Annotated in this window: 50 protein-coding genes and 1 other RNA gene (1 of these 51 running past the window's edge); 17 read left to right on the forward strand and 34 right to left on the reverse strand. The window is 62.0% G+C overall.

All coding sequences use genetic code 11. From position 1 onward, the window contains the following. The first annotated feature begins 138 nt into the window (after positions 1-138). Positions 139-795 carry a Crp/Fnr family transcriptional regulator gene (locus KEC16_RS00005; protein WP_211545611.1) on the forward strand — a complete coding sequence of 219 codons (657 nt, stop codon included), beginning with the start codon at positions 139-141 and terminating at the stop codon, positions 793-795. Positions 796-799: 4 nt separating this feature from the next. Here the strand turns inward: KEC16_RS00005 and KEC16_RS00010 are convergent, their stop codons facing one another. From KEC16_RS00010 to miaA, 22 genes are all read right to left on the reverse strand, one after another. Continuing rightward, positions 800-1,336, reverse strand: coding sequence for a VOC family protein (locus KEC16_RS00010; protein ID WP_249208596.1), 537 nt, complete (start codon positions 1,334-1,336; stop codon positions 800-802). Between the two features lie 109 nt (positions 1,337-1,445). Continuing rightward, positions 1,446-1,874, reverse strand: a complete 429-nt coding sequence (locus KEC16_RS00015) for a MarR family winged helix-turn-helix transcriptional regulator (RefSeq protein ID WP_211545613.1) — start codon at positions 1,872-1,874, stop codon at positions 1,446-1,448. Between the two features lie 54 nt (positions 1,875-1,928). Beyond that, positions 1,929-2,351 carry a TonB system transport protein ExbD gene (exbD, locus tag KEC16_RS00020; RefSeq protein WP_211545614.1) on the reverse strand — a complete coding sequence of 141 codons (423 nt, stop codon included), beginning with the start codon at positions 2,349-2,351 and terminating at the stop codon, positions 1,929-1,931. Further along, the gene (gene exbB / locus KEC16_RS00025; RefSeq protein ID WP_211545615.1) at positions 2,348-3,034 is read right to left on the reverse strand and encodes a tonB-system energizer ExbB; all 687 of its coding nucleotides are present in this window, start codon (positions 3,032-3,034) and stop codon (positions 2,348-2,350) included. Before exbB ends, exbD begins: the two co-directional genes overlap by 4 nt. 29 nt (positions 3,035-3,063) lie before the next feature. Next, a complete protein-coding gene (locus KEC16_RS00030) occupies positions 3,064-4,179 on the reverse strand; it encodes a DUF1513 domain-containing protein (RefSeq protein WP_211545616.1) in 1,116 nt (371 codons plus the stop codon). Then, the gene (locus KEC16_RS00035; RefSeq protein ID WP_211545617.1) at positions 4,160-5,236 is read right to left on the reverse strand and encodes an imelysin family protein; all 1,077 of its coding nucleotides are present in this window, start codon (positions 5,234-5,236) and stop codon (positions 4,160-4,162) included. The genes KEC16_RS00030 and KEC16_RS00035 overlap by 20 nt, the downstream gene beginning before the upstream one ends. A gap of 11 nt (positions 5,237-5,247) precedes the next feature. Further along, positions 5,248-6,681: a di-heme oxidoreductase family protein gene (locus KEC16_RS00040; RefSeq protein ID WP_211545618.1), complete on the reverse strand. Its 1,434-nt coding sequence runs from the start codon at positions 6,679-6,681 to the stop codon at positions 5,248-5,250. Positions 6,682-6,747: 66 nt separating this feature from the next. Beyond that, the gene (locus KEC16_RS00045) at positions 6,748-8,019 is read right to left on the reverse strand and encodes an imelysin family protein (protein ID WP_211545619.1); all 1,272 of its coding nucleotides are present in this window, start codon (positions 8,017-8,019) and stop codon (positions 6,748-6,750) included. A gap of 221 nt (positions 8,020-8,240) precedes the next feature. Beyond that, complete coding sequence (rodA, locus tag KEC16_RS00050; protein ID WP_211545620.1) at positions 8,241-9,404, reverse strand: rod shape-determining protein RodA; 1,164 nt, start codon at positions 9,402-9,404, stop codon at positions 8,241-8,243. Beyond that, entirely contained in the window at positions 9,404-11,269 is a 1,866-nt protein-coding gene (mrdA, locus tag KEC16_RS00055; RefSeq protein WP_211545621.1) for a penicillin-binding protein 2, read from the reverse strand. The genes rodA and mrdA overlap by 1 nt, the downstream gene beginning before the upstream one ends. A 6-nt stretch (positions 11,270-11,275) precedes the next feature. Then, a complete protein-coding gene (gene mreD / locus KEC16_RS00060; protein WP_211545622.1) occupies positions 11,276-11,791 on the reverse strand; it encodes a rod shape-determining protein MreD in 516 nt (171 codons plus the stop codon). After that, a complete protein-coding gene (gene mreC / locus KEC16_RS00065; RefSeq protein WP_211545623.1) occupies positions 11,788-12,675 on the reverse strand; it encodes a rod shape-determining protein MreC in 888 nt (295 codons plus the stop codon). The genes mreD and mreC overlap by 4 nt, the downstream gene beginning before the upstream one ends. 88 nt (positions 12,676-12,763) lie before the next feature. Then, on the reverse strand, positions 12,764-13,804 hold the full coding sequence (locus KEC16_RS00070) for a rod shape-determining protein (RefSeq protein WP_024078694.1): 1,041 nt from the start codon (positions 13,802-13,804) through the stop codon (positions 12,764-12,766). Positions 13,805-13,854: 50 nt separating this feature from the next. After that, positions 13,855-15,399 carry a 2-isopropylmalate synthase gene (locus KEC16_RS00075; RefSeq protein ID WP_211545624.1) on the reverse strand — a complete coding sequence of 515 codons (1,545 nt, stop codon included), beginning with the start codon at positions 15,397-15,399 and terminating at the stop codon, positions 13,855-13,857. Positions 15,400-15,564: 165 nt separating this feature from the next. Further along, positions 15,565-17,547 carry an ATP-binding protein gene (locus tag KEC16_RS00080; protein ID WP_211545625.1) on the reverse strand — a complete coding sequence of 661 codons (1,983 nt, stop codon included), beginning with the start codon at positions 17,545-17,547 and terminating at the stop codon, positions 15,565-15,567. 80 nt (positions 17,548-17,627) lie between these two features. Continuing rightward, a complete protein-coding gene (locus tag KEC16_RS00085) occupies positions 17,628-19,664 on the reverse strand; it encodes an ATP-binding protein (RefSeq protein ID WP_211545626.1) in 2,037 nt (678 codons plus the stop codon). A 95-nt stretch (positions 19,665-19,759) separates the two neighbouring features. After that, complete coding sequence (locus KEC16_RS00090; protein WP_211545627.1) at positions 19,760-21,490, reverse strand: tetratricopeptide repeat protein; 1,731 nt, start codon at positions 21,488-21,490, stop codon at positions 19,760-19,762. Positions 21,491-21,816: 326 nt separating this feature from the next. Next, the gene (gene ilvC, locus KEC16_RS00095; protein WP_024078698.1) at positions 21,817-22,836 is read right to left on the reverse strand and encodes a ketol-acid reductoisomerase; all 1,020 of its coding nucleotides are present in this window, start codon (positions 22,834-22,836) and stop codon (positions 21,817-21,819) included. A gap of 129 nt (positions 22,837-22,965) precedes the next feature. After that, positions 22,966-23,748: a hypothetical protein gene (locus KEC16_RS00100; RefSeq protein ID WP_211545628.1), complete on the reverse strand. Its 783-nt coding sequence runs from the start codon at positions 23,746-23,748 to the stop codon at positions 22,966-22,968. A gap of 66 nt (positions 23,749-23,814) precedes the next feature. Beyond that, positions 23,815-24,327: an acetolactate synthase small subunit gene (gene ilvN / locus KEC16_RS00105; protein WP_211545629.1), complete on the reverse strand. Its 513-nt coding sequence runs from the start codon at positions 24,325-24,327 to the stop codon at positions 23,815-23,817. Positions 24,328-24,346: 19 nt separating this feature from the next. Then, positions 24,347-26,116, reverse strand: a complete 1,770-nt coding sequence (locus KEC16_RS00110) for an acetolactate synthase 3 large subunit (RefSeq protein ID WP_211545630.1) — start codon at positions 26,114-26,116, stop codon at positions 24,347-24,349. Positions 26,117-26,214: 98 nt separating this feature from the next. After that, positions 26,215-27,156 (reverse strand): tRNA (adenosine(37)-N6)-dimethylallyltransferase MiaA, encoded by a 942-nt coding sequence (gene miaA, locus KEC16_RS00115; RefSeq protein ID WP_211545631.1) that lies wholly within the window; start codon positions 27,154-27,156, stop codon positions 26,215-26,217. A 109-nt stretch (positions 27,157-27,265) separates the two neighbouring features. Here miaA and serB point away from each other — a divergent pair, with 109 nt between their 5' ends. The 4 genes from serB to KEC16_RS00135 all read left to right on the forward strand — a co-directional run bounded on the left by serB (position 27,266) and on the right by KEC16_RS00135 (position 30,215). Then, positions 27,266-28,159 carry a phosphoserine phosphatase SerB gene (serB, locus tag KEC16_RS00120; RefSeq protein WP_211545632.1) on the forward strand — a complete coding sequence of 298 codons (894 nt, stop codon included), beginning with the start codon at positions 27,266-27,268 and terminating at the stop codon, positions 28,157-28,159. A gap of 2 nt (positions 28,160-28,161) precedes the next feature. After that, the gene (locus KEC16_RS00125; RefSeq protein WP_211545633.1) at positions 28,162-28,449 is read left to right on the forward strand and encodes a DUF6156 family protein; all 288 of its coding nucleotides are present in this window, start codon (positions 28,162-28,164) and stop codon (positions 28,447-28,449) included. 198 nt (positions 28,450-28,647) lie between these two features. After that, positions 28,648-29,562 (forward strand): DUF2167 domain-containing protein, encoded by a 915-nt coding sequence (locus KEC16_RS00130; RefSeq protein WP_211545634.1) that lies wholly within the window; start codon positions 28,648-28,650, stop codon positions 29,560-29,562. Then, entirely contained in the window at positions 29,559-30,215 is a 657-nt protein-coding gene (locus KEC16_RS00135) for a PrsW family glutamic-type intramembrane protease (RefSeq protein ID WP_211545635.1), read from the forward strand. The genes KEC16_RS00130 and KEC16_RS00135 overlap by 4 nt, the downstream gene beginning before the upstream one ends. Positions 30,216-30,357: 142 nt before the next feature. On the opposite strand, the gene KEC16_RS00140 is transcribed toward KEC16_RS00135, so the two are convergent. From KEC16_RS00140 to hflK, 4 genes are all read right to left on the reverse strand, one after another. Continuing rightward, positions 30,358-31,821, reverse strand: a complete 1,464-nt coding sequence (locus KEC16_RS00140) for a DegQ family serine endoprotease (RefSeq protein ID WP_211545636.1) — start codon at positions 31,819-31,821, stop codon at positions 30,358-30,360. Between the two features lie 68 nt (positions 31,822-31,889). After that, positions 31,890-32,090, reverse strand: a complete 201-nt coding sequence (locus KEC16_RS00145; RefSeq protein WP_211545637.1) for a DUF2065 domain-containing protein — start codon at positions 32,088-32,090, stop codon at positions 31,890-31,892. Continuing rightward, entirely contained in the window at positions 32,087-32,953 is an 867-nt protein-coding gene (gene hflC / locus KEC16_RS00150) for a protease modulator HflC (protein WP_211545638.1), read from the reverse strand. The genes KEC16_RS00145 and hflC overlap by 4 nt, the downstream gene beginning before the upstream one ends. Beyond that, positions 32,950-34,095 carry an FtsH protease activity modulator HflK gene (gene hflK, locus KEC16_RS00155; protein ID WP_211545639.1) on the reverse strand — a complete coding sequence of 382 codons (1,146 nt, stop codon included), beginning with the start codon at positions 34,093-34,095 and terminating at the stop codon, positions 32,950-32,952. The genes hflC and hflK overlap by 4 nt, the downstream gene beginning before the upstream one ends. Positions 34,096-34,352: 257 nt before the next feature. Here hflK and apbC point away from each other — a divergent pair, with 257 nt between their 5' ends. From apbC to KEC16_RS00190, 7 genes are all read left to right on the forward strand, one after another. Further along, on the forward strand, positions 34,353-35,465 hold the full coding sequence (gene apbC / locus KEC16_RS00160) for an iron-sulfur cluster carrier protein ApbC (protein WP_211545640.1): 1,113 nt from the start codon (positions 34,353-34,355) through the stop codon (positions 35,463-35,465). Between the two features lie 134 nt (positions 35,466-35,599). Further along, positions 35,600-37,162 (forward strand): hypothetical protein, encoded by a 1,563-nt coding sequence (locus KEC16_RS00165; RefSeq protein ID WP_211545641.1) that lies wholly within the window; start codon positions 35,600-35,602, stop codon positions 37,160-37,162. 65 nt (positions 37,163-37,227) lie between these two features. Next, positions 37,228-37,544, forward strand: a transfer-messenger RNA (tmRNA) gene (ssrA, locus tag KEC16_RS00170). Between the two features lie 30 nt (positions 37,545-37,574). After that, positions 37,575-38,060: an SspB family protein gene (locus KEC16_RS00175; protein ID WP_211545642.1), complete on the forward strand. Its 486-nt coding sequence runs from the start codon at positions 37,575-37,577 to the stop codon at positions 38,058-38,060. Positions 38,061-38,185: 125 nt separating this feature from the next. Continuing rightward, the gene (locus tag KEC16_RS00180; protein WP_211545643.1) at positions 38,186-39,802 is read left to right on the forward strand and encodes a fumarate hydratase; all 1,617 of its coding nucleotides are present in this window, start codon (positions 38,186-38,188) and stop codon (positions 39,800-39,802) included. A 70-nt stretch (positions 39,803-39,872) separates the two neighbouring features. Beyond that, positions 39,873-40,262 carry a DUF983 domain-containing protein gene (locus KEC16_RS00185; RefSeq protein WP_211545644.1) on the forward strand — a complete coding sequence of 130 codons (390 nt, stop codon included), beginning with the start codon at positions 39,873-39,875 and terminating at the stop codon, positions 40,260-40,262. A 31-nt stretch (positions 40,263-40,293) separates the two neighbouring features. Continuing rightward, on the forward strand, positions 40,294-40,716 hold the full coding sequence (locus KEC16_RS00190; protein ID WP_211545645.1) for a YbaN family protein: 423 nt from the start codon (positions 40,294-40,296) through the stop codon (positions 40,714-40,716). On the opposite strand, the gene KEC16_RS00195 is transcribed toward KEC16_RS00190, so the two are convergent. From KEC16_RS00195 to KEC16_RS00205, 3 genes are read right to left on the reverse strand one after another with little or no spacing between them, the layout of a single operon-like run. Further along, on the reverse strand, positions 40,673-42,040 hold the full coding sequence (locus KEC16_RS00195) for a cryptochrome/photolyase family protein (RefSeq protein WP_211545646.1): 1,368 nt from the start codon (positions 42,038-42,040) through the stop codon (positions 40,673-40,675). The two genes, KEC16_RS00190 and KEC16_RS00195, sit on opposite strands and share 44 nt — an antisense overlap. Further along, positions 42,037-42,624, reverse strand: coding sequence for a hypothetical protein (locus KEC16_RS00200; protein WP_211545647.1), 588 nt, complete (start codon positions 42,622-42,624; stop codon positions 42,037-42,039). The genes KEC16_RS00195 and KEC16_RS00200 overlap by 4 nt, the downstream gene beginning before the upstream one ends. Position 42,625: 1 nt before the next feature. Further along, positions 42,626-43,039, reverse strand: a complete 414-nt coding sequence (locus KEC16_RS00205; protein WP_211545648.1) for an HIT domain-containing protein — start codon at positions 43,037-43,039, stop codon at positions 42,626-42,628. A 75-nt stretch (positions 43,040-43,114) separates the two neighbouring features. Between KEC16_RS00205 and KEC16_RS00210 the strand changes: the two genes are divergently transcribed. The 3 genes from KEC16_RS00210 (at position 43,115) to KEC16_RS00220 (ending at position 47,069) form a co-directional block, all read left to right on the forward strand. Next, positions 43,115-44,302 (forward strand): SGNH/GDSL hydrolase family protein, encoded by a 1,188-nt coding sequence (locus KEC16_RS00210; protein WP_211545649.1) that lies wholly within the window; start codon positions 43,115-43,117, stop codon positions 44,300-44,302. Further along, entirely contained in the window at positions 44,299-45,180 is an 882-nt protein-coding gene (locus KEC16_RS00215) for a DMT family transporter (protein WP_211545650.1), read from the forward strand. Before KEC16_RS00210 ends, KEC16_RS00215 begins: the two co-directional genes overlap by 4 nt. Positions 45,181-45,308: 128 nt before the next feature. Next, positions 45,309-47,069, forward strand: a complete 1,761-nt coding sequence (locus KEC16_RS00220; protein ID WP_249208598.1) for an AMP-binding protein — start codon at positions 45,309-45,311, stop codon at positions 47,067-47,069. Between the two features lie 373 nt (positions 47,070-47,442). On the opposite strand, the gene KEC16_RS00225 is transcribed toward KEC16_RS00220, so the two are convergent. The 5 genes from KEC16_RS00225 to KEC16_RS00245 form a co-directional block, all read right to left on the reverse strand. Continuing rightward, positions 47,443-48,657, reverse strand: a complete 1,215-nt coding sequence (locus KEC16_RS00225) for a ribosomal eL19 family protein (RefSeq protein ID WP_211545651.1) — start codon at positions 48,655-48,657, stop codon at positions 47,443-47,445. A 21-nt stretch (positions 48,658-48,678) separates the two neighbouring features. Then, complete coding sequence (locus KEC16_RS00230; RefSeq protein WP_211545652.1) at positions 48,679-50,751, reverse strand: putative bifunctional diguanylate cyclase/phosphodiesterase; 2,073 nt, start codon at positions 50,749-50,751, stop codon at positions 48,679-48,681. Between the two features lie 165 nt (positions 50,752-50,916). Further along, positions 50,917-51,933 (reverse strand): Fe(3+) ABC transporter substrate-binding protein, encoded by a 1,017-nt coding sequence (locus tag KEC16_RS00235; protein WP_211545653.1) that lies wholly within the window; start codon positions 51,931-51,933, stop codon positions 50,917-50,919. Positions 51,934-52,006: 73 nt separating this feature from the next. Beyond that, on the reverse strand, positions 52,007-53,056 hold the full coding sequence (locus tag KEC16_RS00240) for an ABC transporter ATP-binding protein (RefSeq protein WP_211545654.1): 1,050 nt from the start codon (positions 53,054-53,056) through the stop codon (positions 52,007-52,009). After that, positions 53,053-54,726: an ABC transporter permease gene (locus KEC16_RS00245; protein WP_346343979.1), complete on the reverse strand. Its 1,674-nt coding sequence runs from the start codon at positions 54,724-54,726 to the stop codon at positions 53,053-53,055. Before KEC16_RS00245 ends, KEC16_RS00240 begins: the two co-directional genes overlap by 4 nt. Positions 54,727-54,885: 159 nt before the next feature. Between KEC16_RS00245 and purQ the strand changes: the two genes are divergently transcribed. Then, complete coding sequence (gene purQ, locus KEC16_RS00250; protein WP_211545655.1) at positions 54,886-55,575, forward strand: phosphoribosylformylglycinamidine synthase subunit PurQ; 690 nt, start codon at positions 54,886-54,888, stop codon at positions 55,573-55,575. Continuing rightward, positions 55,572-57,671, forward strand: partial view of a phosphoribosylformylglycinamidine synthase subunit PurL gene (purL, locus tag KEC16_RS00255; protein ID WP_211545656.1) — the 5' portion only. Its footprint extends 99 nt past the window's final position; the window shows 2,100 of its 2,199 coding nt (coding positions 1-2,100); its start codon is at positions 55,572-55,574; its stop codon lies beyond the right edge, outside the window. Before purQ ends, purL begins: the two co-directional genes overlap by 4 nt.

A 57,671-nucleotide genomic window follows, 5' to 3' on the forward strand; every position in this document is an offset into this window, starting at 1 on the left:
TTGGTCCGAGCGTCTGGACGCGGCCACCATCAAGATGCTGGCGGTCTACGTCCACTCGTTGGGCGGCGGTCAGTAAGTAAAATCGTGTCCCCCGGCGCCGGCCTGCCGGTTCCGGGGGCGCTTTACCCAAGGTGCGCCATGCTTGCTTTGTCGGATACCTGCCGCGCGGCGATAATGGGGCATGGCGGATTGTGCGCCTGCCTGTCGCCATCGGCCTTGGGTCATTTGCGGGCCATTGCCGGTGATGTTCGGATTGAGGCGGGGCAAACCTTGTTTCAGACCGGACACGCGGCCGATGCCCTGTTCGGCGTTCGCCACGGTGCGGTGATGTTGAGCCGCAGCCTTGATGGCCATCGCCGCCAGATCCTGTCCTTTCATTTTTCCGGCGACATGCTGGGCTTTGCCGCCGAGGGGCGGCACCATTGTACCGCTACGGCGCTGGGCCGGGCCAGTCTGTGCCGGATTCCGCTGGCTGAGCTGGACCAGGATCTCGCCTTGCAGCGCCATGTGCACGGCATCTTGGCCCGCAATGTGGGGCAAGCCCTGGACATGCAGGTTCGCCTGGGCCGGATGAACGCAGCCGAGCGGGTGCGGTCGCTGCTGAATGAATTGTGTTCCCGCCTGGGCGGTGGACGCGAATTGCATCTGCCCATGCGCATCGCCGAAATGGCCGATTATCTGGGCCTGCGTCCGGAAACCGTCAGCCGCGAAATGTCCGCCCTGCGGCAGGCCGGATTGGTGGGATCGTTCTCGCCCGACGGTGTCTTGGCGATCACCGATCCCACCGGGCTTTAGCCGCTTACTGCGAAAATTCGTTTTCGTGCAGCCACGAGGCGTGGGTGACCACCTTCTTGTCCTTGGACCATTCTTCCAGCATCACCGGGGCCAGTTGCTTAAGCTCCGCCATCTGTGTCGGGGTGCCGATGACGCAGGTCAGTTCCAGCCGGTGGCCGTTGGGGTCGAAGAAATAGATCGACTTGATGATGCCATGATCGGTGGGGCCGATGACTTCCAGGCCGTGCGCCTCGATCTCGGCCTTGGCTTGGATCAACGCATCGACGCTTTCCAACTGGAAAGCGATGTGCTGGACCCAGCGCGGCGTGTTGGGATCAAAGCCCATGGGCGGCGAGTTGGGGATTTCGAAAAAGGCCAAGATGTTGCCGTTCCCGGCATCAAGGAACAGATGCATGTACGGATCGGGTTCCTTGGTCGATGGCACCTTGTCCTCGGAAATCGCCACCAGGAAATCCATCTTGAGGACGCGTTGGTAAAATTCCACCGTTTCCTTGGCATCGTTGCAGCGATAGGCGACGTGGTGAATCTGCTGAAGCTTCATGGACGAAACACTCCCTGCGGCCATTAAGGCCTGCGTTGACTGCCGCCAGATTAGTTTCATTTGTAACTAGCGTCAAGAAAAGACGCATGCGGCTGCCGAATTGATCGCTTCAGCGGCAGGTCAGCTTGCGCAAAATAACGTCAAGGGCGTGCATCTCATCGGGGCTGAGCGTGGCCAGAATTTCGGCCTCGCGCGCCTGTACCAGCGGCAAGATCCGATCGTAGACGGCCATGCCCTTGTCCGTCAGGGTCAAGCTGACGAAGCGGCGGTCCTGGGCATCTTCCTGACGCGATACCAGTCCGGCTTCGATCATGCGGGCGATGGCGCGGGTGACCCGGACTTTGTCCATGGTGGTGCGTTGACAGATGGCGTTGGCCGAGAGCGGCTGAAAGCCGGCCAACACCGCCATGGCGCGCCATTCCGGCGGCGTCAGGCCGAAACGGTCGGAATAAAGCGTGGCCAGCGACCGGCTGACCTGTTCGTTCAGGACCGACAGGCGATAGGGGAAGAATTTCTCCAGGTTGAAAATGGTGCGCACTCCGGCTGTTTGCCCAATCATAGCCGGGCACGGGCGATCCGGTGAGACGGAATATTATCCCGGTGCCGCTTCCAGCCCGACCAGCCCGACTTTCAGATAACCGGCATTGCGCAACAGATCCATCACCGCCATCAACCGACCATAGGCGACGGTCTTGTCCGCGCGAAGGAAGATGCGGGTTTCCTTATCGCCGTTGGCGATGCTGTCGATGGCGTCGCCCAGTCCATCCTCGGCGGTCGGGCTTTCGCCCACCGCCAAGCTTTGATCGGCGCGGATGGTGACAAAGACCGGCTTGTCCGGCTTGGTCAGCGGCTGTGCGGTCGAATCGGGCAGATCGACGGGGACATCCACCGTGGCCAGCGGCGCCGCCACCATGAAGATGATCAACAGCACCAAGATGACGTCGATGAACGGGGTGACGTTGATCTCGTGGTGTTCGCTCAGGTCATCGCCCCATTGGGACAGCCGGGCGCTCATTCGGCGGCTCGGCGCATGGGCTTGGCCAAGCGATCAAGGTCGCGGCCGACCAGGCGGTTGATTTCCGCCGCCGCCAACCCGGCTTGGGCGCGCAAGCCGGTGATGGCGCGGGCGAAGGCGTTATAGATCACCACCGCCGGAATGGCGGCGATCAGCCCCATGCCGGTGGCCAGCAAGGCTTCGGCGATACCGGGGGCGACCACCGCCAGATTGGTGGTCTGGCTGTGGGCGATGCCGATGAAGCTGTTCATGATGCCCCAGACGGTGCCGAACAGGCCGATGAACGGGGCGGTGGCGCCGATGGTGGCTAAAATGCCGGTGCCGATGGTAAGAGAGCGCGCCAGTCGCGCCAATTCGTCGTCAAGACGCGAGGCGGTGCGTTCCTTGATGCCCGCGGCCGGCATGTCCGCCGACAAACGCAATTCGGCCGCCGCCGCTTCGCTGAGGTCGGTCACCGGCCCGTGGTCTGGGGTCAGGGCGCGCTTGGCGTCGTACAGGCTGGTGGCGCCGGCCAGAATGGCTTGACCGGCGCCAATGCGGCGGCGAACGGCGCGCAATTCCCACGATTTGGCCACCAATACCGTCCAGGTGGCGACCGAGGCCAGGGCAAGGCCGACCATCACCAATTGCACCACCAGATCGGCGTGCAGGAACATGATCCAGGGGGAAAGTTGATGTGTCATGATTCGGTCTCCCCAAAGCGGGCCGGGGCTTAGGCCAGCCGGATGGCGTGGTTGTCCCAATTGCGTTCATTGACATAGGCGCCGGGCAAAGCTTGGGCGCCGCCGGCCGCCGACCAGTCCCAGACGCCCCGCCGACCGCTGGTCATGATCAGGTCGTCGCCGCCAAGACCGGCGGCGACGCCACAACCATCGGCCACCGACACCGCTTTCAGGAAGCGGCCGGAAGCGGTTTCCCATACCGTCACCAGCGAACCTTGCGGACACGATGCGGCAAAGGTGCGGCCATCGGCGGCCATGGCGACGCTGCCGCAATAATTGCGCACCGTCTTGGTCATCGGGGCGGGCAGTTCCAGCAGACGGATTTCTTGGCCGAAACGGTGCAAGGCGACGATGGGCGGCGTCTGGTCATCGCTTTGATGCTGCATGCCGATGGCGACGTCACCATTGGCGTTGACGGCGAAATGGCGCATGGATAACAGCCGTAATTCGGCCGGCAAGCGCCATTGCCCCAACAGGCTGCCATCGCGGCTATCCATATAGACCAGCGACGAATCCATGCGCTCCAGGTTCAGCCGAGCCCGACCGCTTTCGGGGTGGGTGATGATGCCGCCATTGGCCACCACCAAGGTGTGACCATCGGCCAGCAGGCGGATATCGTGGGGTTCGATGCCATAGGACGACATTTCGCCCACGCGGCGCCAATTGTCTTCGACCGCCCAGATACCGATGATGCCGACGGCTTCGGCGTAATCGTTTTCGGCGGAAAAGAAACGCTGGCCATCGGCGGAAAACACCCCGTGACCGTGGAAATGGCGGCCTTCGGGGGCCTCGAGCCAGTGCGTGGCTTCCCCCTGGGCCAAGTCGATGATCGCGGCGAAAGTGCCGGGGCGGCGGGCCACGGCGACGCAGGTTTGCCCATCGGGGGCGATGGCGATGCCGTGGCCGCGTCCGGGCAGCGGCAGCTCGAACACCTGATCGCCGTTGCGGTCGAAGGCGCCAAGGCCGTATTGGCGGCCGGCGGCGGCATTGGCGGCCAGCCATAGCGGCTCCTTGCCGGGGTGCGCCCGGACCGCCTTTCCGGCCACCAGGCTGAAGGCGGCGGTGGCGGCCAGGAACGAGCGGCGGTTAATCTCCATCAAGCGCATTGAAGCCCACCTGTAGATCGAGAGCGTTGGCGATATCGGTTTCCAAAATCAGGGCGGCGGCCTTGATCTTGGCCTTGACGCCGGCAAGCTGTTTCCACCCTTCGGGATCGGTCATCGCCACCTCCATCGGTGCGGGCAGCTTGCGCAGGGTGGCTTGCGCCTCGGTCAGCGCCGCCAGGAAACGGTCGGCGGCGGCACTTTTGCCATTGGCCGCCAGGATCGGGGCGAAGCTGGCGGCGAAGACGGCGCGCATGGATTCCAAGTTGATGTCGATGTTGCGGGCCGAGCGTTTGGAACGCCAGTTTTCGGAACGGCCGGGCCGGGCTTCGGCGGCGGCGGCGCCCAAAGGATGCGCCAACTTGACCTCTGTGATGGCCGAAAGCTGGCCGTGCAAGGCGTTGAACATCTGCGAGGCTGCCTGCCGATGGTCGGCATAGGGATTGGCCCCGGTGCCGGCATTTTTCAGCAATGCGGTGAAACCGTCGGGCTTGGCCCATTCATGCACCAATTCGCCGCCGATACGGTTCAGGTTATGGGCGATGCCCGAGATCAGCCGGCAACGCAAGGCGGTTTCGTCACCGCCGGCCAGAACCTTGTCGGCTTGACCGTCACCGAACAACAGCATTTCCAGCGCCGGCAGGCCTTGGATGGCGACGCTGGCGAAGACGACGCGGTTGGGGTCCACCGCGTCGGCCTTGCGGTCCTTGAGCAGCGCCAGCATCTGCCGATCACCGGCATTTTTCTTGTCCGGCCAAAATTGCACCCGCTGGCCGCGATGAAAGGCTTCGACCGGGCCATAGCCGATCCACTGCACCTGTTGCCAACTGTCGGTGGTCGCGTGAAAGGCGGTGCGCGCCGCTTCCAGCCCGCCAGCATCAGGGGCGGCGCAGAAGCTTTCGACGCTTTGTTTCAATGCATCGGTTTGGCTTTGGAAGTCCTGATACGAAGCGATGATCGGGCCATCGGCGGCCAAAGTCAGTAAACCGGCATAATCCAGTGCCGCTTGGGCGGGGGATGCCGCCAGCAAGCCAAGGCCAAGAAGAGACCAAAAGCGCATGGGGATCATCCTTACAGCGAGTTGACGAAGCGGAGCAGGGCGGCGCGGTCGGCCTTGGGCAGGGCGACGACCTTGTCGCGGGCCGTCTGGGCCTCGCCGCCATGCCACAAAATGGCCTCCAACACGCTGCGGGCGCGGCCGTCATGCAGCAATTGGGTATGGCCGTTGACCACATGGGTCAGACCGATGCCCCACAGCGGCGGCGTTTTCCATTCCGATCCACTGGCCATGCCCTCGGGGCGGCCATCGGCGAGACCGTCGCCCATGTCGTGCAGCAACAAATCAGTGTAGGGCCAGATCACCTGCTCGGATTGTTCGGGCAGATCGGCGCGCTGGGCGGTTTTATAGGTCGGGGTATGACAACTGGCGCAGCCACTTTCATGGAACACCTGTTTCCCGTGCAGCACTTCGGCATTGCCGGCGTCGCGGCGCTTGGGCACCGCCAGATTGCGCGAATAGAAACTGACCAGGTCCAGCACATTGGCGGGCACTTCAAAGCCGCCATATTGCGCATCGCCGCCATGAGGGGCATCCAGGCAGGCCTGTTGCGCCGAGGTGCAATCACCTGAATTGGCCGGGAACAGCGGGTTGGACAACCCGATATCGCCATTGAAGGCGTCGGCGCTTTGCTGTTTGACGGTGGGGTTGCCCCCCTTCCAGCCAAAGCGGCCCAGCATCAGTTTGCCGTCTTCTTGGCTCCAGATCATCTTGGCGCGGCCGGAAATCCCGTCACCGTCCTTGTCGTCGGGATCGGCTTGAGCCAGCAAGGTTTCCTCGGCGATGGCTTCCAGCAGCCCCAGACCGATCATCGGCGGAGCGACACGCGGCGACAGCAAGGCGTCGGGGTGCAAGGGGCCATAGCCCAGATCGCTGATGCTGTAGGTGGGTTTGCGCAACGACACCTTTTCCCCGCCGCCCAGGGTCATCGGCACTTGGTCATAGCGGATATTCATGCGGCCTTCGGCGGCGTGGCCGGCAATGGCGAAATTCTGCAATTGGCCGCCATAGGTGGGCTCGGGGACGATATTGGCGCGGCCTTGGGCGATGGCGGCCTTTTGCTCATCGGTCTGCGCTGGGATGGACAGGCGCAGGAACATGGAGACGCCTTCCTCGCCGCTTTCCGGCGGGTGGCCGCGTCCATCCTTGATGTGGCAGTTCTGGCAGGCGCGGGCGTTGAACAGCGGCCCCAAGCCGTCGGCGGCCTTGGTCGAGGATGGCGCCGTCACCCACAGGCGGCGGAAAAAGCCGTTCCCGACCTTGAAATCCATTTCCTTGGCGAAACTCATATTGGCGGAGAAATGGGAAAATGCGTCGCGGTTGAACGCCTTGGTGTGAGTGGCGGCCCCGCCGGGCATTTCTTCGCCGGGTTCCAATGTTTCACCGGCGGCCATGGCGGTTCCGGCCATGGATAGGCCGGCCAGCAGCGAAACGATCATCACCCGCATTTCTTCACCCCTTGCTAAAATAAGAAGAACGGGGCCGCCCAGGCGACCCCGTTTAATGGTGTGTGCTTACTTGCCGATGCTGGACGGGTTGTCCAAGCTGGCCGAACCTTCAAACTTGACCTCGCCCAGGGCCAGCACCGCCACTGCCTTTTCCAGCGAACGGGTTTGCGCCACCAAGGAATCGATGGCGGTCTGCACCTTGGTGTTGCCGGCGGCATTTTCAGCGCCGATCATCTGGTCGTAGGCCTCGCCGCCTTCCGCCGTTTGCACCAAAACGCCCATGGCGGCCATGGTGGCATCCAGCTTGGTCTTCATTTCGGCATCCAGGCCGACATCCTTGGCGGCAATCAGATCGGAAAGGCTGGGACCTTTGACGTCACTGCCGTCGATGCGGGTATAGCGGCCAAGATAGACGTTCTGAATGCCCTTGGCATCGTAGAAATGTGAATTGTGAGTGTTGTCCGAGAAGCAATCGTGCTCTTCCTCGGGGTCGTGCAGCATCAGGCCCAGCTTCATGCGCTCGCCCGCCAGTTCGCCATAGGACAGGCTGCCCAGACCGGTGACGATGGTGGCGATGCCGGCATCAGGCTTGCCCTTAAGCAGCTTGGCGCGGATCTTGCCTTTGGCTCCCCAGCCATCGACCATGGTCTTGAGGTCGTCGATCAGCAGGTCGGTGGCGGTGACCAGATAGGCTGCGCGACGATCGCAATTGCCGCCGGTGCAATTCTTGGTGTCGAAATCGCTGGCCGGACGGTTGCCGGCGCCCGGACCGGTGCCGTTGACATCTTGGCCCCACAGCATGAATTCGATGGCGTGATAGCCGGTGGTGACATTGGCTTCGACGCCCCCGGCCTCGTGCAGGCCGGCCAGCAGCTTCTTGCTGATCTTGCTGGCATTGACCGGCTTGCCGCCGATCTTGATCTTGCTGTGGGCAATGATATTGGCGGTATAAAGCGGGTTTTCGCCCGATTCGGTGCCATAGGTGTCGGCATTGACGTAATCGATCAGGCCTTCATCCAGAGGCCAGGCATTGACCTTGCCTTCCCATTCATCGACGGCGGCATTTCCGAAGCGGAACGCCTCGCTTTGCTGATAGGGGATTCGAGCGGCAACCCAGGCGGTCTTGGCGGCCTTCAGGGTTTCAGTGCCGGGAGCTGCGACCAAGGCGTCAACCGCCACCTTGAGATTCTTCGCCGCGATCAGCGAATCTTCGTAATTGGCATGGGCAATATCGGCATAGGTGGCCAGCACCGCCTTTTTGTCGATGCCGGCGGCGGCGGCTTGCCCGGCGCCCAGCATCAACGCCGCCGAGGCAGCAACCAGAATATAACGCTTCATGTGAGAGACCCCGCTTTCCACAAGAAAAGGAGGGGCATGATTGCGCAAGTGCGAATTGATTTCAATGCTGTTGATAATCAGTATCAAAAATATCCCGCATTTGCGTCTTTATGGTTTCATATTAACCGCAGGGATGAGTATCTTCGGGCGAAAGTGCCAGCGCCGCACGGCCCCTTGGGCCTGGCCAAATCCCCCCGAGTTCCGATCGCCGGGACGCGCGATCAGTCGTCAAGACCGCCGCGCCGGCCGATGGGCAGGTCGCGATGGATATAGGCGCTCATCACCAATCCCCAGCCGAACAGCAACGACAGCATGGCGGTGCCGCCATAGGAAATCAGCGGCAGCGGCACGCCGACCACCGGCACCAGCCCCATGACCATGGCGGTGTTGATGAAGAAGTAGAGGAAGAAGGTGGTGGTGATGCCCAGGGCGACCAAGCGGCCGAATTGCGAACGGCAGCGCAGCGCGATGGCGTAGCCGAAGGCGGTCAGCAGCACGTAAAGGCCCAACAGGAACAAGCCGCCGAACAATCCCCATTCCTCGCCATACATGGTGAAGATGAAGTCGGTTTGCTTTTCCGGTAAGAAATTAAGACCCGACTGGGTGCCGTTCATGAAGCCCTTGCCGAACAAGCCGCCCGAGCCCAGGGCGATTTTGGACTGCGTGATGTGATAGCCGGCCCCCAGCGGATCCTGGTCGGGATTCATGAAAATGATGACGCGCTTTTTCTGGTAATCGTGCAGGAATTGCCATGCCACCGGGATGGCCCCCAAGCCGGCCGCCAGCAGCAATCCGAATTTCCACAGCCGCACCCCGGCCATGAAAAAGATCGCCCCCGAACTCATCAGCACCATCATGGCGGTGCCCAGATCAGGTTGTTTCATCACCAGGGCCACCGGCAGCAAGACCAGCAGCAGCGGCGGAATAAGGAAGGTGGGGCGGCCGACATCTTGCACCGAGGCGCCATGAAAATAGCGCGACAAGGTCAATATCATGGCGATCTTCATGATTTCAGACGGTTGGATCTGAATGAAGCCAAGGTCGATCCAGCGTTGCGCCCCCATGCCGATGGTGCCCTTCAGCTCGACGGCCACCAGCAAGATGATGGAAATGGCGTAAAGCCCATAGGCATGACGCATCCAAAAGCGCAGATCGACGATGGCGACGGCGATCATGATGCCGATGCCCATGGCGAAACGGATCATCTGCTTGACCGCCCACGGCTCAAGCGAGCCCTTGGCGGCGGAATACAGCGTCAGGAAACCGACAGAAGATATGGCGGTCAGGATGGCGATCAGCGACCAGTTGATCTGCCAGATCTTTTCCCGCCAGCCCATTTCGGTGCGATTTAACCGGCTGGACAGCCGGGGGGTGGGGCGCAGCATCACCCTTGTCCTTTCCGGTCCATCTCGGCGACACGGGCGCGTTCGCGCTTTTGCACTTCTAGCATGATATCGCGGGCGATGGGGGCGGCGACGGCAGAGCCGCCGCCGCCATGTTCGACCACCACGGCGATGGAAAAACGCGGCGCGTCTTCGGGGGCATAGGCGACGAAGAGCGCGTGGTCGCGTTCCTTCCACGGCAATTCGTCGTTCTTTTTCACCCCGGTTTCGCGTTCGCGCATGGTGATGCGGCGAACCTGGGCGGTGCCGGTTTTCCCCGACAGCCACATGCCTTCTTGATCGATGCGAGCCCGATAAGCGGTGCCGCCGGGTTCGTTCGATACCGCGTTCATGCCCTTGCGCACCAAGGTCAAGCTGCGTTGGGACACGCCGCAAGACGGCCAATTGGGGGCGGGACGGGGAACCGCATCTTTGTCGGTGATCAGATCACGGGCCACATGTGGCACCACTTGGCGGCCGCCATTGGCGATGCGTGCCGTCATCACCGCCAATTGCAGCGGCGTCGCCAGACAATAGCCTTGGCCGATGCCGTTGATCAGGGTTTCGCCGGGATGCCAAGGTTGCCCCAACGCTTTTCTTTTCCAGGCGCGATTGGGCATCAGGCCCGACCGTTCATTGGGCAGGTCGATCCCGGTCGGGACGCCCAGCCCCATGCGGTTGGCGACTTCCGCCACCTTGTCGAAGCCGACGCGGCGGGCGACTTCATAGAAATAGACGTCGCACGAGCCTTTCATCGCGTTGATGAGATCAACCGAACCGTGGCCGCCTTTTTTCCAGCAGTGGAATTTGATATTGCCCAATTCGGTATGGCCTCGGCACAGCACCGTCTGTTCCGGGCTGATGGCGCCGGCTTCAAGGGCGGCGATGGCCACCACCATTTTGAACGTCGAACCTGGGGCGAAGGTGCCGGAAATGGCTTTGTTTTGCAGCGGCGCCCGTGGATTGGTGGATAATTCCTTCCATTCCTCGTGGGTCAGCCCGCGATTGAAGGCGTTAGGGTCAAAGGACGGGGTCGAGGCCATGACGATGACTTCGCCGGTATGGATGTCCATGACCACCACCGCCGCCGATTCGTCGCCCAGGCGTTGCGCCGCGTATTCCTGCAAACGCAGATCCAGGGTCAGGGCCAGATCGACGCCGGGTTCGCCTTCGCGTCGTTCCAACTCGCGCATGACGCGGCCGACGGCGTTGACTTCTTCTTGGCTGGTGCCGCCCCGACCGCGCAGCGCCATATCGTAAATCTTTTCCACCCCGGCCTTGCCGATGCGGAAACCGGGCAATTCTTCAAGCGGGTCATTGTTGGTCTGGTCGTTTTCCGAGACGGCGGAAACGTAGCCCAAGATATGCGCGCCCAGGCTTTCCAGTGGGTAAAAGCGGCTTTGGCCGACATCGATCAGCACGCCGGGCAAATCGGGGGCATTGACCTCGATACGGGCGACTTCTTCCCAAGACAGGTTTTCGCGCACAGTGATCGGCACGAAGGAACGCCGCCGCCGCGCTTCCTTGGTGATGCGGGCGCGGTCATGTTCGCCCAGGCTGATGATCTGCGACAACGCGTCCAAGGTGTAGTCCAAGGACGGCGCTTGTTCCGACACCACCAATACCCGGTAATTATGCTGGTTGACGGCCATGGCGATACCGCCCCGATCCAAGATCAGACCACGCGGCGGCGCCAGCAGACGCATGGAGACGCGGTTTTCCTCGGACAGCATGGCATAGCGATCGGCTTCGACCACTTGCAGATAATACATGCGGGCGATCAGGGCGCTGATCAAGGTGCCCTTGCCGCCAGCCAGCAGCAAGGCCCGGCGGCTGAACAATTTACTGCGGTCGTTGTCGTGGTACATCTACCGCTAGACCTCTTTCAAAAAGGCCATCTGGGTGCGCGCCAGAATCCAGGTCAGCAACGGGAACAACCCCATGGTCAGCAAGTATTCGAAAATCACCGGGCTGGCATCAAGGGCGCGCCCATACAACATGACCACCAACAGCCAGGTCGCGCCGGCGGCGCCAGCGGCCAACAGGCCAAAGGCCCACCAAGCCACCAGGAACGATTTGCCGAGGAAAAAACGGCGCTGGCCGGCGGCGACGCCTTGAACCACCAACAGCACCAGGGCGTTTACCCCCAAGGGGGTGCCGCCGATGATATCGTAAAGCAGCCCGATGGCGAAGGCGACCCAGGCGGGCAGCAAATCGGGCCGATAGATCGACCAGTAATAAACCCCCATCAGCGGCAACATGGGGACGATACCGGAAAGGGCGGGCAGGTGGGTGGGGATGGCGGTCAACAGCAACAACGCGAAGGTGACGCCGACCGGAACCATATGGCGCACCCAGGTGTCCATGCGCACCCAGAGCGAGGCTCTCAATTGTCGGCTCCGCGACGCCGGCGTTCCGGCATGGCCGGCTTTTCAAAAGGCAGGATGCCGCCCAGGCCGAAATCGACGATGGCGACGAATTCCAGTTCGTGGCGGTGAATGAAGGGCTCGACCCGGATGACGCCGTCAGACACCGAGGCAACGACGCCAATGGGCAGGCCAGGGGGAAAGGCGGCGCCGGACGCGGCGGTGACGACGCGGTCGCCGACGGAAATGGATGGGCTGCCGGCGACATAATTCAGCTTGGGCCGTGACTTGTTGTCGCCGCTGAGAATGGCCCGTGTGCGTGAGCTTTCCACCACCACCGGGATTTTTGCGCTGATGTCGGTCAGCAACAGCAACCGCGACGACCGATCCCCCACTTCGGCGATATAGCCGATCAGGGCTTCGCCCGACAGCACCGCTTGGCCCTTGCGCACGCCGTCGCGGCTGCCGGAATTCAACAGCATGGAATGGCCAAAGGCAGAGCCCAGGTCACCGATGACGCGGGCGGTGATGAAAGCCGAATCAGGGTCTCCGACCACGTTCAGCTGTTCGTGCAGTACGGAATTTTCGGTATCCAGCCGCCGGGCCACGGTCTGCCAATGTTGCAGGCGCAGGTTTTCTTGTTTCAGCCGGGCATTTTCAGCTCGCAACGAGGCCAGCTCGCGGATGCTTTCGGAAAATTCGGCGATGGTGGTCGCCGGGCGGGACAGGGCGTCAAGGATGGGGGCGACGGCGTCGGCGACGGCGGTGCGGGTCCGCTCGATCAAAATGATATCCGCCTTGCCCAGGATCATCAGGGCGACGGCGGCGACGACCAAAGAGACGAAAGCAAAACGCTGGGCCATCAGCCGCAACGTTGCCAGGCGCCCGACCGCACCGGACTGCTTCACGAGATACCCCTCCGTCGCCTGAAACCGGGCCGCCGGATGAGCCGGCGGCCAGATTCAGATCAGACTACTACATGTTGATGACCAAAAACTAGTACATGCTTGACAGCACGTTTTTCAGTTTGGGCATTTCTTCAAGGGCGCGGCCGGTTCCAAGCGCGACGCAGGACAGCGGGTCGTCGGCGATGGACACCGGCAGGCCGGTGGCGTGACGCAACACGTAGTCGAGGTTGGACAGCAAGGCGCCACCGCCGGTCAGCACGATACCCTTATCGACGATATCGGCGGCCAGTTCGGGGGCGGTGTGTTCCAGCGCGACCTTGACGGCCTCGATGATGGCGCCAACCGGTTCGGCCAGGGATTCGGCGATTTGACGTTCGGAAACGATCAGTTCCTTGGGCACGCCGTTCATCAGGTCGCGGCCCTTGATCTCCATGGTCCGGCCTTCGCCGTCCTCGGGCGGGCAGGCCGAGCCGATTTCCTTCTTGATGCGCTCGGACGACCCTTCGCCGATCAGCAGATTATGATTGCGGCGGATATAGGCGATGATGGCTTCGTCCATCTTGTCGCCGCCGACGCGGACCGAGCGGGAATAGACGATGCCGCCCAGGGACAACACCGCCACTTCGGTGGTGCCGCCGCCGATATCGACGACCATGGAACCGGTCGGTTCGGTCACCGGCAGGCCGGCGCCGATGGCGGCGGCCATGGGTTCCTCGATCAGGAACACCTTGCGGGCGCCGGCTGATTCGGCCGATTCCTGAATGGCGCGGCGCTCCACCGCGGTGGAGCCCGACGGCACGCAGACGATGACCAGCGGGCTGGCGAAGGAGCGGCGGTTGTGCACCTTGCGGATGAAATGCTTGATCATTTCCTCGGCCACTTCGAAATCGGCGATGACGCCGTCGCGAAGCGGGCGGATGGCTTGGATGTAGCCGGGGGTGCGGCCCAGCATCATCTTGGCTTCGTCACCGACGGCCAAAACTTTCTTTTTGCCTTTTTCCTCGGCAATGGCCACCACGGACGGCTCATTGAGAACAATACCGCGGCCTTTGACATAGACCAAGGTGTTGGCGGTACCAAGGTCGATAGCCATGTCGGCGGAAAACCAGCCCGTCAGGTTCGGAAACATAATCCCTCGCTTCACTGATCACACAATGCCGTTGGACGCCCGGATTTATATCAGGGCGTGACGGCGTCGGGAGCGCTTTTTTGACGTTTGGTCAAAAGTTTGTTCAATGCCTTCACATAAGCCCGAGCAGAAGCCACCATGGTATCGGTGTCGGCGCCCTGACCGTTGACGGTTTTTCCGTCCTCTTCCAGCCGCACGGTGACCTCAGCTTGGGCATCGGTTCCCTGCGTCACCGCATGGACCTGATACAGCTGCAATCGGGCCTCGTGCGGGCACAATGCCTTGATGGCGTTGAAGATCGCATCGACGGGGCCATCGCCCACGGACTTGACGCTTTTCAGTTCACCATCGATTTCCAGTTCCAGTTCCGCTTTCGGCGGGTTGTGGCGAGTGCCACACAGAACTTCGAGGCCGCGGAAGCGGATACGCTCATTATCGCGGAATACCGCTTCATCCACCAGCGCGATGATGTCTTCGTCGAAAACTTCTTTCTTGCGGTCGGCCACGTCCTTGAAACGGGCAAAGGCGTCTTCGATGGCGTTGTCGCCCAGGTCATAGCCCATCTGCTTGAGCTTGTCCTTGAAGGCGGCGCGGCCGGAATGCTTGCCCATGACCAGACTGGAACGGTTCAGACCCACCGATTCGGGGGTCATGATCTCGTAGGTCTGGGCGCATTTCAGCATACCGTCCTGATGGATGCCGGATTCGTGGGCGAAGGCATTCTTGCCGACGATCGCCTTGTTGGGCTGGACGACGAAGCCGGTAATGGCCGACACCAGCCGCGAAGCGCGGGTGATGTTTTCGGTCTTGATGCCGGTGGTGAAGGGCATCAGGTCATGGCGGGTGCGCAGCGCCATGACGATTTCTTCCATGGCGGCGTTGCCGGCGCGTTCGCCCAGGCCGTTGATGGTGCATTCGATCTGGCGGGCGCCGGTGGCGATCGCGGCCAGGGAATTGGCCACCGCCAGTCCCAGATCGTTATGGCAATGCACCGACAAGATCGCCTTGTCCATATTGGGGACGCGGTTGACCAACATGGCGATCAACGCGGCGTATTCATCCGGCACGGCATAGCCGACGGTATCGGGAATGTTAATGGTGCGGGCGCCGGCGTCAATGGCGGCCTCGACGCAGCGGCACAGGAAATCATGCTCGGTGCGCGAGCCGTCCTCGGCCGACCATTCGACGTCTTCGACCAGATTGCGGGCAAAGGCCACCGATTCGCGCACTTTTTCCAGCACGCGTTCGGGTTCCATTTGCAGCTTGTGCTTCATGTGCAGCGGGCTGGTGGAAATAAAGGTGTGGATGCGATGGCGGGGGGCCAGCTTGACCGCCTCGGCGCAGCGTTCGATATCGCCCTTGGTGGCGCGGGCCAAGCCGGCGATGGTGGAATTCTTCACCACCTTGGCCACCGCCTGCACCGCTTCGAAATCGCCGGTGCTGGCGATGGGGAAGCCGGCTTCGATCACATCGACGCCCATTTCTTCCAGCAACAGGGCGATCTTGACCTTTTCCTCGAGATTCATCGAGGCGCCGGGAGATTGTTCGCCGTCGCGCAAAGTGGTGTCGAAAATGATGACGCGGTTGTTGTCCATGGACCTGCCCAAATTAAGAGTCCCGCCCCGCTGGCGCAGACCCGGGAAGGGCATTCGGTCACGGGAAGGTGTGTTTGGAACGCGAAAATGGCCAAATTGTGGCGTGGTTATCGCATCGCGGCTATAGGAAGTCCAAGTTAGCCGCCCTTGTCAACACACTATCTGTCACGCAGGCAGGGTAAAACAGAAGACCGAGCCTTGATTGGGGCCGGGGGAATCAACCCAGATGTGGCCGCCATGACTTTCGACGATTTTCTTGCAGATGGACAAGCCGATGCCCGAACCGCCGCCATGTTCGTCGCGTCCGTGCAGCCGTTGGAAGATGCGGAAGATACGGTCAAAGAAATCGCGACTGATGCCGATGCCGTTGTCCGACACCGAAATGCACCAGGCGCCGGTCTGGCGGCGGGCGTCGATCACCACCCGAGGGGGGAGGCCGGGTTGATGGTATTTGATGGCGTTGGCGATGAGGTTTTGGAACAAACGCACCATATCGTCGGAACTGGCGAACAGGGTCGGCAGTTCGCAGGCGGAAACGGTGGCGCTTTGCTCCGTCATGGCCAGCCCCAACATGTTCTGCGCCTTGGCCAGACATACGTTCAGATCGATCATCGCCTTGGGCGCCGACAGGCGGCCGATGCGGGAATATTGCAACAGGTCTTGGATCAGCCGGTCCATGCGCTCGGCGCCATCGCGGGCAAAGGCGATGAATTCCTTGATTTCCGTACTTAAATCAGTGCCCATGCGCCGTTCGATCAAGCCCATATAGCTGTTGATCATACGCAACGGCTCGCGCATGTCGTGGCTGGCCACATAGGCGAATTGTTCCAGCTCGGCGTTGGATTGTTGCAGTTTCTCTTGAAAATGGCGTGCTTCGGTGATGTCGATCCCCGAGGCCAGCAACCCCATCAGGGTTCCGTCGGGATCGCGCAAGGGGCGGGCGACTTCGTGAATCCAGGCATCGCCGCCGTCAATGCAGACCAGACGATAATCATGTTCGCCGACATTGCCCAAATTGGCGCGGTCCTCGGGATGGATGACGCTCAGCCAGCCTTGTCCCTGAGCCTCGGCGAGGGATTGGCCGGTCATGGTGCTCCAGGTGGCGTTGACGTATTGGCATTGGCCGGCATCGTCCATGCGCCGCACCAGCGTGGGCATCTCGTCAAGCACTTGCATGTAATAATCACGTGCCTTGGCGACTTGCTCCTGGGCGATTTCGCGGCCGCGCTTGCGGTTGTCCCGCATGCGCACCAGGGCGATGGCAAAGGCGGAAATCAGGATGACGATGAATGTGTCACCGATCAGCCGCGGCAAGATCGGCCGCAAGATGTCATCGCGGGTGGCGCTGACGCCGATGATCAGTCCCCAGGGCGCGACGGTGCGCAGGGCGATGATCCGTGTCATTCCATCAATGGCGCCAGGGCCTTCTTGAATGCTGGCGGCTTTCCCGGTGGCAAGGTGTGCCAGTCGCAGCGGCACCTTGGCCAGGGAACGGCCGATGGGGCTGTTATCGGTGCTGGGGGCGCGCGCCAAAATGGTGTGATCGCTGTTGGTGACGGAAATCGCCCCACTGGGTTCCGAAGGCAAGGCGGCTTCGACAATGTCGGAAAACAGCGAAGGCGCCAGCGCAGTGACCATGATCGCGCGTAATTTGCCGCTGTCGTCGCGAGACGGCAGAGCGGCAAATATGACCGTGCGTTGCAGCAGGCTGATGACCGGCTCGGCGACAAACAAATCGTTGGCTTGGGGATGGGTTTGGAAATAACGAAGATAGGAACGCTCACCCACATTTTGCCCCACCAGGACCGGGTTGGTGGAATGGACGATGTTACCGTCAAGGGTGACCACGGTAATGGTCAGGGCGTGCGGTTCAAAGCGGGCGCGGGTGGTCAGATAGCGATGGTAGGTCTGGTCACCGGGGGGGAGGGACATGTCCAATTCGGCGTCGGCGTCGCGCAGCAGGGCATTGATGGATTGCAGCGTATGGTTGGTTCGGGCCTCGACCACGCGGGCCAGGGCGTCAAGGCGTTCTTCGGCCTCGGCTCGGCGGTTGCCCGCCATCGACACGATATCCCACGTCGCCATCAGCACGGCCAAGGCCATCAGGATGAGCGCCCAGATCCAATCCGTTCCTCGTGTCGCCAGCATGGCGTTCAGGTCCCCAAAAGTATGCGTCAAGCCTAAAAGCTCGAACAACCGGGCACAAGAGGGACAAAAGGCGGAAGGGATCAGACGTTGGTGGCGGGCAAGGTGAAGAAAAAGGTGGTGCCCAGATTGGGGCCGGGGGAATCGACCCAGATGCGGCCGCCATGGCTTTCGACGATCTTTTTGCAGATGGACAGGCCGATTCCCGAACCGCCGCCATGTTCATCGCGAGCGTGCAGACGCTGGAAGATGCGAAAAACCCGATCGAAATAGGAATGGTCGATGCCGATGCCGTTGTCGTGGATGGAAAAACGCCATGACCCGTTTTCGCGGGTGGCCCCGATACTGATCTGCGGCGGCGTTTCGGGCAGGGCGTACTTAATGGCGTTGCCGATCAGGTTTTGCAGCAACCGCACCATGTCGTCATCGCTGGCATGGACCACCGGCAGGGCGCCGATGCAGATGCGGGCGCGGCTTTCGTCGATCATCACCCCCAGATTGCTTAACGCCACCGACAGGGATTGCGCCAGGTCCACGTCCCGCTTTGGCGCCGACATGCGGCCGATGCGGGAATATTGCAGCAGATCCAGGATCAGCTTGTCCATGCGGGTGGCGCCGTCCTTGGCGAAAGCCAGGAATTCCATCAATTCGGCATTGGCCTCGGCCCCGAGGCGGCGTTCGATCAGCCCCATATAGCTGCTGACCATGCGCAGGGGTTCGCGCAGATCGTGGCTGGCCACATAGGCGAATTGTTCCAGCTCGGCATTGGATTGGGTCAGTTTTTCCTGAACGGCGCGGGTGTCGGTGATGTCCAGACAGGCGGCCAGATGGCCGGCGAAACGGCCGTCTTGATCATGGAAAGGCTGGGCGATTTCATGCATCCATCGGTATTGGCCGTCATGGCGGCGCAGGCGGTATTCCTGTTCGGAATTCTCGCCCCGGCTCAGGCGGGTTGTGGCCATGTCCTGCCACGCCGCCATGTCATCGGGGTGCAAGAACGCCGTCAGAGTATCGACGGGCTGGCCGAGGAAGGTTTGCAACGTGCCGTTGGCATAGTCGATCTGGCCCAAGATATCCGAACGCCAGATGTGCACCGGCAAATGGTCGAGCACCCGCATGTAATAATCGCGGGCCAAGGCGATTTCGCTTTGGTTTTTCTGACGTTGGCGTTCCCGTCCGCCGAGAAAGCGGCCGAGGACGACGATGACGCCACCGACGATGAACAGGAAGACCAGATCGGCCAACACGGTATCGATGGCCGGGTCCAGCAGGTCGCGACTGGAAAGGGTGACCACCACCACAAGGCCGAATTGACTGACGTCGCGCATGACCAGCAGGCGCTCGAACTCATCGGGGCCGCCGCCGCCTTGCAGGACCGACAGGTCGCGGCCACTGGCCCGATGCGCCTGGAACATGGGGGTATGGGCCAGCGACGCGCCGGGGGGAGTGTTGTTCAATTCGGGGTAACGGGCCAAGACGATGCCATCGCGATTAAGCACGGCGATGGCGCCGCTGGCTTCCGAAGGCAGGGCCGGCTTCATCAGCGAGCCAAGAAGCTGCGGGTTGATGCCTGTGAGCGCAATCGCCCGCAAACGGCCATCGTCATGACGGATGGCGCGGGCGATAAAGATAATCGGGCGGTTGGTGACGGTGATCGCCGGCTTGCTGATGAACAATCTGGTGTCATCGGGATGGGCGCGGAAATGATCAAGATAATCGCGGCTGCCCACGGGCCGACCGACCAGGGTGGGATTGGATGAATGTTCGATCACCCCCTCGGGCGAGACCACCGACAGGGTCAGCGCGTCGGTGAAGATGAAGCTGCGGCCCTTGAGAAATCGCAGATAATCCGGGTCACCGGGCATGACCAATCCTTGGGGCAACTGGTTCGCCGTTTCCAGCAGCAACAGGTCAAGGGATTGAAAGGTCAGCTCGGTCCGCGCTTCGACCACCCGGGCCAAAGCTGTCAACCGGTCAACCGTCTGGCGGCGATGATCCGCATAGCTGCGCACCGCATCCCAAACCAGTACGGCCAAGCACAACAGCATGACCAAAGCCAGCCACGCCCGCGTCAGCGTCATATGCCGGCGCAATGCCGTGATCATCGATTGCCCCGTCATGGTTGGTGCTTCGTGATCAGGACACTACCTTCTTTGGTCTGTGACCACCATCACCAATAGAGAATGGCTGGGGCGAACATGCGGTTTTTGCGCGGTCATCGCCGGGCCTTCAACGCTGCCAATATCCGCTCGGTAATGGCCAGATCATCGCGGAAACCGGGATGGCTTGGACTGTCGGCGGCCAGTTGACGGGCGAGGGGCAGGCTGCGCTCATACCAGGCGATGGCGCCGGCGATGTCGCCTTGGTCTGCCGCCACGTCGCCCAGCTTCTCATAACTGACCGAAAGATCGCGCTTGGCGAGGGCGCTGGTCGGATTGTCGCGGGCCAGGGCTTGGGCGAGGTCCAGTCTGTCTTGAAACCAGCGGCGGGCGGCTTTGAGATCGCCTTCCCGTCGGGCGACCTCGCCCAGCTTTTCATAACTGAGCGAAAGGTCGCGCTTGGCCAGGGCGCTGGTCGGATTGTCGCGGGCCAAGGCTTGGGCGAGGTCCAGATCATCTTGATAGAAGCGGCGGGCGGCTTTGAGATCGCCTTCCTGTCGGGCGACGTCGCCCAGCTTGTTGAAACTGACCGAAAGGTCGCGCTTGGCCTCGGCGCTGGTCGGATTGTCGCGGGCCAGGGCTTGGCGCAGGTCCAGCCCGTGTTGAAACAAGCGGCGGGCGGCTTTGAGGTCGCCTTCCTGTTGGGCGACCTCGCCCAGCTTTTCATAACTGACCGAAAGGTCGCGCTTGGCCTCGGCGCTGGTCGGATTGTCGCGGGCCAGGGCTTGGGCGAGGTCCAGATCATCTTGATAGAAGCGGCGGGCGGCTTTGAGATCGCCTTCCTGTCGGGCGACCTCGCCCAGCTTGTTGAAACTGACCGAAAGGTCGCGCTTGGCCTGGGCGCTGGTCGGATTGTCGCGGGCCAGGGCTTGGTGCAGGTCCAGCCCGTGTTGATAGAAACGGCGGGCGGCTTTGAGATCGCCTTCCTGTTGGGCGACGTCGCCCAGCTTGTTGAAACTGAGCGAAAGGTCGCGCTTGGCCAGGGCGCTGGTCGGAGTGTCGCGGGCCAGGGCTTGGGCGAGGTCCAGCCCGTCTTGAAACAAACGGCGGGCGGCTTTGAGATCGCCTTTCAGGATGTGTAAATCCCCCAGATCGCTGTGGGCGGTCATCTGCTCGCGTGTCGTGCCGGCGGCGGTGCGGGCGGCGTCGGCCGCGTTCAGGGCGCCGTTCAGGTCGCCGGCCTGTTGACGCAGGCGCGCCAGGAAGATGGCCCCCGAGAAGTCGGTGGCATCCAGGGCGAAGGCCTGTTCATAGGCGTTTTTGGCCTTGGCCATGTCGATGTCATAAACCAACGCCCCCAGGCGGCGCCATTTCGCCGCCGCTTGGGCCATATTCGCCGTCGCTTGGGCCATATCGGCCTGGGCGCCGCGTTCCAGGGCGGCGATGGCGGCCTTGATGTCGCCGGCCTCGATGTCGCGCACTGCCTCGGCATCGGTGGGTGTGCGGCTGGTGGCCAGATCACGGATGGCGGCGTCGCGTTGCGCCAAGGTCTCGGCGGTGGGGGACGGGGCGTCGGGGGCATTGCGGTGGTTTTGCGCATCCAGCGCCTTGGTCAGTTCCTCGACCCTCCGTTCCAGGTCGGTCTTTTTCGGACGCCACCACCGGAACAGTTTAAAGGCGAGGAATGCCAAAACCACAAAGCCAAAAATCAGCGGCACATATGGCGGCAGAAATTGCCGGATGTCCTCGGCGCGGGATTGCGGAAACTTGTCCACGATCAGGTCACGCAGAAAATCATCAAGCCATATGGAAAGCCTTTTGGCTTCGCTCAACCACTGCTCGTCCATGATGGTAGGTCCGCCACTGGGTAAAATCCCTAATCGGTTGTATCGATTGGGGGCGGTGGCGGCAAACAAAAACCGAAGGGCAGGGGGGATGGCCGCAGATAAAGGAACCACAGAGACACAGAGGCACAGAGACGTCTGTCGGACATCAAAGTGAATTGGTCATCACGGCGACGTTCTCTCTGTGCCTCTGTGTCTCTGTGGTTCCATTCAATTTTCACGCAACGGCGCGGCGCTGGCGAAGCGAGGGGGCGGCGTCGTTACGGCACACAAAAAACCCCGGACGTTTCCGTCCGGGGTTTTCGGCAGCGATACTGACGGAACAGGCCTTAGTTCTTGGCCTTGTCCACCAGCTTGTTCTTGGAAATCCACGGCATCATGCCGCGCAGGCGTTCGCCCACCTGTTCGATCGGGTGTTCGGACTGGATGCGGCGGGTGGCCTTGAAGGACGGCTGACCGGCCTTGCATTCCAGCATCCAATCGCGGACGAAACGGCCCTGCTGGATGTCTTCCAGCACGCGCTTCATTTCCTTCTTGGTTTCTTCAGTGATGATGCGCGGGCCGGTGACGTAATCGCCGTATTCGGCGGTATTCGAGATCGAATAGCGCATGTTGGCGATGCCGCCTTCATAGATCAGGTCGACGATCAGCTTGACCTCGTGCAGGCACTCGAAATAGGCCATTTCCGGGGCATAGCCGGCTTCGACCAGGGTTTCGAAGCCGTACTGGATCAGCTTGGTCAAGCCGCCGCACAAGACCACCTGCTCGCCGAACAGATCGGTTTCGCATTCCTCGCGGAAGTTGGTTTCGATGATGCCGGAACGACCGCCGCCGATGGCCGACGCGTAGGAAAGCGCGATTTCCAGGGCGTTGCCGGTGGCGTTCTGGGCCACGGCGACCAGGCAGGGAACGCCGCCGCCCTTGAGGTATTCACCGCGCACGGTGTGGCCGGGGCCCTTGGGGGCGACCATGAACACGTCCAGATCGGGACGCGGCACGATCAGGCCGAAATGCACGTTGAGGCCATGGGCGAACACCAGGGCGGCGTTCTGCTTCATGTTGTCGGCCAGATCGCGGTAATACAGCTCGGCCTGCAATTCGTCCGGGGTCAGGATCATGACCACGTCGGCCCAAGCGGCGGCATCGGCCGGGGTCATGACCTTCAGGCCTTCGCCTTCGGCCTTCTTGATGGTGGCCGAGCCGGCGCGCAGCGCCACGGCCACGTCCTTGATGCCGGAATCGCGCAGGTTCAACGCATGGGCGTGGCCCTGGCTGCCATAGCCGACCACGGCGACCTTCTTGCCCTTGATCAGATTGACGTCGGCGTCACGATCGTAATAAACGCGCATGGAAACATTCCTTCCTGACAAAACGATAACCGCCCTTCAATGACGCGGTTTAGCGGAAAATCTGGGCGATGTGTTTAGAACGTATTGGTCGCGGGCGCAATGGCGACGATTATTCCAAGACGTCGTACCCTAACGGAGCAGCCCACTTTTCCGCAAGGTGAAGGGAATGGATTTGTCGATAAAGTCATAAAAGGCGGCGCGCACGGCATTGCTGCTGGTCACCGGCTGGTCGTCGAAGCTGTCGGTCCAGGTGGTGATGATCCTGCGTTCATCCGGATAGTTCAGAAAGATGAAGGGAAGGGGATCGTCGCCGAAGCTGGGGCCACTGAACGGGGCCGAGTTTGGCATGACGGCGTCGAAGAGAGCCAGGGAGACGCCGGTCTTGCCGTCGATCACTTCGAACGACAGCATCGTATACAGGCTGACATATTCCTCAAACAGGTGAGTGGTGCGATAGACCCCCAGGCCGACCATGTATGATGACGCGTTCTGCACATTGCGGGGCGTGCCGTAGGTTCCGTGTTCGATCAACAATACGGCGTCGGGGCGGAAAGCCATGCGGGCGAGCGCATCCATGAGCCGCTGGCGTCCCTGTGATCGGGTCGAAGATGGGGGAGAATCGATGCCGGGAGGAGCGGGAACCAGGGAGTAGCTTTTGGCCAGCGCGGTCCGGGTGACGTTGCGCACCCGCTCGGCCAGTCGCCAGTCGGCCTTGTTGACCGTCCTGGTCCTGGCGAAAGCCAGGAATCCTTTGTTCTCCCACAGCCAGTTGTCGTTCACCGTACTGACAATCGCCAGGGTCCGAATCCTTGCCGCCTGTTCGGGGGCAAGGTTTGCGGGAGTGATCTGGCAGGCAGCCAATCCCAGTGCCAGAGCAAGGAACGTCGCGATGTGGCAGGCGATGCGGCACATGGGATTTCCCTAAAGGCAACCTGCCGGCTCGGGATCGGGACGGCCGGGGATCGCTTTATTTCGGCGTTACAGTGGGCTCGCGCCGCGCGCGATGGCGGCGACGCCGGTGCGCGATACGTCGATCAGCCCCAGCGGTTCCATCAGCTTGATGAAGGCGTCCACTTTCTCGGTGGCGCCGACCACTTCGAAGACGAAGCTTTCGTTGGTGCTGTCGATGACGTTGGCGCGGAAGATGTCGGCGATGCGCAGGGCTTCCACCCGCTTCTCACCGGTGCTCGACACCTTGACCAGGGCCAATTCGCGGCTGACATGGGGGCCGTCGGTGGTGAGGTCGGCCACCTTGTAGATGGGCACCAGCCGCCGCAGCTGATTCTTGATCTGCTCGACGATCATCTTGGTGCCGCTGGTGACGATGGTGATGCGCGACAACGCTTCCTTGGTGTCGACCTCGGCCACCGTCAGGCTTTCGATATTGTAGCCACGGCCCGAGAACAGGCCGATGACGCGGGCCAGCACGCCGGCCTCGTTGGCGACCAGGACGGCGATGGTGTGGCGTTCGATCTCTTGCTCTTTGCTCACTTTTGTTCTTCCTTATGCCTTAGACCAGAACCATGCCGCCTTCGTCCGAGCCGGGCTCGACACGAACGTTTTCTTCCGGGCCAAGCACCATTTCGTTATGGGCCATGCCGGGCATGATCATGGGGAAGCAGTTTTCCGAGGCGTCGGTGCGGACATCGACGATGACCGGACGATCGACCGCCAGCATTTCCTTGATGACGTCATCCACTTCGCCGGGCTTGGTGGCGCGCAGGCCGACGGCGCCGAAGGCATCGGCCAATTTCACGAAGTCGGGGTGATGTTCCATGTGGCTTTCCGAATAACGGCCGCCATGGATCAGCTCCTGCCACTGACGCACCATGCCCATGTACTGGTTGTTCAAGATGAACACCTTCACCGGCAGCCGATGCTGGCACAAAGTGGCCATTTCCTGAATGTTCATCTGGATCGAGCTTTCGCCGGCGATGTCGATGACCAGGGCGCCCGGATGGGCCACCTGCACCCCCATGGCCGAGGGCAGGCCATAGCCCATGGTGCCGAGGCCGCCAGAGGTCATCCAGTGGCAGGGCTGCTCGAACTTGAAGTGCTGGGCCGCCCACATCTGATGCTGGCCCACCTCGGTGGTGATATAGGGGTTCTTGTACTTGGTCAGCTCATACAGCCGCTGGATGGCGTATTGCGGCTTGATGATCTTGTTGGAATTCTCGAAATGCAGGCAGTTGCGGCTACGCCAGCCGTCGATGGTCGCCCACCATTCCTTCAGCGCCTTTTCGTGCGGCCGGCATTGCTTGGCCTTCCACACCTTGATCAGGTCTTCCAAGATGTGGGCGGCGTCGCCGATCACCGCCAGATCGACCATGACGTTCTTGTTGACCGAGCTGGGGTCGATGTCGATATGGATCTTCTTGGCGGTGGGGGCGAAATCCTTCAGCCGGCCGGTGATGCGGTCGTCGAAGCGGGCGCCGACATTGATGATCAGATCGGCGCCGTGCATGGTCAGATTGGCTTCGTAGGTGCCGTGCATGCCCAACATCCCCACCGACAGCGGGTCCGACGCCGGGAAGGCGCCCAGGCCCATCAGCGTCTGCGTGCACGGATAGCCGGTCATGCGCACGAACTGGGTCAGCAACTGGCAGGCGGCGATGCCGGAATTGACCACGCCGCCGCCGACATAGAACACCGGCCGCTTGGCGGCGGCGATCATCTCGGCCGCCTTTTCGATGGATTTGAGGTCGCCCTTGACCTGCGGCTTGTACTTGGTCTTCAGCTTGCTCGGCGACTGGTATTCGCCACGGCCGGTGATGACGTCCTTGGGCAGGTCGATGACCACCGGGCCGGGGCGGCCCGATTTGGCGACATGAAAGGCTTCGTGCACCGTCCGCGCCAGATCGTCCGGCTTCTTGACCAGATAATTATGCTTGGTGCACGGCCGGGTGATGCCGGTGATATCGGCTTCCTGGAAGGCGTCGTTACCGATGAGATTGGTCGGAACCTGGCCGGTGATGCAGACCAGCGGCACCGAATCCATCAGCGCGTCGGTCAGGCCGGTGATGGTGTTGGTGGCGCCGGGACCCGAGGTGACCAGGACGCAGCCGACCCGGCCGGTGGAACGGGCATAGCCCTCGGCGGCATGGACGGCGGCCTGTTCGTGACGGACCAGGATGTGGCGCAGACGGTTCTGCTTGAACAATTCGTCGTAAATGGGCAGCACTACGCCACCCGGATAGCCGAAAATTACCTCGACGCCCTGATCGACAAGGGCCTTCAAGAGGATTTCCGCACCGGTCATCTGCGCATCGTGCTGTGCCATTTCGCACCTTTTTCCTATGAACGCGAACAGCAGCCAAAGGCGACGCACGGAACACCGTGCGGCCACCGGGGTGGCTGCGAGCGGGACAACCTATCGCTTCACTGGAACCGGGTCAATAGAAAGTGGCGAACTTTTGCAAAGATTTCGTCAAAAATTCTTTCTGAAAGTTGCGCAGAAACTACCTCCGGCTTTTCAAGTTGATGCCGGAACCAGGTTAATTGCCTTTTTGCGTAATTTCGTGTCGCCTTTTGCGCCGCCGATACCGCTTGTTTCGGCTCCAGGGTTCCGGCCAGCAGCGCCGCCAGTTCCGGCACCCCCAAGGCCTTCATCGCCGGTAATGCCGGATCAAGGCCCAGGGCCAGCAAGGCCCGCACTTCATCCAGCGCGCCGTGTTCCATCATCAGCGCGAAGCGTTGATCGCAATTGGCGTAAAGCGCCTCTCGCGGCGGCGCCAGCGACAGGGTCAGCCAATGGGCGTCGACGGCGCCTTCCATGGGCAGGGCCTGCCACGCGGCCAGGGATTGGCCGCTGGCTTCGATCACTTCCCAGGCCCGTGCCAGCCGTTGCGAATTGGCCGGGTCCAGCCGGGCCGCCATCACCGGATCACGGGCGGCCAGCAGGGCGTGAAAGGCGGCATTGCCCCGTTCCGCCAACAAGGCGCGGGCCTGGGTGCGAATTTCGTCGGGGATGGCCGGGACGGGCGAGATGCCGTGCATCAAGGTGCGCAGGTACAGGCCGGTGCCGCCGACCACCACCGGCAGCCGGCCCTGTGCCCAGCTTTCCGCCATGGCGGCGGCGGCCATGTCCTTCCAGGCGGCGGCGGAGCAATTCACCGATGGCGACAGCACGCCATAAAGACGGTGCGGCGCCTGGGCTTCCTCGGCCTGGCTGGGGCGGGCGGTGACCACGCGCAGCACGTCATAGACCTGCATGGAATCGGCGTTGATGACGGTGCCGTTAAAAGCGCGGGCAATGGCCAGGGCCAGACCTGACTTGCCCGACGCGGTGGGGCCGGCGATGACGATGGCGGGGCGGTTCATGTCCTTGCCTATAGCATCTTGACGGCGTGCGCGGAACCTTCCCTTGCCAAGCGCCGTTCATGGCCGTAAAGCTGTCGCCGCCGCCTTGACCTTACGCACCGGGTGACCGATGGAAAACGTACTGACGCTGATCGCCGGCCGTGATGGCTTTTTGTCCGAGGACAAGGTCGCCGACATTCGGCAAGGATTAAAGGCGCTTGGCGCTCATGTGGGGGCGGTCAAATGGCTGTCGCCGGACAGGGCCTGCGATCTGCCGTTCGGCCATCTGGCGCCGGAACAAGCCGACGCCGCGGCCCGTCATCGGTTGGGCAAGGCCCCGGTCGACGTGGTGGCGCAAGGGCTTGAGGGCCGGCGCAAGCTGTTGCTGGTCGCCGACATGGATTCGACCATGGTGGTGGGCGAAACCTTGGATGAGCTGGCCGAATATGCCGGCATCAAGGACCGCATCGCCGCCATCACCGCGCGGGCCATGAATGGCGAAATCGGCTTCGAGGACGCGCTTCGCCAGCGGATCGGTTTGATGGCCGGGCTGCCGGAAACGGCGCTGGAACAGACCTGGGCCAAGACCGAATTGATGCCCGGCGCCCGCACCTTGGTGCAGACCATGAAGGCCAATGGCGCCTATGCGGTTCTGGTGTCGGGGGGCTTTACCTATTTTACCCAAAGAGTGCGCGAGGCTTGCGGCTTCGATATGGATTTGGGCAATCGCTTCATTTTCACCAAGGGGAAATTGGCCGGCGTCGAAGATCCGATCTTGGGCCGTCAAACCAAACTGGCGACGCTGATCCGCACGGCGGGCGAACGTAAGGTTCCGCTGGCCCTGGCGGCGGCGGTGGGCGACGGCGCCAACGATCTGGACATGATCAAGGCCGCCGGCCTGGGCGTGGCCTATCAGGCCAAGCCGATGGTGGCGGCCGAAGCCCGCGTGCGCATCGATCATGGTGATTTGACCGCCTTGTTGTACGCTCAGGGCTATGGCGATGACGAAATGGTGGGGGGCTGAACGTGGAGTTCCGCTATTTCACCACCTATACCGGCGTGCGTTTGCCGCTGAAGCTGGTGGGGCCGTTGGACGCGACGGAAATCAACAATCGCAACACCTTCATTCGCGCCGGTTTCGACGCCGCCGACCGCTTGGTGCATCTGGAAAAGTGCGTTTATGGCGAGGTGGCGCTGGGCCATGCCTATGAATATCACGCCAGCGGCGCGCTCAAGCGGGCCGAGATCGTCATTCACGACGATGACGATGAAACCACCGTGCTGGAATTCGATGAAAGCGGCGCGGCGGTATAGCGGCAAGCGGGCGGAAACATCGGTTACCGGGTAAAGCCGCACGTTCCCCGAGTGGGGGCGTGCGGCTTTTGCTTTTTCGGCATGGCCGGGGTGCTGATATTTTCGTTGCGATACCTAATGGGTTTATTATTGTGCATAACTCTCGCATTCGATGTGCCCATTTGGGGCGCAATCATCTTTGCGTCAATGGAGGGGGGCATGATGATTAAGCGTATGTTGACGGTGATGGTTGCGCTGGTTCTGGTTGTATCGACCACCCATGCGGTCAGGGCGCAGCAGGATGCAGCCGATATTTTGCGGACCTTACAATTTCAATCGGGGACGATTTCCCTGGGGGCAAATCTCGCCCAACTCAAGCTGAACGATAATTTCCGCTTTCTCAACAATGCCGACACTCAGACCTTTTTGACCCGCATTTGGGGCAATCCGCCGGGAGCCGGAAGGAACGCCCTGGGGATGATCGTCCCTGTCGATATGAGTTCGTCCGACGACAGCAATTGGGCCGCTTTGGTTTCCTATGATCCGTCCGGCTATGTCAGCGACGAGGAAGCCGGCAAGATCGATTACGATGAGCTGATGGCCGACATGAAAAAGGCCGTCGCCGAGGCCAGCAAGGAACGCGTCCAGCATGGGCACGAGAAGCTGGAATTGTTGGGATGGGCTAAAAAGCCATTCTATGACGCCAAAGAAAAAAAGATGTATTGGGCCAAACGTCTGCGCTTTGGCGATGCCGCCGAAGAGGCGCTGAACTACGAAATCCGGATCTTGGGTCGCAAAGGGGTGTTGGATCTCAACGTTGTCGCCTCGATGAATTCTTTGCCTTCGATCGACCAGCGCGTGGGGGCCATCTTGTCGATGGTCGAGTTCAATAAGGGCAACACCTATGCCGAGTTCAATCCCAGTGTCGATCAAGCGGCGGCTTACGGTCTGGCCGGTTTGGTCGCGGGCGGCGTGTTGACCAAGGCGGGGTTCTTCAAGGGCTTGATCGCCTTGCTGTTCGCTTCGAAAAAGCTGCTTGGCCTAACCCTTATTGGCGGTGGCGCCGCGATTTGGGGGGCGTTCAAAGCCCTGTTCCGTCGCAAGTCCCCTCCCGCGGCGTCCTCGAACGAATGACGCCGATCATCGCGGGGCTGGTTGGGGTTCTGGCCCCCATGGCCTTTGTGTTGCTTTTGCGCCAAGTGTTTTTTGTGCGGGGAGAGCCTGGCGGTTTCGGGGTGTTCGCGGCCGGAGCCGCCGCTGCCTTCGTCGCCCTGATCGCCGAGCGCTATTTGTGGGCGTGGTTCGACCCGGTCTTGCCGGTTGGCTGGGCTCCGGTGGTCCGGGCTTTTTTGCTGATCGGGCTGGTCGAGGAATTGGCCAAGACGGCGTTGATATATGCCCAGCTTTTCAAGCGCGGCCTGAGTTGGCGGCGTTATGCCATCGCCGCGGCCTGGATTGGCGCTGGTTTCGCCGGGGTGGAGAACTGTCTTTACATCCTGTCGCACGGCGTTGACGTGGTCTATGTGCGAACCTTTACCGCCACGCCGTTTCACGTCCTCAACGCGGTTGTCGCCGCCCGCCTGCTTTGGGTCGGCATCGCCGAGGGGCGCAATGGCTTGATTGTCGCAGCACTCGTTCTCGCCGTTCTGTTGCACGGTCTTTATGATTATCTGATTTTCATCGACCAGATCGGTGACGGAAAATTCTGGTTTGCGCTGACACTGACCGTTGCCATCGCCTTGACCTTGCTGTCGCGGCCGGACGAAGCCGCCCGGACATCGCCATAGGGTAGCTGGCGTCAGGGGGGGGATTTTCAGCACGGGACATGGTCGGGGCAATGCGCTTACCGGTGTGGCCGGACGCCGTCTCGGCATGAAATGAACAGGGGGGCCTTGGCCCCCCTGTTTTTCTATTCGCCGGTGGGCGGTTTTACTTTTTCTTGCTCTCGGCCAGCGGCAACGCCACATAGCGGAGTGCCTGGGGGTTTTCCACCCGCAGCAACAGGAATTTCTGGCTTGAGGCCTTGGCCGCTTCCACCGCCTTGATCAGGTCGGCCGGATTGCGGACCGGCTTGTTTCCGGCTTCGATGACAACGTCGCCGGGCTTGATGCCCTTGTCGGCGGCGGCGCCGTCCTTGACGTCGGTGACCACCAGACCAACGGTGTCGTCTTCCAGGCCAAAGCGTTCGCGCAAGGCCGGGTTAAGGGGCGATACGGTCATGCCGGTGCCGGGAACCACCTGGCCTTGGGCCTGGGTTTGCGGCTTTTCCGGCGCCTTGGCCACTTCTTCCGGCTCTTCCGGCAATTCGCCGACCGCCACATCGAGGGTCATTCGCTTGCCATCGCGCCAGATTTCCACCGGAGTTTTCTTGCCGATGGCGGTTTCAGCGACGATACGCGGCAATTTGCGCATCTCGGTGATGTCGCGGCCATCGAACTTCAAGATGACGTCGCCGGGCTTGAGCTTGGCCTTGGCCGCCGGGCCGTCGGCGTTGATCGAGGCGACCAGGGCCCCCTTGGATTCGCTCAGGCCCATGGATTCGGCCAGTTCCGGGTCCAGCGACTGGATCCGCACGCCCAACCAGCCGCGACGGGTGCGGCCGAACTGCTTGAGATCGTCGATAACCGGCTTGGCCAAGCTGGCCGGGATGGCGAAACCGATGCCGATAGAGCCCCCCGAGGGAGAGAAGATGGCGGTGTTGATGCCGACCACTTCGCCGGTGCTGTTGAACAGCGGCCCACCGGAATTGCCCCGGTTGATGGAGGCGTCGGTCTGGATGAAATCGTCATAGGGGCCGGCATTGATGTCACGGGCACGGGCCGAGACGATGCCGGCGGTGACGGTTCCGCCCAGGCCAAAGGGGTTGCCGATGGCTAAAACCCAATCGCCGATGCGCGAATCGTCGGAATTGCCCCAGGGCACCGCCACCAGCGCCTTCTTGCCGGGATCGATCTTAAGGACCGCCAGATCGGTCTTGGAATCGCGTCCGACCAGGGTGGCCTTGTGGGTGGTGTCGTCGTGCAAGGTGACGGTGATTTCGTCGGCGTCGGCGATGACGTGGTTGTTGGTCACCACATAGCCGCCGGCATCGATGATGAAGCCCGAGCCCAGCGAGGTGGCGCGCTTGGGCGCGGCATCCGGGCGGGTTTGGCGTTCCAGGAATTCCTTGAAGAAATCCTCGAACGGCGAACCGGGCGGGAATTGCGGCATCTCGGGGACGCGTTCAGGATTCTTGATGGTTTGGGTGGTTGAGATGTTGACGACCGCCGGCAACAACTTTTCCGCCAGATCGGCGAAACTGCCGGGGGCTTCGCGCGCCATTGCGGCGGCGCTTTGGGCGAAGATGGCCAGGGCGGCGATGGTGGTAACCATCCATCGGCGAGAGACGATCATGGGACTGGGCACCGAAGTAACCCTCCTGCTGTATAGGTAAAGCGCTCAGTGATAACGTTTATAGCAAACTATGGCGTTATCAAGGCGGATCGCAGCAACCAGATGCCGCCGATTCCGATTATCGCGACCGTCAGTCCGATCCGGCGCAGGGTCGAACTGGGCAAAAGCGCGATCATCGCCATGGTCCGGCGCATGGCATCGGGGAACGCCGCATAGGCGATTCCCTCGATGGCCACGGCCAGACACAAGGCGGTCAGGAATTCCGTCAACGGCGGCTGGGGCCGTTGAAGGTGTCGAAGAATTCGCTGTTGGGCGACAGCACCAAGGTGGTGTCCTTGGCGAAGGCGGTGCGATAAGCCTCGAGTGAGCGATAGAATTTATAGAAGCGGGCATCCTTGCCATAGGCTTCGTTGAAGATGCGTGACGATTCGGTGTCGCCTTGCGCCCGCAGGAAGTTGGCTTGGCGTTCGGCCTCGGCCAGGATGACGGTGCGTTCGCGGTCGGCGCGGGCGCGGATCTGCTGGCCCCATTCGTAACCCTGGGCGCGCAGTTCCTTGGCTTGGCGTTCGCGTTCGGACTTCATGCGGTCATAGATCGACTGGCTGGTTTCTTCCGGCAGGTCGGCGCGGCGGATACGGACGTCGGCGATGATGATGCCGTAAGAGGCGGAGCGCTCGGTCACCTCCTTGAGGATGTCTTCCATGATGCGGGTACGTTCGTCCGACAGCAACGACGGCAGCATCACCTGACCCATGACCCGACGCATGGCCGACGACACCACCTGCGACATCTGGCCACGGGCATTGGATTCGTTTTTCAGCGCCTGATAGAACTTCAGCGGATCTTCGATGCGATAGCGGGCGAAGGTGTCGACGACGATTCGCTTGGAATCGCCCAAGATGATTTCCTCGGCCGGCGGGTCCAGCGGCAGCAGGCGCAGATCATAGCGGACCACGTCCTCGATGAACGGCACCTTGAAGTGCAGGCCGGGCTGCTTGATGGTGGCGCGGTGGGCGCCCAGGCGCAGCACCAGGGCCTGTTCCGCCTGATTGACCACGAACAGCGACGAGCCGGCGAGGATCAGCAGGCCGCCGACGATGGCGGCGACGAAGGGCAGCGAACGCGGGTTCATTGGGCGGCTCCCTTCAGTGAATTGAGCGGCAGATAAGGCACCACGCCCTGACCGCCCTTGGCGGCGGGATCAATGATGATCTTGGGCGCGTCCTTCATCACCTCTTCCATGGTTTCGAGGTACAGGCGGCGCTCGGTGACGTCGGGTGATTGCTTCCAGGCGTCGTACAGCGCCATGAAGCGCTTGGTCTGGCCTTGGGCCATGTTGAGCACCTGTTCCTTATAGCCTTCGGCGGCCTGAACCATCTTTTCCGCTTCGCCGCGGGCACGCGGGATGATGTCGTTGCGATAGGCTTCCGATTCGTTGCGGGCGCGTTCCTGGTCGGCACGGGCGCGCTGGACGTCGTTGAAGGCGTCGATGACCGCCGATGGCGGCTCCACCTTCTGCAGCTGCACCTGGGTGATCAAGATGCCGGCGTCATAGGAATCGAGCAGGCGCTGCAATTCCACCTTGGCGGCGTCGGCGATGGGCTGGCGCTTGTCGGACAAGGCGGCCTGAATGGGATTGCGGCCGATCATGTCGCGCATGGCGCTTTCGGCGGCGACCTTCACCGTGCCTTCGGGGTCACGGATGTTGAACAGGAACTTGCCGGCGTCCTTGATCTGCCAGAATACGGTGAAATCGGCTTCGACGATGTTTTCGTCGCCGGTCAGCATGCGGCTTTCCTCGGGCACGTCGCGGCCGGAATTGCGATCAAAGCGCGAATCGCCGGCATTGCGGAAGCCCAATTGCAGCTGGTTGATCTTGGTCACCTGCGGCAACAGCACGGTTTCCATGGGATAGGGCAGGTGATAGCGCAGGCCCGGCTCGGTGGTGTCGACCCACTTGCCGAAGCGCAGCACCACGCCTTGCTGATCGGGTTGAACCCGATAGATGCCGGTCGCGGCCCAACCGGCGATGGCCAGCGCCACCAAGATGCCCAGGCCCTTGCCGCCCAGGCTGCCCATGTCGCCGCCCGGCATGGCCTTGCGCAGTTTGTCCTGACCGCGTCGGATCATGTCTTCGATATCGGGGCCGCCGGGATTGCCGCCGCCGCCGGGACCACGGCCCCACGGGTTGCCGCCATTGCCGCCGCCACCGTTATTGCCGCCGCCGCTACCCCACGGGCCGCCGCCACCGTTACCACCGGAATTCCAAGGCATGCGCGTTCCTCTTGGCTCTATTCGTTCACTTTTGCCTTATAGGCCACCCGGACTTTCCGCGCAACGCAAGCTGGCGAGACAGTCGGGATTGTGCCCATATGGAACAAGTTTGAAGGGATTCAAGGCGCTTTCGCGGCTGCTTTTTCCCGCACTTTCCCAAGCGGGGGCTTTCCAAAGTCAAGGCGCCCCCTTATATGAGTAAACTATTGTGCAGTACGCGCCGTTACTGCGCTGCAACAACAGATAAGAGGGTGTTCATGGCCGTGGTCTCCGAAAGCCAAGTGATTGAGGCACTAAAAGGCATCGTCGATCCCGACAAGGGGGCGGACATCGTGTCGCTGGGGATGGTGTCGGGCGTGGTGGTCAAGGATGGCCACGTCACCTTCGCCATCGAGGTCGAACCCGAGCGCGGCCCCAAGTTGGAGCCCTTGCGCAAGGCGGCGGAAAAGGCGGTGCACGATCTGGCCGGGGTGTTGACGGCGTCGGCGGTACTGACCGCCGAACGCAATGTCCAAGGCGGCCCCAAGGGGGGCCACGACCACGGGCCGGCGGGGCAGGAGCGGCCGTTGCTGCCCGACGTCAAGGCGATCATCGCCGTGGCTTCGGGCAAGGGCGGCGTCGGCAAATCCACCACGGCGGCCAATCTGGCCATGGCCTTGTCGCAGCAAGGCCTCAAGGTCGGTCTGTTCGACGCCGACATCTATGGCCCGTCGATGCCCCGTATGCTGGGCATCGAGGGTGAACCGGTCAGCCCCGACGGCCAGACCCTGTTGCCCATGGAAAGCTATGGCGTCAAGTGCATGTCCATCGGCTTTTTGGTCCCCGAGGACAGCCCGATCATCTGGCGCGGCCCCATGGTCATGGGCGCCATTCAGCAATTGCTGCGCGACGTCCAATGGGGCGAGCTGGACGTCATGGTCATCGACATGCCGCCGGGCACCGGCGACACCCAATTGACCATTAGCCAAAACCTGCCGCTGACCGGGGCGGTGATCGTCTCCACCCCGCAAGACATCGCCCTGCTTGATGCCCGCAAGGGGCTGAACATGTTCCGCAAGGTTGATATTCCGGTGCTGGGGATCATCGAGAACATGTCTTATTACGTCTGCCCGAAATGCGGCGACGAAGCCCATATTTTCGGCCATGGCGGCGCCAAGGCCGAGGCGGCCAAGCTGTCATGCGACTTCCTGGGCGAGGTGCCGTTGGATATCGTCATCCGCGAAACCGCCGATCGGGGCGAGCCGATCGTGGTGTCCAAGCCCTCCAGCCCGCATTCCAAGGCCTATCGCGATATCGCGAAAAAGGTTTGGGACAAGGTGCAGCTGATCCAAAGCGGGGCCAAGAAGGGGCCGAAAATTAGTTTCGAATAGGGTTGTTTTCGCCTCGAATTCGCCATCATTGTAAGGCGAAAGTATGCAAGGTGCCGGACGGCCCAGGTTGGGCTTGTCCGGCATTTTTTGAACCGATAATTTCCCCATCGCTAAATTAACCGCAGGGTGGCTTGATGTTTCGTGCGCTTATCGCGTTTCAGCCAGCCCTGGGGCACTTGGTCCGGGGCCGGGTGCTGCCGCTGACCTTCGCCTTTCTCTTGCTGGCCGTCGCCACCCCGATCCTGTTCGAGCCGTTGCCGCCGTTGACCGATTACGTCAACCATCTGGCGCGCATGCATGTGATGACCCGGCTTGACGTCAATCCGGTCCTGGCTGAGTTCTACGAAATTCGCTGGGCCATCATTCCCAATCTGATCATGGACATGGTGGTGCCGCCGCTGGCCCATTCTTTCAGCGTGCTGCGCGCCGGTCAGATGTTCTTGTTGCTGATGGTGCTGTTGCTGGTCACCGGTCCCATGGCGATCCACCGGGCCTTGTGGGGGCGTTATTCGCCGTGGCCCTTGCTGGCTTTTCCGTTGGTCTATAACGGCATATTCCTTTATGGGCTGGTCAATTACCTGTTGGGCACCGGCGTCGCCCTGTGGGGGGTGGCCGCCTGGATCGGCCTGCGCCGGCAAGCCCCCCAGGTGCGGGCCATCGTCTCGGCTGTCGTGGTGCTGGTCTTGTTCTTTTGCCATCTGTTCGCCGTCGGCTTGTACGGCATGACGGTGATGGCCTTTGAAATCTGGTGGCTGTGGGAAAATCGGGAGCGCCGCCGTGGGCTGCTGATGGCCGACCTCGCCGCTTTCGCCGCGCCGTTCCTGCCTGTTCTGCCGCTGATCCTGGCCAGCCCGACCATGGGGCTGTCGCATGAGATGGTGTGGGAATCCCGTGGCAAGCTGGAAGGCGTTTATCTGGCGGTGGAATTGTACCGCGACAACATTGATTTGCTGTTCGCGGGCATCGTGATCGGCGCCGGCCTGTGGCTGGCCAAGCGCGGGGCGCTGGGATTGCACCCCGCCGGTTGGGTTTTGCTGGCTTTGGGGACGGTGGTGTTCTTGTTGATGCCACGTCAGTTGTTCGGCTCGTGGATTGCCGATCAGCGTTTGCCGGTGGCGCTCTTTTTCCTGTTGCTGGGCTTTTTGGTTCCTGATCTGCGCGGGCTGTTTTCGCGTCGGGCGTTCTATCTGTGCCTCTGCGGTCTGACCCTGGCCCGCGTGGCCGAAGTGGGGATCAATTGGCGGGAACTGGCCGCCATCACCGACGATATGACCTTGGCGGTGTCCAACATCCCGCGCGGCAGCTTGGTGCTGGTGGCCGAGGCCGACGCTTCGACCACCGACACGGCCTTGGTTCAGGCGCTTAGTCACGCGCCGTTGATCGCGGTGATCAGCCGCGATGCCTTGGTCTCGACCATTTTTTCGGTGCCCGGCAAGCAGGTGCTGAACATTCGCCGCACCCATGCGGATTTGGTTGACCGCGAGGATGGCTCGCCGCCGACCGTCAGCCAATTGGTTGCCACGGCTGATCGCGCCACTCCAGGCAATCCGCGGTTTTGGGACTTCTGGCCCGGCCATTACGATTTCGTCTTCGTGCTTTATACCGAACCCAACGCCGCCAATCCCGACCCCGATAATCTGGAATTCGTCGCCGAGGGTCGGGGCTTTCAGCTTTATCAGACCGCGCGCGGGGACTGATCCGATATGGCTTCGGCGGCCGATTTTACCCCCTGATCGCCGGATTTCCCAAAAGGCGCATGCTTGGGCTGGTGCTTGTGGCCGCACTGCACTATAGTGCTTGGGCCGGGTTTACCCGGCTATGGCGCTAAACGTCTTGTGGAATAGGCCTTGCGGACCCGGGGGCGGTACCCGGCGCCTCCACCAAAACTCCGAGGTTATGATCGGACAATGGGGGCGAAATAGGATCGACGCGGGTAGTAAAGACTTGGCTTGTGCTCGGCATGGTACCACCGATATCGGGCTAAACTTCACAAGTGCCAACGACAACGTTGAACTTGCCGCTGCGGCGTAATCCGTAAGCGCGGTCCGGGGGGAACCGGGCAACAGAACTCCCCCCACTTCCTTCGGTGACCGCCGGGAACGGGATTAAATGAGCGAAGACGAAACGCTGCGTTACGATAAAATGGTGGAAGACGCCCTGCGCGGCGTCGTGCGCGAAGCCTTGATTAAGACGGCCCGCGACGGATTGTTCGGCGACCATCATTTCTATATCACTTTCCGCACCCATTTCCCCGGCGTGCAGGCGGCTGACCACATCCTGGCCCGCCATCCCGAGGAGATGACCATCGTGCTTCAGCACCAGTTCTGGGGGCTGGAGGCGGCGGAAACTTTCTTCCGTGTCAGTCTGTCCTTTTCCGGCAAGACCGAAACTCTGATCATCCCCTATGCCGCCATCACCGGCTTTGCCGATCCATCGGCCAAGTTCGGTCTGCAATTCCAGGCGCTTGACGGCGATGACGACGACATCGACGAGCCCGAGGAAGAGATCGGTGAAACTGAATCCGCCCCGGTGGTGGACATTCCCGCCGATGCCGAGGGCAAGGTCATTGCCCTTGATGCTTTCCGCAAGAAATAAAGCCGTTGCGCGTCCAATACTTGACGCATGACTGAAAAAGGTGTTTGACCAAGGTCGGTAACCCTACCCGACAAGGGTGGGGCGTGCCTACCCATTTCCACCTCGGCCCGAGGATGCGCAAAGCCATGACCGATTTCGTCTATCAGGAGCTGTTCCCGCTCTCCCACGATGACACGCCCTATCGCAAGATCACTTCCGACGGAGTCGGGACCGCCAGCTTCAACGGCCAGGACGTGGTCACCGTGACGCCGCAAGCGATCACCCGGCTGACCTTCGAAGCGATCAAGGATACTTCGCACCTGTTGCGTCCGGCGCATCTGGCTTCGCTGCGCGGCATTCTTGATGACGCCGAGGCTTCGGCCAACGACAAATTCGTCGCTTATGATCTGCTGAAGAACGCCTGTATCGCCGCTGGCGGCACCTTGCCCATGTGCCAAGATACCGGCACCGCCATCGTCATGGGCAAGAAGGGCCAGCGGGTCTGGACCGGCGCCAATGACGAGGAAGCCATTTCCCGTGGCGTGCAGCAGGCCTATACCGACCTCAATTTGCGCTATTCGCAGACCGCCCCCCTGGACATGTACGAAGAGGTCAATACCGGCACTAATTTGCCGGCGCAAATCGACCTGTACGCCACCGAGGGCGATGCCTACAAGTTCATGTTCATGGCCAAGGGCGGCGGCTCGGCCAACAAGACCTTCCTCTATCAGCAGACCAAGGCGCTGCTCAATCCGACCAGCTTGCTGAAATTCCTGGACGCCCAGATCCGCACCCTCGGCACTTCGGCCTGCCCGCCTTACCATTTGGCCATCGTCATCGGCGGCCTGTCGGCGGAAATGGCGCTGAAGACGGTCAAGCTGGCTTCGGCCAAATACCTGGACAGCCTGCCGACCAGCGGCAACAAGCAGGGCCGTGCCTTCCGCGACGTGGAACTGGAACAGGTGGTGTTGAAGCTGACCCAGGACATGGGCATCGGCGCCCAGTTCGGCGGTAAGTATTTCTGCCACGACGTCCGCGTCGTCCGTCTGCCGCGCCATGGGGCGTCGTGCCCGGTGGCCATCGGCGTGTCGTGCTCGGCCGACCGTCAGATTTTGGGCAAGATCACCAAGGACGGCGTTTATGTCGAGGCCTTGGAGCGCGATCCGGCCAAGTATCTGCCGGACGTGGACGGCTCGAAGCTGTCGGGCGAGGTGGTCAAGATCGATCTCAATCGGCCCATGGATGAGATCCGCAAGACTTTGTCGCAATACCCGATCAAAACCCGGGTCAGCCTGACCGGGCCGATGATCGTCGCCCGCGATATCGCCCACGCCAAGCTGAAGGAACGCTTGGATCGCGGTGAAGCTCTGCCGGAATACTTTAAACAAGCGGGTGTCTATTACGCCGGTCCGGCCAAGACGCCGACCGGCATGGCCTCGGGCTCGTTCGGTCCGACCACCGCCGGCCGCATGGATTCCTATGTTGATCAGTTCCAGGCCGCTGGCGGCTCGATGCTGATGATCGCCAAGGGCAATCGCTCTCAGGCGGTCACCGATGCCTGTAAGAAGCATGGCGGCTTCTATCTGGGGTCAATCGGCGGCGCCGCCGCCCGTCTGGCCCAGGACTGCATCAAGAAGGTGGAAGTGGTGGAATATCCCGAATTGGGCATGGAAGCCATCTGGCGCATCGAAGTGGTCGATTTCCCCGCCTTCATCGTCGTCGATGACAAGGGCAACGATTTCTTCGCCGAATTCGCTCACTGATTTCGCCGAACATCCAAGCAAAGGGGCGCCGTCGATGGCGCCCCTTTTTTCATGGCTGGCGGCTGCCCATATGCCTGTCATGGTTCCGCCGCTGCTCAAGACCCTGTTTCGCGGATTTTCCGGTCATTGCCCTCGGTGTGGCTGTGGCCGGGTCTTGCACGCCTATCTTCGGGTGGTGGATCGGTGTAGCCATTGCGGCGAGGTTCTGGGCCATATCCGCGCCGATGACGGCCCGGCCTATTTCACTTTGTTCGCCGTCGCTCATCTGGTGGTTCCGGTGGCGCTGTGGGTGGAGCGGGGATGGGCGCCGCCCATGCTGCCCTTTGTCGCCGCCGCCATGGTGGCGACCGCCGTCCTGATCGCCGTGCTGTTGCCGGCGTTCAAGGGCGCCACGGTCGCCCTGATGTGGCGCTTGCGTCTGCGGGGCGACGAACATCAAGGCGACGGCGTGCCCGATTAAACCTACTCTCAGCCTGTGCTATGATCGGCTCATGGCTGATTTCGACGCACCGCCATTGCGCCGTTGGGCGATGTTTTTCCTGGGCTGGATGTTCACCGGCCTGGGGGTGATCGGTATTTTCCTGCCGCTGCTGCCGACAACGCCGTTTCTGTTGCTGGCGTTGTGGTGTTTTGCCCGTTCATCCCGGCGGTTTCATTCCTGGTTGCTGCATCATCCTTTGCTGGGACCGCCGCTGAAGGCGTGGGAACTGCATCGGATCATCCCGATCAAAGCCAAAATCATTTCTGTCACCAGCATGAGCGCGGCCATGGTGTGGATGGTCGGCTGGTCCAACGCGCCGTGGGCGGCCATGGCCGGCATGGGGGGCGTCTGCGCCTATGGGGCTTGGTTCGTGCTCAAACATCCCTCGACTATAGAAAGCGCGGCTGCTCCGGCGCGCCGCGAAGCCCCTTGAACGCGGCCAAGGCGCGCGTGCGGGCGGCGGCGTGGTCGATCATCGGCGGTGGATAGCCAGGAACCCGGCCCAGTTTCCAGGGCTGATGGATCACCGCCGTGGACAGATGCGCCAGTTCCGGCACCCAATTGCGTACATAGCTGCCATCGGGGTCGAATTTCTCGCCTTGGGTCACCGGATTGAAGATGCGGAAAAACGGCGCGGCATCGGCGCCGCTGCCGGCCACCCATTGCCACGAGGCGGCGTTGCTGGCTGAATCGGCATCGACCAAGGTGTCCCAGAACCATTCCTCGCCCGCTTGCCAGGGGATCAGCAAATCCTTGATCAGAAACGAGGCGACGACCATGCGGACGCGGTTATGCATCCAGCCGGTGGCCCATAATTGCCGCATGCCGGCATCGACGATGGGATAGCCGGTGCGGCCCATCTGCCACTGGCGCAGGGCGGCCGGGTCGTCGCGCCAGGGAAAGGCGGCGAATTCCCGGCGCAGCGGCACCTGTGGCAGGGTTGGATGGTTGGCCAGCAGGTGGCGGCTGAATTCGCGCCAGCCCAATTCCTTCAAAAAAGTCCGCACGCCGTCGTCGGGCGGCACGGCCTGTGCCGCGTGCCAGATTTGCCGGGGTGAGATTTCGCCAAAGGCCAGATGCGGCGACAGGCGCGAGGTGGCGTCGTGGTCGGGGCGGTCGCGTTGGCGGTGATAGGCCTGCACCGGACCATCGAGAAAAGCGCCCAGCAGGGTGGTGGCCCCGGCTTCGCCCGGCCGCCAGGCACTGGCCATGGAACGCCACCACTCCAATTTCGGCATCAGTCCCAGGGCGTTCAGCTCCAGGCCGGGGCAGGGGGCCACATGCAAAGCGGCAGGGGCCGGCAGCGGTCGGGCTGGCGGCGGCAGGGCCAGGGCGGCGCGCCAAAAGGCGGTGAAGACTTGGAACTGACCGCCGCTTTTGCTGCGAACGCTGCCCGGCGCGAACAAGGTATCGCCGGGAAAAATGCGGCACGGCACGGTCAGCGCCGCCTGCACGCGATCCTCGACGGTGCGCAAGACCGGATCGGCCGATTGGTTCCAATAAACCGCACGGGCGCCGCAGGCCAGGGCCAATCGGGGGATTTCCTGTTCCGAGCGGCCCAAGGCCAGGGTGACGCCGCCAAGCTGGGCGAGGGATTGGTGCAGCCACCAGCGCGAAGCGCCGCCAAAGGGGCGGCCGCCTTGTTCGTCCAGGCAAAAGGCCAGCACCACCGGGCCTTCGGCGGCGGCGGCGGCCAAGGCGGGGTGATCGGCGAGGCGGAGGTCGCGGCGCAGCCAAATCAGGATGGGGGCGGTCATGGGGCGGGCTCCAGGCGGGCGCGGGCGCGGGTGACGATGCGGCCGCGCACCAGCATCACGGCTTGAAACGGGCGGCGGAACAAGGACAGGAAGGCCGGATTCATCACCTCGATGCCGTATGGTCGCGGACCAAAGGCCGGCAGGGCCAGACGACGGCCATCAATGATGAAAGCCGGCCAGGTGGCGCCGTCGTGACGAGCCAGCGGCGAGGGCTGGGCGATGATTTCGCCGCCCTTGGTCGCCGTGCCAGCATTGAGGCGGAAGGTCAGCGGCGCCAGAGTCAATTCATCCTCGACCCAGATCCATTCGTGTTCGCGCCGCAGGCGGGCAAGTTCGCCGCATTCGCGTGGGGGCACTTTCTCCGCCGCCAGCAAGGCCGGCAGGGCTTGGCCCAGCCAGACGATGGTGCGTGGCCGGCGCTGGCGGGCCAAGGTCGCCAGCCGACGGATGGCCTCGGCCGCCGCTTGCGGCGCGGCGCGGGCGTCAGCGGCATCAATGGGGTCGGCCACCGCCAACAATTGCCGTTGCGGCCAGATCAGCGCGCCGCTGAGGTCAGGCAGCAGATGGACACCGTTCAGCAGCATGTTAATTGGTGTCGTCGGTCAGCGCCGCGATCAATTGAGGCATATGACGGGCGAGAAACTCGGAATTATAGGAAGCGGGGGGCTGAAAGCCGAACACCGGCTTGGGCCAGGCCGGATCGTCCTGGAAGCGGGCGATAACATGGATGTGCAGTTGCGGCACCATGTTGCCAAGGGCGGCCACGTTCATCTTGTCGGCGCCGCTCAGGTTCTGCAAACGCCGCGAGGCGGCGGCGATTTCCTTGATCAGCAATTCCTGATCACCGCCATCCAGTTCGTGAATTTCGGTGATGCCGTGGCGGCGCGGCACCAGGACCAGCCAGGGCCAAGAGCATTCGTTCATCAACAAAATCCGGCACAGCGGCCAGTCGATCACCGGGATGGTATCGGCATTAAGACGGGGGTGCAGCTCGAACATTTGAAAGCTCCCAATTGCCACTGGCTATGTTTTCGCGGTATCACCAGAGCTGACGCCCACTTTGAAGAGAATGTGATGCGCCGTCGCCGGTCCCGCCACCATACAGAATCCAATTTTCCCGCCGGAGCTTTCGGCACGCTGCCTCGGCTAGTGCTGTTGTTGGCCGTGTTGTTGCCCGTCGCCGAATGGGGCGCAAGCCTGATCATCAATCGCGTCGATGCGTCGTCGCGGGCGGTGAAGCTGTCCGACAAGGACATCGCCAAGCTTTACGACAGCGCCGAACCCGGACGCTATCGCGAAGTGCTGGAGGAAACGCCGCAATCGCGTGACGGCATTTACGCGCCGCTGATCGAATATCGCATGCCTGCGCGCCAAGGCAAGCATGTGACGGTATCCGAAGGCGGAATTCGCGGCGGTGTGATCGGCGATGCCGGGGCGCGGGTCGCGGTGTTCGGCGGAGGCTCGGTGTTCGGCCATGGCTTGGCCGATGGCGAAACCATTCCCGCCGTCGTGGCGGCGACGCTGTCGCGCAATGGGAAGGCGGCGCGGGTGGAAAACCGGGGGGTCCCCGGCTGGTACTCGACCCAAGACCGTGTCGCCTTTGCCGAGATGCTGGCCACCGGCGACAAGCCGGACGTGGCTGTCTTTGTCCATGGCCTGGATGATTTCCTGCATTGCAGCAAGCCCGAGCGCACCGCCTGGAGCCATCGTCTGGCCTTGGCCGATATTCCGGTCAGCGTCGAAACCTTGGTTCGTCAATCGGCGCTGGCCAGTTTGTTCCGGGGGCTGTTCGGCATCCCCGAGCCGGGGCGCACGGTGGAGCTTGAAGCCGAATGCGTCAGCGATGCTCAGGTCGAATCCTCTTTGGCCCGGCTGGACGCCAATCGCCGCCTGATCTCCGCCATGGCCGAACGCTTTGGCGTCAAGGTCTTGTTCGTGCAACAGCCGGTTCCCACCTTCCACTACGACAACGCCAAGCGGGCGTTGCCGTTGCGGCCCGAGCAGATGGCCCCCTACGTGGCCACCGCCAAGGCCTATGCCCGCCTGGCCGAGATGCGCGGAACAGGCAAGCTGTGGGAGCAAGACATGCTGTGGTTGGCCGAATTGGAGCCGGCGGAAGGCAACGCCTATATCGACCCGGTCCATTATTCCCCGGTTTTCGCCAAATTGATCGGTGAGACCATGGCCAAACGCGTCGGCGACATGCTGCCGGGGCCGCTGCCCGAAGCTGTTTCCCCCGTCGCCGTGCCGGCGGCGCAGTGATTAACCGTTCGTTCCTGCTGCTGCTGTTGCCGCCGCTATTTTGGGCCGGCAACGCGCTGTTGGCCCGGGCCACCGCCGGCGACCTGCCGCCGGTGGCTTTGGCCTTCTGGCGCTGGATTTTGGCGCTGGCGCTGATCCTGCCGTTTACCGGCCGTGATCTGTGGGCCAGCCGGGGTATTTTGTGGCGGCATTGGCGGCCGGTTCTGGGCATGGCCCTGACCAGCGTCGCCGCCTATAACACCTTGCTGTATCTGGCGGTGCAGACCACCACCGCCATCAACGCCACCTTGGTGGGCACGGCGCTGCCGATCATGGTGTTGCTGTTGGCGCGGCTGTGGCTGGGGGACCCGATTCGGCCGCGCCAGACCCTGGGCATGGCGGTATCGATCATTGGTCTGCTGACGGTGGTGACGCGGGGCGAGCCGGCGCGGCTGGCCACCTTGACCCTGACGCCGGGCGACGGGCTGATGCTGTTGGCCTCGGCGTCGTGGGCGACCTATTCGGTGATGCTGCGCCGCTTTCCCATCCCGGTGCGCGGCTTCACCTTGCTGACGGCGCTGATCGTCTTGGGCTGGCTGATGATCTTGCCGTTCTATCTGTTCGAACTCAGCCTTGGCTACACGGTTCACCTGCGGCCGATGACCCTGGGGGTGATCGCCTATACCGCCGTCTGTGCTTCGTTGCTGGCGTATTATTTCTGGAATTTGGGCGTGGCCTCGGTGGGGGCGCCGACCGCCGGTCTGTTCGCCAACCTGATTCCGCTGTTTACCGCCATCTTGGGCGTGGCGCTGCTGGGCGAGACTTTCGCCTGGTTCCATGCCCTGGGCGGGGGGCTGATCTTCGCCGGGATCGCCTTGGCCACCATGCGCCGGCGTTGACGAACACGTGCATCGCAGGTTTGCGTATCAAGCCGTTGCGTCGGCGGGCGTGTGTCGCCAGAATGCACCGCCATCATGCAATGTCGTGGCCGGGTCGCCGGTCATGCAGAGCCAAAGCGGGAGGATGAATGGTTCCGCCGAATTCCGGCCAGACCATTGCCGAACAATGTTTCGGCAGTGCCACGGCTTCACCTGAATTGGATTGGACGCAGGCGCGTCACGCTTTGGGTGGACCGGGCATTGGGGAAATGAATATCGCCCATGCGGCGCTGGATCGTCATGTCGCCGAGGGACGTGGCGATCGGCCGGCCTTGCTTAGTCTGGGGCGGCGTTACGAGAAACGCCACCTTTCCTATGCCCAGCTTGCCGATCTGTCGGCGCGGCTGGCCGCGGCCCTGGCCGCGCGCGGCATCGGCGCCGGCGACACGGTGGCGGTGCTGACCGGCCGTTCGGTCGAGTTGTACGTGGCCGCCTTTGGCTGCTGGAAGATCGGGGCGGTGTTCTGCCCGCTGTTTTCCGCTTTTGGTCCGGGGCCGTTGAAGTCGCGGCTGGAATTGTCCGGGGCCAAGGCGCTGATCGCCACCGAGGATTTGTATCGCCGCAAGGTCGCCGGCCTGCGTGCGTCGCTGCCCGATCTGTCCCTGGTTCTATTGGTGGGCGAGGATGGGCGGACGGTGACCGGTGCCGATGGCGAGGATTTCAACACGGCCATCGCCGCCGCCACCCCCGCCGCCACCGCCGCGACGGCGCCGGAAACTCCGGCCTTTTTGCATTTCACCAGCGGCACCACCGGCACCCCCAAGGGGGTTTTGCACTCGCATTCCGCCGTCATTGCCGAGACCTTGACCGCCCGTCAGGTCTTTGGACTGGTCCCCGACGATGTCTATTGGTGCACCGCCGATCCGGGCTGGATCACCAATACCGCCTATGCCCAGATCGCGCCCTTGGCCAATGGCTGCATGGTGGTGGTCGACGAGGCTGATTTCGATCCGCGTCGCTGGTACGGCATCTTGAAGGATGAAAAGGTGACGGTGTGGTACACCACGCCGACCAATATCCGCATGATGATGCGCTATGGCGCCGCCTTGGCCCGCTCGTATAAGGAAAATTCGCTGCGGGTCGCCGCCAGCGTCGGCGAGCCGCTGAACCCCGAGGCGGTGGCCTGGGGGGAAAAGGCCTTGGGCGTGCCGTTCCTTGATACCTGGTGGCAGACCGAAACCGGGGCTATCGCCATCGCCAATTGTCCCGGCCGGGCCAAGGCCGGCAGCATGGGCATGCCGCTGCCCGGCGTCCAGGCCGCGGTGATCGACCGCGATCTCTCTCGCATTACCTCGGTCGAACGGGTGGATGAGGTGGGGGAATTGGCCTTGCGCGCCGATCTGCCATCCATGTTCACCGCCTATATGGGCGAGGGCGCCCATTACGATTCATCCTTCGTCGATGGTTGGTATCTGACCGGTGATCTGGTGCGCCGCGATGCCGATGGCTGCTTTTGGTTCGTCGGCCGTGCCGATGACATGATCAAATCGGCGTCGCACACCATCGGCCCGTTCGAGGTGGAATGCGGCCTGATGGATCATCCGGCCGTGGCCGAAATCGGCGTCGTCGGCAAGCCCGATCTGCTGCTGCGCGAGGTGCCGGTGGCGTTCATCTCGCTCAATCCCGGCTTTGAAGCCGGCGAGGCGCTGCGCATCGAATTGCTGACCTTTGCCCGCCAATGCCTGGGCGCCACCCTGGCGCCACGGGAAATCCACTTTGTCGAAACCATGCCCAAGACCAGTACCGGCAAGATTCTGCGCCGGGCCTTGAAAGCCAAGGCGGTGGCCGAACCGGAAGAAGACGAATCGCATATCATCCCGGTCAGTCCGGGGCGCTTCGACGACGAATAACCCGTTGCGAGTCGCCCAGGGAATGATCGCCGTCTCGTTTCGTGCGAATCGATGTTGTCAGGTGTGCTCGTCGCTGTCGGCCCATCCTTTGAGAAGGATCCGGTCCGGCGGCTGAGGCGTCCGTGCGTCGCCTCGGCGTGTGCGGAGGCAACGCCGCGGCTCATTCCGCACCGGTGATCGGAACCGATCATCGGCGGCCTCAAGCGGCGGGCGGATTTCTCCAAAACCCTTGCCTCCCGCGGCATAAGCCGCGCGGCCCCGTGAGCCTAACCCAAATCTCGATGAGTTCCTCTTACCGGGACTTGGTATCAGTGCTAAGCGCGAAGTCCTTGGGGAGATGGAAGTTCAGGATATCGGATAACTTTTTGGTTCGTTACTGAGCTTCGTATATTGCCCCAAACTGACTTATGACTGCATCTTTTGCGCATATTTCGCATCGAGGCTGGCTGATAAATATTTCCCACTCTCCCAAATCTTCCTTGTTGTTGATAAGATTTGTCGCGATTAATTTTTCGGCGTGCAGTGTGTTGCTTGTTCCTTTGTCACGCTCGTACAGGAATTCCGCTCCGTTCATTGCCAGTGTTTCGTATAAATATTTAATATATGAGACGCTTAATTTTGTTGAAAAAATGTAATCTTCACCACTTTTTCTATTAGATATTCTTCTGGCAAAAGCAAATGTGCTTTGTGTATTGAATCTCTGTGCTGTGCCGAAAATGCCTAATAACCCTTCTGACGTCAGGGAATTTGCATTTTTCCATATTTCTGTTCTCAACGTGCCGACATTTGCTTTCTGTGTTTGGCTTTTTCCACCAAGTAAATCAAATCTTGTGTCGAGGGTCATTTTTGATTTTGTATCTGAAAATACAGAAATGTTATCATCGTCATCCTCTTCTTCTATTTTTTGGTTCAATATCTGGGATACAGGTGTTTTTATATTGTTATCTTTGAGCCAGGAAGTGATGGTATTATTTTGGGCATTATTAGCAATTTTATTGAAGTTAGAGAGAAGTTTTGGGTAATTCTGTTTGAGAAAATCTCTTATTTCATCCAGTGACTCGGCATCCATCTGTTTTGTTTTGTAGATGAAATACGCTTGCAGCGTTTTGCCCCCGGCATGCCCTGGCCGCTGCTGCGTCACCTTGGCTTGCCCGGCCGATGAACCGTATCGAGTGGATGGCGGTGTATGCGGCTTTGTCGCTACTGGTGCAGGCTTGGCCTGCGCCGTCAAGGAGGGGGGCGGTGGGGCGAAGCGGGTGGGCGGCGGTGTATGTGCCTTTGCCGCCATTGGCACGGGCTTGGTCTGCGCCGTCAAGGAAGAGGACGGTGGGGTGAAGCGAGTAGGCGGCGGCGGATGCGCCTTTGCCACCTCCGGCGCAGGCTTGGCCTGTGCCGTCAAGGAAGAGGACGGTGGGGTGAAACGGGAGGGTGGTGGCGTAGCGGCGTTCTTTGTCGTTAGCTGGGCGGCTTTAGCCTGAAGGGGGAACCGCTTTCCGCTCATCGGAGACCTCGGCTGATGGGCGCAATTCAAGGTGCGGCCGGTGAAAAATGCACGTGAACGTAGCATTTTCTTGGCGATGGCGTCCATAAAGTATGTTTTCTTTGGGCTTTAAACCCCGTTGCGCACCAACTGGGCGAAGTCGTCGGGCGGCACGGCCGGGCTGAACAGGAAGCCCTGCATCAGGGTGACCCCCTTGGCCAGCAGGAAGCCGGCTTGGGCTTCGGTTTCCACCCCTTCGGCGATAACCTCAAAGCCCAGATTGGCGGCCAGGGTGGCGATGGAAGAGACGATGGCGCCGTCCTTGCGGTTGCCGGGCAATTCCATGACAAAGGCGCGGTCGATCTTCAAGACATCGACCGGGAACAGTTTCAGATAGGCCAGCGACGAATAGCCGGTGCCGAAATCGTCGATGGACAGCCGCACCCCCATCTGGCGCAACTCGCCCAGGATGCAAATGGCCCGGTCGACCTCGGTGGCCATCATGGTTTCGGTGATTTCCAGTTCCAGCACCGACGCCGGCAACCGCCATTGCGCCAAGGCGCGCTCGACCTTGTTTTTCAGGCTGGCGTCATGGAATTGCGCCGGCGACAGATTGACCGAGACGCAGCCGAAATCGATGCCGGCATCCAGCCACAGCCGCATTTGTCGGCATGCCTCGGCCAGGGCCCAATCGCCGATGGCGCCGATCAGCCCGGCGCGTTCGGCGACGGGGATGAACAAAGCCGGGCTGACATTGCCGCGCGTCGGATGAGTCCAGCGGATCAGCGCTTCGGCCGCCACCACCTTGCGTAAGATGCCATCGACCTTGGGCTGGTAGTACAGCCGGAATTGCGACTCGGCCAGGGCATGGCGCAAATCGTTTTCCAAATTGACCCGTTCGGCCGCCTGACGATCCATGTCGCTGTCGTAAAAGCGATAGGGATTGCCGCCGGCCTTGGCGTGGTACATGGCGGCATCGGCGTGCGACAGCAAGGTTTCGGCGCAATCGGCGTGATCGGGGTACAAGGCGACGCCAATGCTGGTGGAGGCGTACAATTCCTGTTCCGGCAGGGCGAACGGCTCGGAAAAGGCATAGAGAACCTTTTCGACGCAGGCCAGGGCGCCTTGGATGTCGTTGATGGCCGGCAGGGCGACGACGAATTCGTCACCGCCCAGGCGGCCGATGATGTCGCTGGCGCGGACGCAGCCCTTAAGCCGACGGGCCACTTGCCGCAGCAATTCATCGCCGGCGGCGTGGCCGAAGCTGTCGTTGACATCCTTGAAGCGGTTGACGTCAAGGAATAGCAAGGCCAAGCGGTGGCCTTCGTGTTCGGCGCGGACGATGGCGTCGCCCAGGGCTTCCATCACCGTGTGACGGTTGGCCAGCTTGGTCAAGGCGTCGTGGCGGGCATGAAAGCGGATGCGTTGTTCGTCCATCTTGCGGCGGGTGACGTCGCTGGCGACCATGACGAAGCTGTTGACGGCGCCGTCCTCGCCCTGGACTCCGGTCAGCGCGACCGAGGCGGGGAAGACGTCGCCATTGGAGCGCCGGCCCCACAATTCGCCGTGCCAGGTGTCACCGCTGCGGGCGCATTCCCAGGCTTCTTCCACCGTCTTGGGGTCGTTGATTTCGTCGGCAATGAATTTGGAGGCCAGATTGACCACTTGATCGACGGCAAAGCCGGTCATGCGGGTGAAGGCCGGGTTGATGGCATGAACGACGTTGGCGGTATCGGTGACGATGATCGCCTCGCCGACATTCTCGTAGACGGTCGCGGCCAGACGCAGCCGTTCTTCCGCCTTTTTGCGGTCGGTGATGTCTTGGACCGTGCCTTCGTAACACACGACGTTGCCGTCGTCGTCGCGGACCAGCCGCGCATTCTCGGCGATCCAGATGATCTCGCCCGATTTGCGATAGACCTGGGCTTCGAAATTGCGGACCACCGAATCGTGATCCAGCAATCGCTTGAACCGTTCGCGGTCGTCGGGATGGACGTACAGACCGTGGGCGATGTCGGTCAGGCCGGCAATCAGATCCTTGGGGGTGTCATAGCCATAGATGCGGGCCAGGGCCTGATTGGCGTTAAGATAGCGTCCCGATGGGGTGGTGCGGTAAATGCCCTCGACGGCATTTTCAAACAAGGAACGGTACTGGTTGGAAATGGCTTTGGCCTTTTCCTTCCGTGAGGTCCGATCCATCATGCTGTCGCCACCGTCCAAACGCTTTTCCCCTCCTGCACAATTTCTGTGCGCATACATCAGTGCCATTTTCTCAGGCACGTTGGCAAGGAGCAGGATGCTAGTCCTTAAGCATAGCTGGGCTGTGCCAGGGGAGCAAGGCGCGGCCATGCCCCCCTGACCAAAGGGTTAGCGCCAGCCGACGCGATCGAAGATGCGGACGGCGTGCGCGGCGTTTTCACCCAGGACGGCGACGTTGATGCTTTCGCCTTTGAACGGTCCCCAGGCGGCGACGGTGGGCGACAGCGCCGCCGAGGTCAGGACCGGGAATTCGTTATTGGCCTCGGCGAACAGCTTTTGCGCATGGGCGCCGGCCATGAATTCCAGCAGCGTCATCGCCTCGGTCTTGTTCTTGGCCGAGATGGTCAGGCCGGCGCCAGAGACGTTCATGGGGGCGCCGCGATCATTTTGGTTGGGGAAGAACAAGCCGACCTTGGCGGCGGCGTCCCGCTCGGATTGCTTATCCGAGGTCTGCATGCCGCCAAAATAATAGGTGTTGGCAATGGCGAGGTCGCATTGCCCGGCGGCGACGGCGGCGATCTGGTCGCGGTCGCCGCCTTGGGGCTTGCGCGCCATGTTCTCGGTGATGCCCTTGGCCCAGGCTTCCGCCTTGACCTCGCCCAGGGCCGCGATGATGCCGCCCAGCAGTGACTGGTTATAGGTAGACGACGACGAACGGACGCAGATGCGGCCTTTCCATTTCGGGCTGACCAGATCCTCGAAGGTGGACAGCTCTGCCGGCTTGACCCGATCCTTGGCATAAAAGATCACGCGGGCACGGGCCGACAGGCCAAACCAATAGCCCTGCGGATCGCGATATTGGGTCGGAATCGCCTGTTCCAGCACTGTCGACGTGACGGGCTGCAACAAATCGGCGGCGCGGGCGGCATGCAGGTGCACCACGTCGGTGGCGATGAACATGTCGGCCGGGCTGTCCTTGCCTTCGCTTTTCAGTCGTTCCAGCAATTGGGTGGCGTCGGCCGACAGCAGGTTGACGGCGATGCCGGTTTCTTGGGTGAAGGCATCCAATACCGGCTTGAGCAGATGGTCCTTGCGGGCCGAATAGATGTTGACCTCGGCGGCCGAAACCGTGCCGGCGGCCAGACAGGCGGCGACGGTCAGGGCAAGACGGCTGAACAGGCGCATGAGAGAAGCTCCATGGTAATGCGAGTGATTTGCATGCGCGCACGCTAACACGCACGCTCCCGAGGTGAAAGAGCTATGCGGCGGGAAAGATGAAGACCTGCGACGGATCGACGGTAATGCGAATTCTTTCACCTTCGGCGGGCAAGGCGCGGCTGGCCAGACGGGCATGCAGGTGGTGCGCCGGCAGGGTCGGGTGTTCAACCCGCAGATGAACCAGGCTGACGCGGCCCAGCAGGCGCGCGGCCAGGACGATCCCCTCGGCGCCGCCGGCGGGGTCAAGGCTGATGCCTTCGGGGCGGATCAGCACTTGGGCCTTGCCGGCGCCGTTCAGCGAGGCGGCGAAAGGTCCCAGCGGGGTTTGCGCCATGCCGTCCGCGATGGCGGCATCGAAGACGTTGACCTCGCCGAAGAACGAGGCGACGAAGGGATCTGCCGGCTGGTTGTACAGCGTTTGCGGCTGATCCATCTGAACGATGCGGCCCTGGCGCATGACGGCGACGCGGTCGGCCATGAACATGGCTTCTTCGGGGTCGTGGGTGACCATCAAGGTGGATACCCGGTTGCGTTTCAACACATGCAGGGTCTCGTCGCGCACCTGATCGCGCAGGCGCTTGTCCAGGCCGGAAAATGGTTCGTCCAGCAGCATCAATCCGGGATTGGGGGCCAGGGCGCGGGCCAGGGCGACGCGCTGTTGCTGCCCCCCCGACAATTGATGCGGCCAGGATTCGGCATAATCGGCCATGCCGACCTGATCCAGCATTTCCTCGGCGCGGGCGCGGCGTTCGGCCGCGGGTTTGCCGGCAAGGCCGAATTCGACATTGCCGCGCACCCGCAGATGCGGGAACAGGGCGTAATCTTGAAACAGAAAACCGACATGGCGGCTTTCCGGCGGTAATTGGGCGTGGGGGCCGGAAACTTCCGTGCCGTTCAGCACCACGGTTCCAGCGCTGGGCACTTCCAGGCCGGCGGCGATGCGCAAGGTGGTGGTCTTGCCGCAGCCCGATGGTCCCAGCAGGCACAACAACTCACCCGGAGCGATGCTTAACGACACGTCGTCCACCACTTGGGTGCGGCCGAAATGATGGGTGATATTGCTCATCACCAATCCGGTGGTGGAGTTCATTCGCTTTCTCCCGGTCGTGATTTGGCGATGGCCCGGCTGAGCAGCAGCACCGGCACCAGCCCGACCAGGACGATGGCCAGGGCCGGGGCGCCGGCATCGGCCAGGCGCTCGTCCGAGGCCAAGGTGAAGGTTCGCGTCGCCAAGGTGTCGAAATTGAAGGGACGCATGATCAAGGTGGCCGGCAATTCCTTCATCACATCGACGAAGACCAACAGGGCGGCCGACAGCAGGCTGCCGCGAATCATTGGGATGTGCACTCGGCGCAGCGCGGTTACCGTGCCGCAGCCCAGAGTGCGGGCGGCGGCTTCCAGCGATGGTGTCACCTTGGCCAGGCTGGCCTCGATGCTGTTGGTGGAAACGGCCAGGAACCGCACCAGATAGGCATAGACCAAGGCGAAAATGGTGCCGGTCATCAGCAAGCCGGGCGAGCGGCCGGTCCAGCTTTCGATGCCGTGGGCGAGGGCGCGGTCTGCCGCCACCAGCGGCACCAAGATGCCGACGGCGATGACCGAACCGGGCACGGCATAGCCCAACGAGGCAATACGGACGGCGAAACGGATCAGGGGGCGCGGATGTAGGCGCTGGGCATAGGCCAGCACCAGGGCGACCGCCACCGCTGTCATGCCGGCGATGACCGCCAGGATCAGCGAATTGCCGGCCAACCGGGAAAAATCGCCGCCGAACGAATTTTCCAGTCCGACCTGCAAGGTCCAGCCGGCCAGCACCAAGGCGGGAACGACGAAACCCAGCAGCACCGGCAAAAGGGAAAAGCCCAAGGCCAAGCCGCCGCGCCAGCCGGTCAGCGGGATTTGCGGCAAGCGGCGGTAGCGGCTGGTGGTGTGATGGCTTTTGGCGCCACCGCGCGACAGGCGTTCCATCACGATCAAGGCGGCGACGAAGATCATCAGCACCGCCCCCAATTGTGCCGCCGCAATCGGTTGGCCCATGCCCAGCCAGGTACGGTAAATGCCGGTGGTAAAGGTATCGACGGCGAAATATTGCACGGTGCCGAAATCGTTCAACGTTTCCATCAAGGCCAAGGCGATGCCGGCGATGATCGAGGCGCGGGCCAACGGCAAGGCCACTTGGCCAAAGGCGCGCCAAGGGCCGCGTCCCAAGGTGCGGCTGGCTTCCAGCACGCAGACCGATTGTTCCAAGAAGGCGGCGCGGGCCAGGATATAGACATAGGGGTAGAGCACCATCACCATCACCGCGATGGCCCCGCCAAGCGAACGAATGTCGGGAAACCAGTAATCGCGGGCGCTGGACCAGCCGAAGACGGCACGCAAGACGCTTTGCAGCGGACCGGAATAATCCAGCAGGTCGGTATAGGTATAGGCGACCACATAGGCCGGCATGGCCATGGGCAGCAGCAACGCCCATTCCAGGACCCGGCTCAAGCGAAAGCGGCACATGGTCACCAGCCAAGCCGTGCCCACCCCGCCGATGGCGACGCCGGTGCCGACCCCGGCCATCAGCAGCAGCGAGTTACCGATATAGGAACCCAATACGGTGGCGGCCAGATGGGTCCAGACATCCCCCGACGGCACCAGCAGGTTGGCGGTCACCACCAGCACCGGCAGCGCCACCAGCGCCGCCAATGCCAGGACGGCCACCAGCCAGGGCAGGGGAGCTTTATAGCCATTGTGTTTGTGTGGGTATGCCGGCACGCGAATTTTCCAGGGGCGGGACAAAAGGAAGAGGATGATATTGCAAGTGATTAGCAATGGCAATCGGTCTTCCGGCGCGAATTCCCTGCTTTCAACTGGAAACCGTCACGGTTCCGTATTAAGAAGACGCTTCCCATCCCAACCGATCAGGGATTGCCCGTGAAAGCCGCCGTCATCGTATTTCCCGGCTCCAACTGCGACCGTGACGTCGCCGTGGCGCTCGAAGCCAGCATGGGGTCCAAGCCGCTTATGGTTTGGCACCGTGACACCCAACTGCCCGCCGTCGATCTGATCGTCGTGCCGGGCGGGTTCTCTTATGGCGATTACCTGCGCTGTGGCGCCATGGCCGCCCATTCGCCGATCATGCAAGAGGTCAAGGCCCGTGCCGATCAAGGCGCGCGGGTGCTGGGCATCTGCAACGGCTTCCAGATCATCACCGAGGCGGGGCTGCTGCCCGGCGTGCTGATGCGGAACGCCGGGCTGAAGTTCATCTGCAAGGATGTCTTCCTGCGCGTCGAAAACGACCGCACCGATTTTTGCCGCTATTACCGCAGCGGCGATGTGGTGCGCTACCCCATCGCCCATGCCGAAGGCAATTACTTCGTCGATCCCAAGACCTACCGGGAAATGGAAGACAACGGTCAGATCGCTTTTCGCTATTGCGGCGCCGATGGTGCCGTGGCGCCCGAATTCAACCCCAACGGCTCGTTGGGCAATGTCGCTGGCGTCTATAACGAAAAGAAGACCGTGCTGGGGCTGATGCCGCACCCGGAACGCCTGGCCGAGGACCTGCTGGGCGGGGCCGACGGCAAGCTGATGTTCGATTCGCTGGTGGAGGCGCTGTCGTGAGCCAGATTACCCCCGAAATCATCGCCCAGCACGGCATCAAGCCGGATGAATACACGCTGATCCTCGAGATCATGGGCCGCCCCCCCAATCTGACCGAGCTCGGCATCTTCTCGGTCATGTGGTCCGAGCATTGTTCCTATAAGTCGTCGAAGAAGTGGCTGAAGACCTTGCCGACCAAGGCGCCGTGGGTCATTTGCGGTCCGGGCGAGAATGCCGGCATTATCGACATCGGCGACGATCAGGCCATCGTCTTCAAGATGGAAAGCCACAATCACCCGTCGTTCATCGAACCCTATCAGGGCGCGGCGACCGGTGTCGGCGGCATCTTGCGCGACGTCTTCACCATGGGCGCGCGGCCCATCGCCAACATGAACGCCCTGCGTTTCGGCGATCCCAGCAATGCCAAGACCCGCCATCTGGTGGCTGGCGTCGTCGCCGGCATCGGCGGCTATGGCAATTGCGTCGGTGTCCCCACCGTCGGCGGCGAGACCAATTTCCACAAATCCTACAACGGCAACATCCTGGTCAACGCCATGACCGTGGGCTTGGCCGACAAGAATAACATTTTCTATTCGGCCGCCGCCGGCGTCGGCAATCCGGTGGTCTATTTCGGTTCCAAGACCGGTCGCGACGGCATCCATGGCGCCACCATGGCTTCGGCCGAATTCGACGAGAAGTCCGAGGAAAAGCGTCCGACGGTTCAGGTCGGCGATCCCTTCACCGAAAAGCTGCTGATCGAAGCCTGCCTGGAATTGATGGCCACCGACGTCATCGTCGCCATTCAGGATATGGGCGCCGCCGGTCTGACCTCGTCTTCGTTCGAGATGGCCTCCAAGGGCGGTCTGGGCGTCGAGCTGGACCTGGACAGCGTGCCCATGCGCGAAGAAGGCATGAGCGCCTACGAGATCATGCTGTCGGAATCGCAAGAACGCATGCTGATGATCCTCAAGCCGGGCAAGGAAGACGTGGCCCGCGCCATCATGGACAAGTGGGAACTGGATTTCGCCGTCATCGGCACCTTGACCGATACCGGCCGCATGGTGCTGAAGCGCCATGGCGAGGTGGTGGCCAACCTGCCCATCGACCCGTTGGCCCAGGCCTCGCCCGAATATGACCGCCCGTGGGTGGCCCCGGCCAAGCAGCCGGTGATTCCGGCCGAACAGATCGAAGCGGTTGATCCCGTTTCGGCGCTCAAGACCTTGTTGGGATGCCCCGATCTGGCCTCCAAGCGTTGGATCTGGCAGCAATATGACCACATGGTCATGGGCGACACCGTGCAGCGTCCCGGTGGCGACGCCGCCGTCGTCCGTATTCACGGCACCAACAAGGCGGTGGCCATCACCACCGATTGCACGCCGCGTTATTGTCAGGCCGACCCGCACCAGGGGGGCCGTCAGGCGGTGGCCGAGGCTTATCGCAACCTGTCGGCGACGGGGGCCGTGCCGTTGGCGGTGACCGATAATCTGAATTTCGGCAATCCGGAAAAGCACGAGATCATGGGCCAGATCGTCGAGGCGATCAAAGGCATGGGCGAAGCCTGCCGCGAGTTGGATTTCCCCGTCGTCTCGGGCAATGTCTCGCTGTACAACGAAACCCAAGGCACCGCCATTCAGCCAACTCCGGCCATTGGCGCCGTCGGTCTGTTGGATGACGTCAACAAGCATATGACACTGGCCTTCAAGGCCGGCGGCAACCACATCGTGCTGTTGGGGGAAACCAAGGGCTGGCTGGGGGCGTCGCTGTATCTGCGCGAAGTCTGTGGCCGTGAAGAAGGCGCGCCGCCGCCGGTGGCGCTGCATCGCGAGCGGCGCAAGGGTGAACTGGTCCGCCAGTTGATCCAAGATGAACAAATTGTCGCCTGCCACGATATTTCCGATGGCGGTCTGCTGGTGGCGGTGGCCGAAATGGCCATGGCCAGCGGGATCGGCGCCAGCTTGGACGCTCCGGCCAGCGTGCCGTTGCATGCTTGGTGTTTCGGCGAGGATCAGGGCCGCTATCTGTTGGAAGTGGGCCAAGATGATCTGGTCGCCGTGCTGGAAGCGGCGCAGGAACATGATTGCGTCGCCCGCGTCATCGGCAAGACCGGCGGCAATGAC

It is taken from the genome of Magnetospirillum sulfuroxidans (assembly GCF_018224925.1).
In the GTDB taxonomy this organism is placed as follows: Bacteria; Pseudomonadota; Alphaproteobacteria; order Rhodospirillales; family Magnetospirillaceae; genus Magnetospirillum; species Magnetospirillum sulfuroxidans.

What these genes read in the sequence shown, in the direction of transcription:
- KEC16_RS00005 (WP_211545611.1), top strand. Translation starts at nt 139, where the DNA reads ATGCTTGCTTTGTCGGATACCTGCCGCGCGGCGATAATGGGGCATGGC.
- KEC16_RS00010 (WP_249208596.1), bottom strand. Translation starts at nt 1,336, where the DNA reads ATGAAGCTTCAGCAGATTCACCACGTCGCCTATCGCTGCAACGATGCC.
- exbD (WP_211545614.1), bottom strand. Translation starts at nt 2,351, where the DNA reads ATGAGCGCCCGGCTGTCCCAATGGGGCGATGACCTGAGCGAACACCAC.
- exbB (WP_211545615.1), bottom strand. Translation starts at nt 3,034, where the DNA reads ATGACACATCAACTTTCCCCCTGGATCATGTTCCTGCACGCCGATCTG.
- KEC16_RS00030 (WP_211545616.1), bottom strand. Translation starts at nt 4,179, where the DNA reads ATGCGCTTGATGGAGATTAACCGCCGCTCGTTCCTGGCCGCCACCGCC.
- KEC16_RS00035 (WP_211545617.1), bottom strand. Translation starts at nt 5,236, where the DNA reads ATGCGCTTTTGGTCTCTTCTTGGCCTTGGCTTGCTGGCGGCATCCCCC.
- KEC16_RS00040 (WP_211545618.1), bottom strand. Translation starts at nt 6,681, where the DNA reads ATGCGGGTGATGATCGTTTCGCTGCTGGCCGGCCTATCCATGGCCGGA.
- KEC16_RS00045 (WP_211545619.1), bottom strand. Translation starts at nt 8,019, where the DNA reads ATGAAGCGTTATATTCTGGTTGCTGCCTCGGCGGCGTTGATGCTGGGC.
- rodA (WP_211545620.1), bottom strand. Translation starts at nt 9,404, where the DNA reads ATGCTGCGCCCCACCCCCCGGCTGTCCAGCCGGTTAAATCGCACCGAA.
- mrdA (WP_211545621.1), bottom strand. Translation starts at nt 11,269, where the DNA reads ATGTACCACGACAACGACCGCAGTAAATTGTTCAGCCGCCGGGCCTTG.
- KEC16_RS00070 (WP_024078694.1), bottom strand. Translation starts at nt 13,804, where the DNA reads ATGTTTCCGAACCTGACGGGCTGGTTTTCCGCCGACATGGCTATCGAC.
- KEC16_RS00075 (WP_211545624.1), bottom strand. Translation starts at nt 15,399, where the DNA reads ATGGACAACAACCGCGTCATCATTTTCGACACCACTTTGCGCGACGGC.
- KEC16_RS00080 (WP_211545625.1), bottom strand. Translation starts at nt 17,547, where the DNA reads ATGCTGGCGACACGAGGAACGGATTGGATCTGGGCGCTCATCCTGATG.
- KEC16_RS00085 (WP_211545626.1), bottom strand. Translation starts at nt 19,664, where the DNA reads ATGACGGGGCAATCGATGATCACGGCATTGCGCCGGCATATGACGCTG.
- KEC16_RS00090 (WP_211545627.1), bottom strand. Translation starts at nt 21,490, where the DNA reads ATGGACGAGCAGTGGTTGAGCGAAGCCAAAAGGCTTTCCATATGGCTT.
- ilvC (WP_024078698.1), bottom strand. Translation starts at nt 22,836, where the DNA reads ATGCGCGTTTATTACGATCGTGACGCCGACGTCAATCTGATCAAGGGC.
- KEC16_RS00100 (WP_211545628.1), bottom strand. Translation starts at nt 23,748, where the DNA reads ATGTGCCGCATCGCCTGCCACATCGCGACGTTCCTTGCTCTGGCACTG.
- KEC16_RS00110 (WP_211545630.1), bottom strand. Translation starts at nt 26,116, where the DNA reads ATGGCACAGCACGATGCGCAGATGACCGGTGCGGAAATCCTCTTGAAG.
- miaA (WP_211545631.1), bottom strand. Translation starts at nt 27,156, where the DNA reads ATGAACCGCCCCGCCATCGTCATCGCCGGCCCCACCGCGTCGGGCAAG.
- serB (WP_211545632.1), top strand. Translation starts at nt 27,266, where the DNA reads ATGGAAAACGTACTGACGCTGATCGCCGGCCGTGATGGCTTTTTGTCC.
- KEC16_RS00130 (WP_211545634.1), top strand. Translation starts at nt 28,648, where the DNA reads ATGATGATTAAGCGTATGTTGACGGTGATGGTTGCGCTGGTTCTGGTT.
- KEC16_RS00135 (WP_211545635.1), top strand. Translation starts at nt 29,559, where the DNA reads ATGACGCCGATCATCGCGGGGCTGGTTGGGGTTCTGGCCCCCATGGCC.
- KEC16_RS00140 (WP_211545636.1), bottom strand. Translation starts at nt 31,821, where the DNA reads ATGATCGTCTCTCGCCGATGGATGGTTACCACCATCGCCGCCCTGGCC.
- hflC (WP_211545638.1), bottom strand. Translation starts at nt 32,953, where the DNA reads ATGAACCCGCGTTCGCTGCCCTTCGTCGCCGCCATCGTCGGCGGCCTG.
- hflK (WP_211545639.1), bottom strand. Translation starts at nt 34,095, where the DNA reads ATGCCTTGGAATTCCGGTGGTAACGGTGGCGGCGGCCCGTGGGGTAGC.
- apbC (WP_211545640.1), top strand. Translation starts at nt 34,353, where the DNA reads ATGGCCGTGGTCTCCGAAAGCCAAGTGATTGAGGCACTAAAAGGCATC.
- KEC16_RS00165 (WP_211545641.1), top strand. Translation starts at nt 35,600, where the DNA reads ATGTTTCGTGCGCTTATCGCGTTTCAGCCAGCCCTGGGGCACTTGGTC.
- KEC16_RS00175 (WP_211545642.1), top strand. Translation starts at nt 37,575, where the DNA reads ATGAGCGAAGACGAAACGCTGCGTTACGATAAAATGGTGGAAGACGCC.
- KEC16_RS00180 (WP_211545643.1), top strand. Translation starts at nt 38,186, where the DNA reads ATGACCGATTTCGTCTATCAGGAGCTGTTCCCGCTCTCCCACGATGAC.
- KEC16_RS00185 (WP_211545644.1), top strand. Translation starts at nt 39,873, where the DNA reads ATGCCTGTCATGGTTCCGCCGCTGCTCAAGACCCTGTTTCGCGGATTT.
- KEC16_RS00190 (WP_211545645.1), top strand. Translation starts at nt 40,294, where the DNA reads ATGGCTGATTTCGACGCACCGCCATTGCGCCGTTGGGCGATGTTTTTC.
- KEC16_RS00195 (WP_211545646.1), bottom strand. Translation starts at nt 42,040, where the DNA reads ATGACCGCCCCCATCCTGATTTGGCTGCGCCGCGACCTCCGCCTCGCC.
- KEC16_RS00200 (WP_211545647.1), bottom strand. Translation starts at nt 42,624, where the DNA reads ATGCTGCTGAACGGTGTCCATCTGCTGCCTGACCTCAGCGGCGCGCTG.
- KEC16_RS00205 (WP_211545648.1), bottom strand. Translation starts at nt 43,039, where the DNA reads ATGTTCGAGCTGCACCCCCGTCTTAATGCCGATACCATCCCGGTGATC.
- KEC16_RS00210 (WP_211545649.1), top strand. Translation starts at nt 43,115, where the DNA reads ATGCGCCGTCGCCGGTCCCGCCACCATACAGAATCCAATTTTCCCGCC.
- KEC16_RS00220 (WP_249208598.1), top strand. Translation starts at nt 45,309, where the DNA reads ATGGTTCCGCCGAATTCCGGCCAGACCATTGCCGAACAATGTTTCGGC.
- KEC16_RS00225 (WP_211545651.1), bottom strand. Translation starts at nt 48,657, where the DNA reads ATGGACGCCATCGCCAAGAAAATGCTACGTTCACGTGCATTTTTCACC.
- KEC16_RS00230 (WP_211545652.1), bottom strand. Translation starts at nt 50,751, where the DNA reads ATGATGGATCGGACCTCACGGAAGGAAAAGGCCAAAGCCATTTCCAAC.
- KEC16_RS00235 (WP_211545653.1), bottom strand. Translation starts at nt 51,933, where the DNA reads ATGCGCCTGTTCAGCCGTCTTGCCCTGACCGTCGCCGCCTGTCTGGCC.
- KEC16_RS00240 (WP_211545654.1), bottom strand. Translation starts at nt 53,056, where the DNA reads ATGAACTCCACCACCGGATTGGTGATGAGCAATATCACCCATCATTTC.